Below are 57,671 nucleotides of genomic sequence, written 5' to 3' on the forward strand. Positions count from 1 at the left end.
AGCAGGCCGCTGAGCCCGAGACCTGCCTCCTCAACGACGACGATGCGGTGCCCGACGTCCTCGAGTATGACCGGGCAACCGAGTAGGCGGGACGCTGCAGTGACCAGTTGTTCAGTCGGCGCACCGTTGTGAATCATCCGGATGAAGGTGTCAGCGACCTCAGCGGTGGCCTCGACTGCGGTGAGGTGGTCGTCGATGATCATTTCGTGAACCTCCCGCGTAAGCCTGGAGAACCTGATCTCTCGAGTAAGAACAATCAGAGGGAATCCATGCTTCCGCGCTGCATCGATGACGTCGCCGGGAACGCTGTCCCAGGTGCCCCCGAGCTCAATCACGAACCCCACGGCACCGCTGGCGGCGCAGTTTGCGATGAACCGCTCCCGCTCGCGTGCAGTCGACGGCCAGCCGACCCCGGTCGTGAGCAGCAGTTCTCCACCGTCGAGCAACCGGGCCGCCGCCGCCTGTTCAGCAACGTGGATCCAACGAACACCTCGAGCCAGATGGTTCTCACCAGTGAGGACCCGGGGCCTTCCAGAGACAGCCTCGGGTAGGGCAAGGACATCGGCGATCGTCAGAGTGGAGATTGAGGGGGTGGTCATCAGTCTATCGTGCCGGAGGATTGTTGCAGGTTAGTGTCTGCTGGGCGCTCCGGTCGAACTTCCCTTTATCCGTCACCTTTTCGGGGGTGAACATGACCACAACTCAAACATAGCCGAAAGCTCTTCTTACCAGGCCAGGGAGGCTTTCCCTACCTTCAAGTGGCGTTCGAGAATCGAACTTCGAACGGTTCTCAGCAGAGTTGTCCACCCGTTCTCATATGCTTCTCCCCGTAAACACCCCGGCACACTGAGGACACCACATGGATCTTGACCTGACACTCGAAGAGAAAGTTGAATGGCTTGAGGAGGCCGCCGATGCCATCCGCGGCCGAATGAAACTGCACGGCGCTACCCCGGTACAGGCCGCGGAACAGCTGTCGACACAGCGCAACTGGCGGAATGGTGATGCCTCCCAGATCCTCCGGGAAGCGCTGGACCAGATCATCACCGTGGTGACCGCCATCAGGACGCCAAAGGACGGAACCGTCCTCGTCGACGACCGCACCCGGAAGGTAGACAACGGCTGGTACGAAGGGCCGGACCTGGACAAGGACGTGTTCTGGCCGCCGGTGCACGATGCCATCGCCCGAGACCTCGGGGAGCACGCCCTCGAATCCATCGACGAGACGAGCAACCAGGTCATCGCCAATGCCGGTATGCCCGCCATCCAGGACCTGAAAACCCGTGGCCTCGTCGTCGGCTTCGTCCAGAGTGGCAAGACCACCAACTTCCTCTCCGTCATCGCCAAGGCCGCCGACGAGGGGTACAGGCTGATCATCGTCCTGGCCGGCATGACCAACAGTCTGCGGGAGCAGACACAGGAACGGCTCCTCGAGAGCCTCGTCTCGTACACCGACAAGGACTGGACCCTGCTCACGGGTAAGGACCGTGACTTCTCTGGCAGTGACAACGGGGCGAAGCTGCTCAATGACACCGAGCGGCAGCTCGTCGTCATCAAGAAGAACGGTCCGCGGCTGAAGAAACTCAACAAGTGGCTCGACGGAATCGCCCGGAAGCACGGGCAACTCAATGTCCCGATCCTCGTCATCGACGATGAGGCGGACCAGGCGAGCATCAACGTCGTGACCTCCGCGAAGGAGAAGAACCGCCGTAGCGCCATCAATGCACAGATCGGCACTCTGCTCAACCGTCCTCGGACCTCCTATATCGCGTACACCGCGACCCCGTTCGCCAACATCCTCATCGACCCGAATGACGAGTCCGACCTCTACCCGGAGAACTTCATCTCCGTCCTCCCCCGACCGGAGGGCTACTTCGGGGCGGAGCAGCTGTTCGGACGTGACGCGGTGCCCGGTGAAGACCCCGCAGACATCGGTGACACGACGCTGGACGCGATCCGCGACATCCTGCCGGCCGAGGCCGACGCCGTCCGCCCTCCCAGCAGGGACATCGAGTCCTGGACTCCGACCCTGCCGGATTCGCTCCGCGACGCCGTCCGGTGGTTCCTCCTCGCCACCGCAGCACGGTGGGCGCGCGGCCAGCGGGGAAAGCACTCCTCCATGCTGGTGCACAGCTCTCCCCGGGTGCACGCCCACAAACTGATCTCCCGCATCGTCGTGGATACTGTCCACGACTTCGGCCGTTCCATGAATGCCCCGGAGTTCCGGGCGGAGATCGAGGAGTACTGGGACAGGGAGAACTCTCTCCAGCCGCAGAACCCTGACTACGCACCTGCCGTCTCCTTCGACGAGATCTGGCCCATGCTCCAGGAGGTCCTCGACGAGGTGAAGTTCATCGTGGACAACGGCCAGTCCGACCAGCGGTTGGACTACACCGAGGGGGCGCAGACGGTCATCGCTGTCGGTGGTAACACTCTGTCCCGTGGCCTCACTCTCGAAGGTCTGGTGTGCAGCTACTTCGCCCGCGTCTCCCGGACCTACGACACCCTACTCCAGATGGGTCGGTGGTTCGGATTCCGTCACGGCTATGAGGATCTCGTGCGAATCTGGATGACACCCCAACTCGCCGAGTGGTACCGCGACCTCGCCACCGTCGAGGCGGACCTCCGCCGTGACCTCAGCTGGTACGCGGGCGACGGGCTCACCCCCGCCCAGTTCCGCGCGAAAATCCGGCTCCACCCCGCCATGCAGGTGACGAGCGCCGCGAAGATGCGGAACCACAAGAACGCCTCCATGAGCTTCTCCGGGCAGCGTGTTCAGACCATCATCTTCCGGGAGAAGGACGCCGATTTCCTCGGCCACAACATCTCCGTCACGCGTGAATTCATTACCGGGCTCCGAGATTCTGGCAGGCGTAGCTGGACCCGGGAAGCCAACGGCTCCACCATCTTCACCGGGCTCACCAATGACGAAGTCCTCGACTACCTCGACAAGTACCTCTTCATCGAGGATGTCGAGGAGAAGCCGCACGGCAAGAGCAAGCGGGATCTCCTGATCGACTACATCGAAAAGGAAGCCGGGAATGGTGGGCTCCGTTCCTGGAACGTCTCTGTCATCGGCCAGCAGACAGACAAGCGCGGCACCATCGACTTAGGGTTGGAACAGCCGCTCAACCTGGTGAACCGTACCCGTGTCAGTTCCTCGGCCCCCGGACGCGCCAGCATCAACACCCTCGTCGGGCCCAAGGACCGGATCAACGACCTCCCCTTCCACGACGACGACCAGTGGAAGCAGCTGGACACCGAGCTCAATCAGCACAAGGGTGGCGCCACCGACGCTGTCCTCCGGGACAAGCACGACGAGTACGCAGGCGCAGGTGTCGGCCACCTGACCATCTACGCGATCAACCGGAACTCCGCACCGGACCGGGAGATCGACCTCACCAAGGTCAAGGACACCGGCCGGATCCGTCGGGCCCTGGAGGCCGCCGACGACATCATCGCGCTCGGTATCTTCTTGCCGGAGTCCGACGACGACTCGGGGGTGGGCTACATCTGCGGCATCGACAACATCACCCAGGAAGAGCTGGAGGAGGCCCGGGACGACCAGGCGGAGTACGAGGACACCGTCGACCGCGAAGACGCCGCCGACGAGCAGGAGGAGGCCACCGTTGAGGCTTAAGCACGGCCAGAACACGGCCTTCGAGAACCTCAAGACCCTGGACGCGTACCGCGCCAGTCAGCGGACCACGGAAGAGGTCTACGAGATCGACCTCGCTCTCACGACCGGCGTCCCGTATCTCGCGGCGAAGATCGACCACACCTACGGCATAGCCGTCCCCGTCGGAACGGACTGGGTGGAGGCCTATGACAGGCAGCCTCAACGTACCGCCCTCAGGCTGGTCTCCACGTCCACCTTCCACCGTGCCGGCACCGACTACATCCAGGTGACACTGTCCGACGAGAAGCTGCTCCGCACGTTCGGCGACTTCGTGGACAACCTCCTCGAGGCGCTCGAGGACAACGGAACCGAGGACCCCGGTGCCGTAACTGTCCGGCTCCTCGCCGAAAGCCAGCGGCTCTTCCGTGCCGCCGGAACAGTGGTCCCCGGAACTGAGGCCCAGGTCGGTCTCCTGCTGGAACTTGAGACACTCCGGACCCTCTTCGAGTCGGTCGGGATCGACGCTCTCCGCCATTGGACGGGACCGGACAACGAACGACATGATTTCGAGCTCGAGGACACATCACTCGAGTGCAAGGCCACCCTGTCCCGGGAGAACCTGGCGGTGACCATCCACGGAGCCCACCAGCTCGATCCCATGGGCGACAAACCGCTCGTTCTTCTCGTCAGGAAGTACGAGAAGACCGTCGACGGCGGAGCTTCTGTCCCTGACATAGTCCGGGAAATCTCAGAGCTTCCGGGAATCGACACCGATGAACTCGCTCGCAGACTCGCCGAGGCAGGACTATCTCCGGAGGTCCTGGAGAAAGACACCGAGTTCGCCAGATTCCTCCACGTCGAGACCCATGAGTTCGACGTCACCGGAAACTTCCCCCGTATTTCCACGGAAAATCTATCCGACCGAATCTCCCGGGTCGCCTACACAGTCGATCTCCGCGACCCGTCGTCACTGCCCGGCTACCGTTCTGAACCGCAGATCCTGGAGGACAACTGATGGGCGTCTATCCGCTCTACGCTGACCACGACGGAGGTTCCGCCTCCTCGTTCACCCACGGCCGATCCGCATCTACAGCGCTGGGTAGACCGAATCTGACCAACTGGGAACTCTTCGTCCGTGAATCCCTCCAGAACAGCTGGGATGCACGCGACAAATCCAACGCCGATGACGGCGTGACCTATGCCATCGACTACCGACTACTCGACGACCGCAGTAGTGACATTCTCCGGCGTCGGGTGTTCGGAGAAGGTACCGCGCACGTCCCCGGCCTGAAGGATGCTCTTGCGAAGAGCAACATTCCCCTGCTCATCGTCTCGGACTCGGGAACCACCGGGCTCCGTGGGCCGACGAACGCGGCAGTTGCCACCGACGGCCCCTCAGACTTCAACAGTTTCGTCCGCGAGATCGGACGCAGTGCGACCAAGGCCGTCAAAGGCGGTTCCTACGGCTTCGGCAAGGGGGTGTTCTTCACCGCCGGCCGATCCCGGACCATCCTCGTCTACACCCGTACCATCGATGAGAACGGCATGCGGGTCAACCGTTTCATCGCTGTCGCCAATGATGACTCCTACGTCTACGAGGGATTCAAATACACGGGTCGGCACTGGTGGGGCGTCCGTGACGAGTTCGAGGATGACCGAACCGGGAACACCTCCATCTTCGCAGAACCGATGACCGGCGCCCAGGCAGACAACGCCGCAGCATTCTTCAAGATGGACAGGCACTTCACGGACGAGAAGCAGACCGGAACTTCCATTGCGGTCATCGACCCCGCCTTCGAGGACTCCTCCGAAGAGCAGATGAACCAAATTGCCCGCGCGTTGACTCGTTGGGCATGGCCACACATGGTCCACACGCCCGACGACGAGGACGAACTCAATTTCGTCGTAACCCACAACAATGAGCCGGTCACGGTTCCGGATCCGAAGGCCGATCCACTCCTCAAGGAGTTCGTGACCGCTTATCTGGACAGTCGGAATGTCGATCTGACCAAGGCTGAAGGATTCACCTTCCGCCGGTCCACCGAAGTCTCTTCCGTTCGCTCAGGACGTCCGTCCCGTGGGCTTGGTCGGCTGGGTATCCGGGAGATTCAGGGAAGAATACCCGCCCAGAAAAGCGTCGTCGAACACACGTCGGGTGCCATCGCGCTGATGCGTGGTCCCCGGATGGTGGTCGAGTACCGCCAGGGTCCGGCCGACCGTTTTGGACGTGACTACGCCGCCGTCTTCACCGCAGCCGAGGACCTGGACCGGGAGTTCGCGCTCAGTGAGCCGACCACTCACGATGCCTGGCACCCCCGAACCCTTACCGACCAGGATCTCCTCGGCTCCAGCTGGCAGAGCCGGAATAACCCCGTCAAGATCGCACTCAATCACATGGACGATCTCATCAGGTCCTGGAGTTCCGACGGTACGGCTGACAAGGACTCTCCTTACGACAACGCCAGTCGGCAGATCGCATCCATGCTCGGAGGCGTCCTCGGAAGTATCCCGGGCACCTCAATGTCCGCCACGGCTGAGCCCAAGGGCAGGAGATCCTCCTCCGGAGCCTCTGAGTCCAAGGGCAAAAAGGGAACACCCAGTACCAAACTCATCACCCTGATTCCGGAAGGTGACGAACTCTATGCGGTATTCCAGCTGTCGATGGACATGTCTGCTGGTACCCCACCGTCCGCATTCGAAGTCAGCGTCCAGGTGGAGACGGATACCGGTCCGACCCGTAACTGGGATGACCTCGGGTACCGCCCGGTGATCGAAGGTTGGCGTTTCATCGACAAGAACAGCTCGCCGAAGGAGCTCAGACCCTCCCGACACACCGTCGGAACCGGAGACTCCGACATCATCACCCTTTCTCCGGAGAACAGCAGAGCCGTACTCTTCGTCCGGCAGCAACGGGGGCTCGCAGTGAGTCTCAGAATCGCCCGTACCCAGACTGACGTCGAGGAGGACTAGATCAATGGCGCATGACATCAGTTACGGCTTCCTCCGTCCGCAGGACGACAGTTTCACAGACATCTCAGTCACCGTTGAATGCGGTAATGACGTCGATACTCTCACCTTCGAGACCGATTCCCGTCTGTCCACGGAGCTCGCCTCCTGGGGTAGAGGTAACGACATCCACGTGAAAGGTGAACTTTCCACCGATCTTTCGGCGGTGATTGAGGACTGTGACCTACCGTTGACCGGTGCCCGTCTCGGTACCCTGCTGCGGTGGAACTGTCCCTCCACTTCGATCCGTGGGTACGGAGACACCGTCCCGGTCACGGACGGTACCGTCCGGCCGACCGTGCTGATTCCCGGTGACCGGATCGCCGGTGCAGTGTCCGTGGAGCTCGACGTAGTCCTTCTGGATAATCCGGCACCTGACCCGAACTCGGTTGCACCTGTGCGCCCCGGAAGCGTCCTCTGGTCCCGTGAACTCCGCATCCATCTCGAAGGAATCGGTGCCACGGTACAGACGACTTCCTACGACTTCGCTGAAGCCCGTGAACGCGACCCTGGTGCGATGTGGCGGATCGCTCTGGAATCTGATCCCGAGCTCCATGTGACCCGTGCTGTCCGCACCTATCTCAACACCGCCAACAAGGTCACAAAGGTCGCTCTGGACAACATCAACTCAGGGAAGAGCCTGACCAGGGAAACCCAGATGTGGCAACGGTTCCTCGACATTGACCTACGTACCCATCTGGTGTGGGCTGCCCTCGGACTGTCACAGGAGTACGCCCTCGCCGAGTTCGAGCACGACGACGAAAGCTACGGCCAGACTCTCTACGGTGTACTGCGCGCCTACTTCCCTGAGGAAGATCCGCTCGCATTGCTCCAGAAAGCCGCGGTCGATCCCGGGATGGTCTCCGCACGGGTACAGAACAACTACGGAGACGAAAGGTAGTCGACGATGAAATCCTTCCCCATGCTCGACACCCGCTTCGCGGAGGACATCGTGCGCTCCTCCGTTGAACAGAATAAGTCTGTCGCCACCCTCACGGCAGAAGTCTCTACCAGTCACCCGAAGTCGCGCCTGTCTGAGACCGGCATCGCCTGCGCATCAGACGCCGATCTTCAGTCGCTTCGGGACGATATCGTCACCGTGGCGGAAAAGTACGGCTTCCCGCACCGCGCGAGCGAGAAGAGCAGTGCGTTCTCCGACTTCGACCGTGAGGCGACTCACGTCATCATGAAGCACGTGGATGCCCCTGTGAACGACGCACGCTCGACGGAACTCTGGAACTTCATCACCTCGGTCCTGTTGCTCGACGTCGCCAGCTGGCGCTTCCCCAACAACAGCGAAAACCCGAGGTTCAACCGCTACCTCGGGTCTTCACCCAAGAGCACTTTCAAGAAGCTCTGGTGGCGTGGTCACGTCCTCGGTGAGCTCAGCGACAGGATCGGTGAGGACCAGTCCGTGGCTCTGCTGGAGCGCACTTCGGTAGCAGGTGATCCCCGACTACCGAAGACAATCATCCGCGAGTTCTTCGACCGGACGGCCTCCGGTTCCTCGTCCACGAACCTCTCGGATCAGTTCCGCTCGACCATGCTCATCACGAAGGCACGTCTGGCCACCGTCTGCGTCGAGGCACTGGATGATGATCAGGTTGCCCAGCTGGTTCAGGATTGCGTGGACTCGGCTCTTGCCCGGTAACCTGGTCCCTGAGTTCCCTGTCGTCCATGACCGGCAGCCCGCGAGACAATGGCCTGGTCAGTGACAGTTTCAACAAGAAAGAAGAGGATGAAGTCGTCCGGAATCAAGGTCGCACCGTCTGCCAGTCGTCTCACCGGTTCACTGCGCGACATCGGCTACAGCTTCGAGTCTGCGGTTGCAGACCTGATCGACAACAGCATCGCCGCAGGAGCGACCGCGGTTGCTGTCAGAGTCCACTACGACGGCCGGGATTCCCGGGTATTCATCATCGACAACGGTCGCGGGATGGCTGAAGACGGCCTCACGGAGGCACTGCGGTTCGGGACGAAGCGCGGCTACGAACGCGGTGAGCTGGGTCGATACGGCCTCGGACTGAAGACTGCGTCCCTGTCCCAGTGCCGACGTGTCGTCGTTTTCTCGCGCGACCCGAAAGACGGCCACCTTAGCGGACTCTCCCTGGACCTCGATTTCATCGAGGCCGTTGACGACTGGATGGTCACCTACCCGGACGATGCCGATCTCGAGGAACGGGTACGCGCCCTGTTCTCCCACTCCACAGGAACCGTGGTCGTCTGGGAGAAGCTGGACCGGCTCCTTCCCGCCAAGAATCCGGACAGCAGCTGGGCCCGTCAGAAGTTCCTCAAAGTTGCGGATCGACTTCAGCAGCACCTGGAAATGGTCTTCCACCGGTTCCTGGCCGGAGACAGCGTGGACAAGGTCACTATCCGGGTCAACGGTGAGGAGCTCACTCCCTGGGATCCGTTCGTCATCGACGAAGAGAAAACCGAGCTGGTCAGCGAGGACGTCCTGGACCTCCCAACGTCGACCGGGCAACTGGGCAAAGTCGCCGTCCACGCCTACTGCCTCCCCGCGCGGTCACAGTTCTCTTCTCCTGAAGCCTTCGACCGTGCTGCCGGGCCCCGTAAGTGGAACAGACAGCAGGGCCTGTACATCTACCGTGCCAACCGACTCGTGCAGTGGGGTGGCTGGGACGGGATCCGGACGATCGACGAGCACATCAAGCTTGCCCGCGTTGCCCTCGACTTCGACACCGATCTGGACGACGAGTTCAACATCAACGTCGCGAAGATGCGTGTCACGATGCCCCACCAGCTCAAGAAGATGCTGGCACGGTCTGTGGCCGATGTCTGTGCGCAGGCCGGTGCCCGTTACCGACGCGACCAGAACCGCGGCAGTGGTGAGCAACTGGAACTCGGCGACCGCGCAGCAGACTCCATCTCGATCTCGAACGGAGCCGAGGTCGGCCTGGCGCTGAAATCAGCCGCTGCCCAGTCAGGACATTACGAGGCATTCCTCGAGATGGCGAAGATCATCCGCAAGAGCTCACCGGAACTGGCGAAGCAGCTCGGTCTCTGACCCCCGCGGCCTGCCTCGCTGGCGGATCAGTCGATCTCGTCCTGCTCGACCTCGAACCTGTCGCAGGTGGCGAACAACGGGCATCCGCTGCACACCGGATTCTTGATTCGGCAGTGCGCCTGCGCCACCTCGATAAGTCCGAGATGAGCTTCCCTCGAATCAGGACCCAGGCCGAGCATCCGGGCGACAGCGATGCGACCGTCCGTGAGCTGGTTGCGTCGCTCCATAGAGATCGATTTGTACCGGGATGTCACTCGCAGGACGCCACGCGTCGTGAGCACCGGCTCCTCGGACTTGTCGCCGTGCTCGCGATGAGGTGCGATAAGGTCGATCATCTCCGCATCAGCTTTGCCGACCGCCTTGATCACGGTGCGGTCGATCTTCAGGGCCCAGAATGACTCCGGTGCAGATGAGGTCTGTTCGTGGAACTCCCGGAGCCTCTTCGCACGGTTCTGCTGTCCGATGCCGGTGAGCATGTCCGTCAGCACAGCAACTGTCGTGTCTGCAGCGGCCGGATTGTCAGCGGTCGCTGCCGGCATGTTGTTGATGACCGGCCACAGCTGGTCCACCAGGGTCTTCTTCATCCTGGACAGGACAATCTCGCCCACCGCGGCCTTCCACCGGTCATCGGTCCACAGCCACGGAAGTATCCGCTGGTTGGACGCACGGTCATGGAACCAGCGACCGAGTGACTTCGAGATCTCCCGGGAAGACCGCTTCTTCGGGACATCACGTTCGATGGCCTCGACCATCTTCGTCGCGATAGCCCCCGCCGCACGTGGCGGGACAGCATTACCGATCTGCTTGAACGCCGCACTGGGAGGGCCGTTGAAGCGGAAATCGTCAGGGAAGGTCTGGATCCTCGCAGCCTCCCGCACGGTCAGGGTGCGCGGCTGTCGCGGGTGGATAAATCCGTACCCGTCCTTGGCAATGTGTGCCGTGATCGTCCTGGACACGTCGTTCTCGTCAAGGCGCTTGTACTTGTCGTCGTAGATGTCCGCCCGGTACCTGCGCAGGTGCTCCGGCAGATCCGAGTACTTCGTCGATGAATCCATCATCTCGAAGATCTCCCGGTCGTCCTCCCTGACGGGGCGGGTGATGTGGTCGAAGACCTTGTGTGCGTCCGCAGTAGTGACACGCCGGCGGATGTACCGCTGGAACTCAGTGAGTGGTTCGTCGTACTCAGCCCAACCGTCGGCGCCACCTTCCGGACGCCAACCGCCCTCAACCTCCGGAAGGTCGCCGATGGCGTTCCAGAGAGAGACCTTCTCGGGATAGTCATCCGGCCATTCAAACTCAAGGCCGTCACGGAACGCCACGACGATGAGACGCTGGCGGTGCTGGGGAACGCCGTACCGCCAGGTCTCGATGACCTTGGCGTAAACGGAGTAGTCCAGCTGCTCCAGTTCCTCGACGAGGGACCGGAAGATGAACATCTCGGTGTCAAGCGCCATGTCCGGGACATTCTCCATGATGATCGCCCGCGGTCGGGCACGTTCCACGATCTCGATGTAGGAGCGCCAGAGTTCGCGGCGCTCATCCTTCGGCTCCCTGCGCCCCTCTTCGACGAGCTTGCGGATGCCGTTGCGTCCGGCCTTGGAGAACGGCTGGCACGGTGGTCCACCTGCGAGAATCTCGATACCGCATTCCTTCATGAGGTCAGCGACCTTGATGATCGAGTCCGCCGTCGACAGATCCCAGTCGACAGACATTCCTGCGAAGTGATGGGCATGTGTCTTCACTGCCTCGGTGTAGTGGTCTACACCGAGTACCACCTCGTAGCCCGCTTCCTCGAGCCCCAGAGAGATTCCTCCGGCACCCGAGAACAGATCGGCAGCAAGCACCTGCCCCGCAGCACGGCGCCTGTCGCAGTGCGCCTTGAGCTCATCAGTGGTCGCACAGTGCTCCGGGTGTTTCGGAAGCTTCAGGAAGGGTCCACGAATCTGGGCGACCGCGTAGCGGTCGCCACCTGTCGTCTTCTCACTGTCTTCCAGAACTCCAGTCACCTGTCAGAGTCTAGGCGGGCGCCGCCTGTGGAAGAAACGAGTCTTGCAGGTCAGAACACTGCCTGAGGTAAAGGACCAGGTCGGAGGAAGGTAGGGATCAGACACCATGAAAATAATAGAACAGACATTCTCATTGCTTCATTCGCGCCCCTCCGCCAGCACCGATCCCCTCACCCACTCGATCTCGTCCGCCACCTCGTCGATGTCATCGTGTTCCCAGTAGTGAAGCGGAATCCATCCCAGTTCGACGAGTGCTGCGTCCTTCTCCTTGTCCCGCTCCACGTTCCGGTTGAGCTTCGCCTGCCACCAGTCGCGGTTGTTCTTCGGCAGCGTGCCATGGACAGGACATGCGTGCCAGAAGCAGCCGTCAACGAACACCGCGATCTTTGCCCTGGTCAGTGCAATATCCGGTCGACCAGGCACTCCTCCGAGATTCACCCGGTACCGGATTCCCCGCCGGTACAGCTCTTTCCGCAGTGCCAGTTCCGGCTTCGTGTCCCGCCGCGGCATCTTCCGCATCTCTTCACGGACGTGACTGTTCAGTGGGGCCACCCCGCTACCAGAAGTCACCACCACCGCATCTGACCCCTTCCTGTCCTGGTCCATGGACCAACTCTATCGCCGAGGGAACAACTAACCTCTGTGCAGCGCGGACGCTGCCCGCAACAACCCCGTCTCCCTCCTTTCCGGCACCGACCCAGGCGAAGCGCCACCGGCCCCCTCTCCCGCCGCCTACTACGCGAACCGCGAAGCCGTCCGCGTCGCCGGCGCCGCCCCGATTACCGTCGGCCAGCCCGGGCATTCCCTCGACCTGGACCACGATGGCATCGCCTGCGAGTAGCCTCTGACGCGACGTCCTGACGGAAGAACATAGTCAAGTCTACCCGCGAGACGCCTACTCCCCCACTCCGAACCGCTGTCCGACCAGCGCATCCCGGACAATTTCCGCAACGTGCTTCGCCTGCTTACCGGTGCCCTGGGTGATCTGGGTCCAGCAGGAGAAGCCGTCGGCGATGACCTCACCGGCAGCTTCCCGGACCTTCGGGAACAGCTCACGTTCACCGAGCGCCATCGACATCTCTGCGTGGCCCTTCTCAAAGCCCCAGTTGCCGGCAAGCCCACAGCATCCTGTCCCGATCCGTGACTCCTCAACACCCAGGGCATCGAGGATCACCGTAGAATCCGACGGATCACCCAGCGACCGCTCGTGGCAGTGGATCTGGGTCAGAGCAGTGACATCACCCGGTACGAGAGTGCCGGCATCCACCAGCTCGCGGATCACCGGTGCGACCATGGCGGCGAAGGACCTCGTTCTCGCTGCTGAAGGTGCTCGGTCGCGACTGCGCCGGTGCGGTTCAGTTTCTCCCGTCCGCACAGTCTCCTGACATGGAATCCTCGCTCCACCCGGTCACCGAGGACGAGATCGCAGACCGACTTGCCTGTATCAGCGGGCCTTCCGCCGAAAGCTGGTTGGCCGGTCGGGAGCACTGGTCGTTGGCCCGCATGCAGGCGGAGATCACCCTTCACCGTGGCCCCCACACCGGGGCATGGTCCGAGGTGCTGGGCGCCGCACCTACCACCCACATCATCAAGCCCGCCGGCCCGTTGCCCCAACACACCCTGAACGAAGTTCTCTGTCTCCGCAGTCTGTCCTGGCTCGGCGTGCCCGTCGCACAGACGGAGCTTCACGACTTCGGCGGTATTCCTGCGGTGGTCAGTGCACGGTGGGACCGGCGGACGACATCCACAGGTTCCATAGACCGCATTCCCCAGGAAGACCTGTGTCAGGCGATGCACGTACATCCCCGAAACAAGTACGCCTCAGACGGTGGCCCTCAGGCCTACGAGATCGCCCGCTTCCTGACAGACGCAGCACCCGGGCAGCGACTGGCTGAACAGTTCACTGAAGCGCTCGTCCTCAATGTCCTTCTGGGCAATACAGATGCGCATGCGAAGAACTACTCACTTCTCCGCCCGGTGGACGGCGATATCCAACTCGCCCCGATCTACGATGTCGCATCTGTCTTCCCTTACGACGACAGTGCACAACATCGCCTGGCCATGAAGATCGGCGGCCGCAACATCCCTGCGGAGATTGAACGCCGACACTGGCACAGATACGCCGACAAAGCAGGGCTCCCGTATGACTCGATGGACCGGGCACTCATCTCCTGCGCCTCAGGGCTTCCGACAGCAATGCAGGGTGAGTTCAACCGGTCGTTGCAACACCGGGTTGTTGAAGCAAGCCTAGCTGCTCGGCGAACACTTCCGCCGGAGTGCGCCAGCCGAGAACCTTCCTGGGCCTGTTGTTGAGTGCTAATCCGACTGCCTCGAGATCCTCAGCCGACCACCTGGACAGGTCCGTACCCTTCGGAAAGTACTGACGCAGCAAGCCATTGGTGTTCTCGTTGCTCGGTCGCTGCCAGGGCGAGTGAGGGTCCGCGAAGAACACCTTTGTACCCGTATCCAGAGTGAATTGAGCATGTCCGGACAGTTCCTTGCCCCGGTCCCACGTCAGCGTCTCGCGTAGCGGCTTCGGCACAGTTCTCAATGACCTGGTCAGTGCGATGTTCATCGCTTCGGCACCGTGTCCGGCAAGTGCAGGGCCGTTTTTCACCTTCGGAATCGTTGCATAGCCGTCAGGCCGAGGCAGGTGCACCAGCAGAGTCGTGCGACTCCTGCGTTCCACCACGGTTCCGATCGCGGAGCCGTGAGTACCGATGATCAGGTCACCTTCCCAGTGGCCGGCGACAGCGCGATCTGCGGCCTCTGCGGGACGTTGGGACAATACGACATCATCAGTGACGTGTCCTTGGGGCTTGTTGCGTGATCGGGCCCGTGGCTTGCGCAGCGCCCGGCCGGTTCGCAGGCAGGTCACCAGTTCGCGTTGTAGCGCGCCACGGTCCTCGATGAACAAGGCCTGGTAGATCGCTTCGGGACTGATCCGCATGGACGGGTCATCAGGAAAGTCGATCTTCAATCGGTTCGAGATCTGTTCCGGGCTCCAGGCTGTCGCCCACAGTCGGTCGGACCGGTGCGGTTTGTTCAGTCCCTTCCACGGCGGCGGAGTCGGACCGGCGACGACGGTGCCGTCAGCCTGGCGGACATACCCGGCGAGTCGGTCCTGGATGTACTTGCGCAACCTCGGATTATCCACGAGCTTTGCGGTCTTCGGACGCTTGGCAGCGTTCTGCGCTTTCCACTGGGCGACTGTGGCCCTGTACTCCTGTTTACCAGCGCGGGTGGCGGCGTTGCGGCGCAGCTCACGTGAAATTGTCCCGGGGTCACGTCCGAGGGCACGGGCGATCTCACGCACACCGGCGCCCTGGACCCGCAGCAATGCGATCTCCTCGCGTTCCTCGAAGGACAGGTAGCGGCCGGTGGGCTCGGACAGACAGATTGGTGGCATACCGCCAGCATGCCGAAACCACCGGGTTCCCACAGGCACGGACACCCCCACCTTCAACGCCGCATCGGCTGAAGTGATGCCGGTGGCGATCAGTCGCCAGAACTGACGTTGTACCGCCCGGGACGGCTCCGGACGGCCAGGTGAACGCATCGCCGGCCGCAACGCCCGGTCGGCACGCCACTGCCTACGAAGCTCCTCTGGTACGTCACTGGTCTTCTTGTCCCAGTCTGCCGTTGCCATCGTTGAACACCTCCAAGGTCAAGGTGTTGCGACGACCGATTGAATCCACCCAGAAAGCCGTGATCGAAATGGTGACTTCCTCTACCTCAGGTCCACTCGTCGCCACCCCGGAAGCCAGGGAACTCATCTCCCGCCTCACCGCTGCTGTCACCGACGAGTGCACCAGAGTCCTTCTATGGTTCTGACCAACCACCCGCCCGGCCTCACCCCACCGCCGTAGACTCGGGGCAGTCATCCGCATCAGGAACTGCGTCACACAACGCGTCACCGCAACGCAGCCAGACCCCGAGGAGCCCGCCATGATCGTCACCACCACCGGCACCGTCGAAGGTAAGCCGGTCACCGAGTACATCCGCGTCGTCGCCGGCGAGACCGTCGTCGGCATCAACATGTTCAAGGACATCGGCGCGGGCTTCCGCAACCTCGTCGGCGGACGTTCCGCCGGCTACGAGGGTGAGATCAACGGTGCCCGTGAGCAGGCCCTCGGCGAGATGGTGCAGCGCGCCATCGAACTCGGGGCGGAGGGCGTCGTCGGTGTGAAGATCGACTACGAGTCCCTCGGCCAGGGCGGGATGGTCATGGTCACCGCCGCCGGCACCGCCGTGCGCTTCTGAGGGACGCCGTGCGTCACCTCAACCGAATGAACCGACCACACCGTCTCCGCACCGCCACCCTCGCTACCGCGACCTGTGGTGTCCTCGCTCTCGCCGCCTGTGGCGGTGACGATGAGGACGCCGCCCCCACCACCGTGGAATCCTCTGACGCCGTCACCGGGGATCTGCCCCGCTTCGAATCCACCGCGGAGATCCGCGACAAGCTCGCCGGCACGGACTGGGAGTGCCAGGTCTGGAACGACAGCGACAACAGCGACAACAGCGACGACAGCGGGGACACCGGCGAAGTCGACGGCACGGCGTCCTCCTGCCTCACCGCGATCGGCGGCGGCGAGAACCGTGACCAGCCGAGCATCCACGCCATCTACCTCAACGACCATCCCGCGGAGACGGCGTCCGTCATCTTCCAGGACGAGTCCCCGGCCGTGATCGTCGGCAACAACTGGCTCTTCGACTGTGGTCCGGACACCGCCATCAGCATCGACCAGTGCAAGGACATCGCCAGGATCCTCGGCGGCACTGTCGTCCTCCCCGACCCGGTGTAGAGGCTGCGCCCGTCTCTGCCCGACCAGAACCTACGCCCGCACCTTCACCGGCATCTTCCGCGCGAAGATGATCCCCAGTGTCATCACCGCGCCCAGCGCGGCGATCGCCCAGCCGGTGAAGTGCAGCCCCGCATCCGTCGCACCCGCTGAACCGTCGCCGGCGCCCACGCTCATGCACAGCGCCACGATCACCGCCGACAGGTTCGCCGCCACATACTGACTGGTCTTGTAGATGCCCGTCGCCGTACCGACCTTCTCCACCGAGGTCACGGTGTTGATCAGCCCCTGGTTGCCGATGTTGTTGAACCCGTTGGGCACACCGGCGATGAGCGCGACGATGACCATCACCCACACCGGAGTGGAGCTGTCCTCGACCAGCGCGAGCGCCAGGCCGGTGAGCAGCAGGAAGAACCCGCCGATCCCCAGCACCACCCGTGGCCCGCGCACCGCGATCACCCGGGCGGCGACGAAGGTCGAGCACACGGACACCACCGCCATGGGGAACATCATTGCGCCGGCCTGCGAGACAGACATGCCCGCACCCTGCTCGAACCACTGCGGCAGCCCGTAATACAGGCAGTAGAACGCCGCATAGGTCACCATGGTCCGCCCCAGGGTGTTCGCCAGCTGCCGGTTCGCCGCCACGGCCCGCAGATCGATGAACGGCACGGACGCCCGCTGCAGCTCCCACCACGCCCACACGCCACCGAAGAGGACGAGCAGGGGCAGCGTCCACCAGGAGATGCCGTCGGTCAGGGAGATGAGGAAGAGCATGAGCATGGTCACGGTCACGCCGAACAGCAGTGCACCGACAATGTCGAGGCGGCGTCCGAGGCCCGTCCCGGGGCGTCCTTCCCCGGCGATGCGAGGCACCTTGACCAGCACCCACGCCCCGGACACGGCCACGAGCAGCACATTGATCCACAGTGTGGACTGCCACCCGGCCACACCGACGAGCAGTCCGCCGAGGGAGGGACCCACCGCACTCATCGCCTGGCCGCACACGGTGAACACGCTGATCGCCGACCCGGTCCGCCACCGGTGCCGTTGCGCCAGCACGCGGACTACCGTCATGGCGTTCGGCATCTGCGTCGCCACGCCGACACCGATGATGAGGCGTCCCGCCACGAGGACGCCGAGGCTCGGCGCCAGTGCCCCGAGCACAGACCCGATGAGCACGAGGACCAGCCCGGCGAGGTACACCCGGCGCGCACCGAAGACCACGCCGAGCACCCCGGCCATCGGTGAGACGATGGCGGTGGCGATGTAGAACGCGGAGAGGACCCAGGAGACCTCCGCCCCGGCTCCGAAATGGCTGCCGATGGAGACCATCGCCACGGCGATCATCGAGGAGTTCAGCGCCTGGAGCATGATGCCGGTGCCGAGGGCCAGCGTGATCTGGGAGGGGATGTTCTCCCGGGGTGGTTGTGGTGGCTGGTCGGAGGCGGGCGACGGCGTTACGGGACTCACGTGGTCCTACGCTATGCCCCTGACCGGAGCATTCACCAACCGGTCACTGTGGTCACCGCGGTCAGATGTTCGCGATGAACTGGTGCATGTTGCCCTGGTCGAAGGACGCCCGGCGCCAGGTATCCCAGGCGTGCGCACCGATGAGGTCGTACTTGAACTCGATGTTCGTCCGTCCTGCGAGTGCGGCGCGTGCCTGGAACTCGGCGGTGAAGATCATCGACCCTGTCTCGTAGGGTCCGCCCTTGACGACGGTGGCGATCGGGTCCGGCCCCATGTCACCCAGGAGGTTCGGCACACCGGAGGACGCCGAGACGATCACCGGCATCGTCAGCCGGTCGATGTTCAGTGTGGGGTTGTTGGCCACGCGTCCGCCCTCGTTGGCCCAGGGGATGCCCTCGAAGTCGTTGTTGAACATGGCGGTGCCGTCGACGACCGCGCGCTGCAGCGGCATGCCCGGGTCGTAGACACCGGACAGGGCGTAGACGGAGCTGTAGATGTCCGGGTGGTTCGCGGCGAGGTTCATCGCCCCGTATCCGCCGGAGCTGAGGCCGGTGACACCGGTGGTGCCGCGTCCGCCGTTGGGCACACTCCAGTTTTCCTGCAGGTACTGGGGCAGCTCCTGGGACATGAAGGTCTCGAACTGCTTGCCCCGGTCGCCGTCCCAGTCCTGGACCCAGGTGAAGGGGTCCATCGCGGGGAAGACGAGGGTGGCGTCCTCGTCCGCGAGGGCCTGCAGAGCTCCACCGGCGGAGACCCAGCCGTTGATGTTGCCGGAGTCGGCTCCGTCGATGAACTGTGCGACCCTGTTGTTGCCGGGGGTGAGCGCCGGGCGGACGATGACCGGGAAATCCCGGTTCATCGACGCCGAGTGGACGGTGCACTGGAAGGCACCGTTGTCGATCGCCGAGCAGCCGGCCGGGTCCGCGGCAGCGGCCGGGATCACCGTCGGCACAACGGTGAGGGACGCCGCGACGGCGGTGGCTGCGGCGAGTCCGGCAGCGCGGGTGCGGCGCGGATCAGGACGGCGGTGCCGTCCGACATAGGAACGTGAGTGTGTCATGTGTCAGTAACCTCCGGCCGCGAGCGTAGTTGGTGACACCTCGTAAAACAGAGTCGCGGAACAGTATTCACAGCCCGCGTTCGACTCAGGAACCTCATTTATTGACAGCGCGCCTCATGAACCACAGAACCGAACAGCGCCCCGGCACCGCCCGGTCCCCTCAACTACCCTCGGCCGCCATGAGGTTCCGACAGATCGATCTTCCGGTGCACGACCCGTCCGGGTGGTCCGCGTGGATGACCCGGAAACTGGACGTGCCTCCCCACCCTGTCATGCCCGACGCCGTCACCGTCGGCTGGAGCACGCTGTCCTTCCGCTACCTTCCCGAGGCGGACGTCACGGTCCGGACCGGTCCGGACGCGGACAACGGCACCCCGCAGAAACGGGCCCACCACCTGGCCTTCGCCGTGCCCACCGGCACCATCGACAACTACGCCACGCAGTTCGACACCGACACCGTCGACCGGCCAGACGGGCCCTTCGCCATGCGCTCGGTCTACCTCACCGGCCCGGAGGACGCCGTGATCGAACTCGTCGAGCATGAGCACCGTCCCGCCGACGACACCCCTGACACCACCGGCGCCCCGGCGCTGCTGCTCGGCGTCGTCGAGGTCGGGCTGGGCGTCCCGGACGTCCGGGCGTCCGGCGAGGCGCTGGCCGAGCACTACGGCGACCGGCTCCCCCACGGGTTCGGCGACCCGGACCGGCGGATCATCGCCGCCTACGGGGACATCGACGGCTCCGTGGTCCTCAGTGCCGCCGACCGTCCGTGGTTCCCCACCGAGGACACTTTCCCGGTCACGGACCGGCCGGGCGTCAAGCTGGAACAGTGAAACAGCAAAACTAATTAAAACGCTGCGGACATAATTACTGCCGTAATACTATCCGCCCATGACGTTCTCTCAGCGCCCTCGACGCGCATACCGTACCGCCGCCACCGTCGCGGCGTCCGTCCTCACCGTCTCCCTCGCCACCGCCGTCGCCGCACCGGCCTCAGCCGCCCCGGCAGACCGTTCCGACCTGCCGCTGCAGACACAGATCATCGGCGGCTTCTGGGACGGAGTCCGCCCCCTGCTCGACGTGCAGAACCCCGCCGACGACAAGACCTTCTACGAGGTCCCCGAGGAGCTCGGGGACACCGGCGTCGCCGACCTCGCACCCGGTACCGTCCTGCGTGAGCGCACCTTCAACTACCACGTCGCCACCCTCGAGGTCCCGGTGAAGGTCACCCAGGTCCTCTACGTCACAACCAATGCCCTGGGCGCCAACGAAACCAACGTCACCTCGATTGTTCATCCACCCACCAAGTCCGACGGCAACGTCATCTCCTACCAGTCCTTCTACGACTCGGCGAACCCCCTCGACAACCCCTCTCGCATGATCGCCGGAAACCTCAGCCTCGGTGGCCTGATACCGGCCTTCGAAACCAGCTTCCTGGTCCCGGCACTGGCGCTGGGCCACCCGGTGATCGTCGCAGACACCCAGGGCAAGGACGCCAATTTCGCCGCCGGACCCGCCTACGGTGCCGCCACGCTGGACTCCCTTCGGGCCGCCACGGCGGCGGAGACCTCCCCGATCACCCCCACCGACCAGATCGGACTGTTCGGCTACTCGGGCGGCGCAATCGCCAGCAACTGGGCCGCGATCCGGGCCGAGGAATACGCCCCGGAGATCGAGCAGCGGATCGTCGGTGTCGCACAAGGTGGTGTGCTCGTGGACCCCCAGAAGAACCTCTCCTACGCCGGCGACGGCCTCCTCTGGTCCGGTGTGGTCGGACTGGCGCTGACAGCCCTCGGTGACGCCTACGACATCGACTTCTCCCAGTACTTCAACGACTACGGCATGGCTGTCGCCAACGATGTCCGTGACCTGTCGATCGTCGAATCCGTGGCCCGGTACCCCGGCCTGCACTGGTCCGACCTGGCGAAGCCGGAGTACCCCACCCCGCAGGACGCCCCGCAGGTCAAGGCGGTCATCGACGACATCAACATGGGCAACTGGGGCTCGCCGCGGATCCCCATGTTCGTCTTCCAGGGTGCGGCAGGCTGGATCGAGGGAACCCCCGCCTCCCCGTCCGTGGGCCCGGGCGACGGAATCATGGTGACGAAAGACGTGCGCACGTTGGTGCGGCAGTACTGCGAGGCGGGAACACAGGTCGAGTACCGCGAGTATCCGTTCGCCAGCCACGTCATCGCGGCTGTTCCGTGGGCGGTAGAAGGCTACCTCTGGCTGGAGGGCAGGCTCAGCGGAACTCCGACCACCAACAACTGCGCCACCGTGCCACAGGGCAACGAACTGTAGTCAGTCCTTCCCCAGTCGCGCATAGGCCGGGTTCGACAGCGCCATGACCACGGGCCCGAGAAACACGGAGACAGCCGGGGCCGTCACCGCCGGGGCGCTGACGGGGTGATCCGCTGCCGGTGAGACGTGCCCGGAGGTGGCTTCCGGAGTTCTGTCCGGTACCCGGAGGTTGCGTCGGGGCGGGGGCAGGTCGGGAAACCCGGCACGAGGTCCGGACGCGGACCGAATGTCAGATCGGTTACCGACACCTGGAACCTAGAAATGTCGTCCCACGTGTGCCTCCTCGCGCAGCGTCTTCACCATGTGCGGGTAGTGCAGCTCGAAGGCAGGCCGCTCGGAACGGATCTTCGGCAGCGAGTCGAAGTTGTGGCGCGGCGGCGGGCAGCTGGTCGCCCACTCCAGGGAGTTGCCGTAACCCCACGGGTCGTCGACCGTGACGATCTCGCCGTAACGCCAGGAGCTGAAGACGTTCCAGATGAACGGGATCACCGAGATTCCGAGGATCAGCGTGCCGATCGTCGAGACCTGGTTCAGTGTGGTGAAACCGTCGGACTCCAGGTAGTCGGCGTAGCGACGCGGCATACCCATGTTGCCCAGCCAGTGCTGCACCAGGAAGGTGGTGTGGAAGCCGATGAAGGTCAGCCAGAAGTGGATCTTCCCCAGCTTCTCGTTGAGCATCCGGCCGGTCATCTTCGGGAACCAGTAGTACACGCCGGCGTAGGAGGAGAACACCACCGTGCCGAAGAGCGTGTAGTGGAAGTGCGCGACCACGAAGTAGGTGTCCGAGATATGGAAGTCCAGGGCCGGGGACGCCAGCATGATGCCCGTCAGACCACCGAACAGGAAGGTGGCGAAGAATCCGATCGCGAAGATCATCGGCGTCTCGAAGGTGATCCGCCCCTTCCACATCGTGCCCAGCCAGTTGAAGAACTTCAGGCCTGTCGGCACGGCGATGAGGAAGGTCATGAAGGAGAAGAACGGCAGCAGGACCGCACCGGTGACGAACATGTGGTGCGCCCACACGCTGAGCGACAGGGCGGCGATCGACAGCGTCGCGAAGACCAGGCCGACGTAGCCGAACATCGGCTTGCGGCTGAACACCGGGAAGATCTCGGAGACGATGCCGAAGAACGGCAGGGCCAGGACGTAGACCTCGGGGTGACCGAAGAACCAGAACAGGTGCTGCCACAGCACGCCGCCGCCGTTGGCCGGGTCGAAGATGTGGCCGCCGAAGAGGCGGTCGTAGAGCACGCCCAGGGCCGCGGCGGTCAGCAGCGGGAAGATCAGCAGGGCCAGCAGCGAGGTGACCAGGATGTTCCAGGTGAAGATGGACATCCGGAACATGGTCATGCCCGGTGCACGCAGGCAGAGGATGGTGGTGATCATGTTGACCGCCGAGACGATGGTGCCGACGCCGGTCAGACCAACGCCGATGATCCACAGGTTGGTGCCCACGCCGGGGCTGTGGATGGCGTCCGCCAGCGGCATGTACATCGTCCAGCCGAAATCGGCCGCGCCGCCCGGGGTGAGGAACCCGGAGAGCATGATGATGCCGCCGAAGGTGGTGATCCAGAAGCCGAAGGCGTTGAGGCGGGGGAAGGCGACGTCGGGGGCGCCGATCTGCAGCGGCATGATGTAGTTCGCGAAACCCCAGACGACCGGGGTGCCGTAGAGCAGCAGCATCACGGTGCCGTGCATGGTGAACAGCTGGTTGAACTGCTCGTTGGAGAGGTACTGCATGCCCGGGTGGAACAGTTCCAACCGGATGAGCAGTGCCATGAGTCCGCCGGCGAAGAAGAAGCAGAAGGACATCACGATGTACATGATCCCGAGCTTCTTGTGGTCGGTGGTGGTCAGCATGTCCCACGCATGGAAGCCCTTGAGGGACTTCCCGCCCTGGGGTGCGGGCCGTGCGGTGGTGACCGGCGAACCGGCGTCCTCCCGCGGAGCTACCGCTGTCATTGGTCTACCTCCTGGTGCGCGCGGTGGACCTGGCGTCCCCGGTTGTGGAACGGGGACAGTTCACCGCAAGTGTCTTCCGACAACGCTATGATTGTCCGATCATCGCAGGTAGAGGGCTGATATTAATGGGGTTAGCAGCGGCACTTATGGGGTCACGATGCCGGGGACGCCGACGATTCGGCAAGGGCCCGCGCAAGACCGTCGAGGTAGACGGCGTCCTGTGAACCGGGGTCCCAGATCATCTCGTTGAACATCTCGGCGTAGGTGCCGTCGTCCCGGACGATGCGGCGGACCGGGGTGCCGGGGGTGACATTGCGCTCCGGCAGCACGACCGAGCCCATGCCGCGGCCGACCCAGCTGAACAGGGTGGAACAGTTCGCGACCTCGATCTCCGCCTGGTTCAGCGGCAGCCCGGCCTCGTCCATCAGCGCCTGCATGGTACGGGTGATGCCGCAGCCGTTGCGGGAGAGGATGAGTTCTCGGTCGGCGACTTCGCGGACGGTGGCCGGCGGCTGTTCTGCGGGCGAGAGTGCCGGGTCGGCGTTCTCGTCGACGAGGACGAGGTAGTCGGAGTTGATCAGCCGGTGACTGTAGGAGGGCAGCAGGCCGAGCGCCGGGACGATGATCATGTCGAGGACGCCGACCTGCAGGTACTCCTCCAGCTGGTCGAGCTCGGATTCGAGGAGGGTCGCGTCGCGGCCGTGCTGGTTGGGGTGGCCGGGACGTCCCGGGCGGCCGGACCCGTAGGCCTCGGGACCGTAGACGATGCCGCGCAGCCTGGCGACGAGAGCTTTCTCGATCTGCGGTGAGGTGCCGACACGGATCGTGCCGTGGCCGGCGCTGGCGAAGGTCTCCGCCTCGGACTCGACGCGCTCAAGGTCGACGATGACCTGGTGGATCCGCGGCAGGATCGCGGTGCCGAAAGCGGTGGGCGAGGTGCCACGCGGGTTGCGCAGGAAGAGGCGTCCGCCGAGGTACTCCTCGAGCTTGGCGATGGAGGAGGACAGGGCGGGCTGGGTGACGTTGAAGCGTCGGGCGGCGGCGCTGAAGGAGCCGGCGTCGGCGACGGCATCGGCGTAGCGCAGCGATTCGAGGGACAGGCGACCATTCATGATGCTTTTATCCTATGTCTGTGTACTGGAGGTTGACGAGAACAGGCATAAGCGTCGTTGAGAGGTCATAAGCGGTCCTCAGATGCCGGCTCCGCCCCGGTCAGTGGGAGAAGGACACGTCCGGCAGGATCCTCCGCAGCCATGCCGGGCACCACCAGGCGGCGCGTCCTGCGAGCAGCATCACCGCAGGCAGCAGCACCAGGCGGACCAGCAGGGCGTCCAGCAGCACGGCGGTGCCGAGGATGATGCCCATCTCCTTCGGCGGCAACGGCTCGGCCAGGGCGAAGGTGAAGAACACCGCCACCATCACCGCCGCCGCGGCGAAGATGATGCGCCCGGAACGGGCCATGCCCTCGGTCACGGAGAGGCGGGCGTCCCCGGTCTTCTCGTGGTGTTCCTTCACCGTGGCCAGCAGGAACACGGTGTAGTCCATCGCCACGGCGAAGATCATCGCGAAGAAGAACACCGGACCCCAGCCGTCGAGGAAGCCCTGCGGCTCGAAGCCGAAAAGCCCGGACAGGTGCCCGTCCTGGAAAACAAGCCGGGCCACGCCGAACGCCGCGCCGGTGGACAGCAGGCTGACCAGGGTACCGACCAGGGCGGTCAGCGGGGCGCGCAGGGCGACGAGCAGCAGCAGGAACCCGAGCACGAGAATGACACCGATGATCACCGGCAACCAGTCGTCCAGTGCGTCCTGCAGGTCGATGTTCTCCGCCGGGGCACCGCCGACCAGGGCAGACTCCGGCAGATCAGCCCGCAGGTCCGCGAGGATGCCGGTCATCTCCTCGTCCGAGGGATCGACCTCGAGCACGGCGTGGAACATGACGAGGCCGGAGTCGTCACCGGCGGGCATGGCCGGGGTGACCGCGGCGATCCCGTCGGTGGACGTGGCAAGGTCAGTGGCGGTCCCGGCGTCCTCTGCGTCGGTGATGACCTGCAGCATGCCCGGGGCGCCGTCGCCCATGGCGTCCTGTACGAGGTGGTATCCCTGACGGACCGGGGCGTCCTCCGGGACGACCGCGATCGACGGCATGGCGACCTTCAGTCCGAGAACCGGCAGTGCGAGCAACACGAGCAGGGCCGCGGATCCGAGGACGGCGACCAGCGGGCGGCGCTGCAGCACACCGGCCCAGCGGGCGAACAGCGGTGAGCGGTGCTCCTGCTTCGTCGCGAACGGCAGGGAGACGGCGTTGACCTTCTCCCCCAGCGCGCCGAGGACGGCCGGCAACAGGGTGAAGGACGCCGCGAGCACGAACACCACGGCCAGCATGATGCCGACGGCCATGGTCCGGACCGCCGGGGCGGGCACGAGCAGCACGGCGGACAGGCTGACCAGCACCGTGATGCCGGACAACAGGACAGCTTTACCTGCGGTGGCGTAGGTGACGGCGACAGCGTCACGGGTGGATGGTCGGGAGCCACCGTGGGGACGCAGCGCGTCGCGGAACCGGGCGACGAGGAACAGTGCGTAGTCGATGCCGAGGGCGAGGGCGAACATCAGCGCGAAGTTCATCGCCCACACGGAGATCGGGGTGACCATGTTGAGCAGCACCAGGGCGCCGGCGGACGCGACGAGGCCGGCGAGAGTCAGCATCAGCGGCAGGCCGGCGGCGACGAGACTGCCGAAGGCCAGTACGAGGATGAGCAGCGTGACCGGCCAGGACATCATCTCGGCCTTCATCATCGCGTCGTGGTTCGCGTGGTTGAAGTCGCTCCACAGCATGGACTGGCCGGTGGGGAGGACGTCGATGGTGTCCGCCCCCAGGGCGGTGATGCGGTCGGAGAGGTCGTCGGCGAGACGGACCATGTCGTCGGTGTCGGCGGCGGCACCGGCGATGAGGATGCCGGTCCGCCCGTCCTCACTGACGGTGACGCCGGGGGTCGGCGGCATGATGTCGGCGATCCGGTCGTCCGCGCTGAGCAGGCCGGTGGCGTCCTCGATGACCTCGGTAGTGGCCCGGTCGCCGATGGTGCCGTCCTCGGTGTGGATGACGACCTGGATCGCGGAGGACGCATTGCCGCCGAAGTGCTCCTGGGCGAGGTCACGGACGGCGACGGACTCTGAGCCGTTCGCCTGCCAGCCGGCGCCCGCCAGCGAGCTGAACACCGAAGGGGCTGCGGCGCCGAGGCCGACAAGGACGAGCAGCCAGACGCCGAGGACGGCCTTCATGTGCATGGCGGTCCAGGCGGCCCACCGGGCCAGGACGCCGTGCGGTGGTGTCTGTACTGCCGGTGGTGCTGCCGGTGGTGCTGCCACTGCTGTCGTGGGCACGTGTTCGTCCCGGTCAGCGCGTGTGGTCATCGAGGTTCCCTTCATCGTCAATATACCCCGGGGGGTATCGGTGAGAGTTGAAGATACCTACGGGGGTATAGGATCGCAACCATGAAGCTCAACGACGACACCACCACCGCCGCACTCGCCCGACTGAAGAGGGCCCGTGGTCAGCTCAACGGCGTCATCGACATGCTCGAGGCCGGCCGCGACTGCCAGGACGTGGTCACCCAGCTCGCCGCCGTCTCCCGGGCGCTGGACCGTGCAGGCGTCAAGATCATCTCCGGCGGCATGCGCGAGTGCATCCGCTCCGCCGAACGTGGCGAGAGTCCGGAGCTGTCCGAGGAGCAGCTGGAGAAGATGTTCCTGTCACTGTCGTAACTGACGTAACTGACGTAACTGACGTAACTGTCGTAACTGACGCAGCGGCCGATCCAGGCGACCGAGGCGACCAGTCGGCAACATTATGCATTCTCAACGCCGTCAGCCATCATGAAACGTGCAGTTCGCGGCGATTTTCTTATCCTGCAGTGCCCGCTACAGCATGCATAATGTCTGACCGGGGGAGTGAGGAAATCTCCCACATGTCCGCAGTGTCGGCATCACGCATCCTGAGGCTGTTCTGGCCCCCTCCCCACCAACTTCCGGGTGCGTGATGTGAACATGCTCCGACCTGCCCGACGCCGCGGCCCTCACGCGGTCGCTTCACCTGCCCCGTGGGCCACCCCGGCAGCCCCGGTGAGTCACAACTGAAAACAGGGAAATAAACGGGGTTATAACCGGGGGCATAAGCAGCGTTCGGGGACGCATAATTCAGCCCCCACCCCCGACAGGAACTCTGCAGCCGACTGGTCCGACCATTGCTGTGCAGGCGATTTCGTCTGAGAGCACCTCCGGCGCCGTACCGGTGCCGGCCAGATTCCTTCCCCGGGAGGTACGCATGGATGTCGTCGACATCTCACGGTGGCAGTTCGGTATCACCACCGTCTATCACTTCATCTTCGTTCCACTGACTATAGGCCTGGCCCCCATGGTCGCCGCCATGCAGACGTTCTGGCACGTCACGAAGAAACCCGCATGGTACCGGGCCACCCGGTTCTTCGGCACTGTCCTGCTCATCAACTTCGCCATGGGTGTGGCGACCGGCATCGTGCAGGAATTCCAGTTCGGCATGAACTGGTCGGACTACTCCCGCATGGTCGGCGACGTCTTCGGCGGACCTCTGGCGCTCGAGGGGCTTGTCGCGTTCTTCCTGGAGTCCACTTTCCTCGGCCTGTGGATCTTCGGGGCAGGGAAGATCCCCGCCTGGCTGCACACCGCGTCCATCTGGATCGTCGCGGTAGCGGTGAACCTGTCCGCCTACTTCATCATCGTGGCGAACTCCTTCATTCAGCACCCGGTCGGCGCGGAGTACAACCCGGACACCGGCCGCGCCGAGCTCACCGACATCGTCGCACTGCTGACCAACCCGACCGCCCTGGCAGCCTTCCCGCACGCCGTCGCCGGCTCCCTGCTCACCGCGGGCACTTTCGTCCTCGGCATCACCGGCTGGTGGATGGTCCGTGACCACCGCGCCCGCCTCGCCCTGCAGAAGACCGGTGAACTGCCCGCCAGGACAGCCACCGCCGACACTGACCCCGGCACTGACGACGGCTCCGACACAGGCAACCGGCATGACGCACATCGGCCCGCCCACCGTCTCGCCTGGTGGACCACCCTGATCTCGGCGATCGGACTGTTCATCACCGGCGACATCCAGGCCAAGCTCATGTTCATCCAGCAGCCGATGAAGATGGCGTCCGCCGAGTCCCTGTGCAGCACCGGGACCGACCCGATGTTCTCCGTCCTCACCATCGGCACGCACAACAACTGCGAGAACGTCACCCACCTCATCGAACTGCCGTGGGTACTGCCCTTCCTCGCCGAGGGGAAATCCAACGGCGTGACCCTGCAGGGTGTCGAGGACCTGCAGCAGCAGTCCGAGATGCTGTACGGCGCGGGTAACTACTCCCCCAACCTCTTCGTCACCTACTGGGCATTCCGCGCGATGATCGGCCTGCTCGCCGGTTCCGGCATCCTCCTCGCCGCCAGCTGGTGGTTCACCCGCAAGGGCCGCGTCCCCGCCGGTAAGGCCGGAACGCTGTTCGGCTGGATCTGCCTCATCGCGATCCCCACGCCGTTCCTGGCGAACTCTGCGGGCTGGATCTTCACCGAGATGGGACGCCAGCCCTGGATCATCCACCCCAACCCGGACTCCGTCGGAGACTCCCGCACCGAGATGATCCGGATGACCGTGGACATGGGCGTCTCCGACCACGCACCGTGGACCGTCATCGTCACCCTCGTCGGTTTCACCCTTCTCTACGCCGTCCTGGCGGTGATCTGGTTCTGGCTGATCAGGCGCGTGATCCTCGCCGGACCGCCACAGGAGACCGGACCGGACCCCGCCGCCACCGTCGGCGCTTCCTTCGGTCTCACCGGGAAGGACGCCGACCCCGACTCCCCCGACCCCGTGCACTTCAGCACCACCACTGTCACCTCCACCACCACCGACACCACCGGAAAGGAGTCCTGAGATGTCGTCCCTCGATCTCCCCGTCGTCTGGTTCATCCTCGTCACCGTGCTCTTCGCCGGGTACTTCCTGCTGGAAGGTTTCGACTTCGGCGTCGGCATGCTGCTGCCCTTCGCCGGACGCAGGAAAGGCGCTGCCTACCCCGACGCCGCGTCCGACGCCACACGGACCGGCCTGGTCCGCACCATCGGTCCGGTGTGGGACGGCAACGAAGTCTGGCTCATCACCGCCGGCGGTGCCCTGTTCGCCGCCTTCCCCGGCTGGTATGCCGCCATGTTCTCCGGTTTCTACCTGCCCCTGTTCCTCATCCTCGTCGCGCTCATCCTCCGCGCTGTCGCCCTGGAATGGCGGGCCAAGATCGACACCCTGACCTGGCGTCGGCGGTGCGATCTCACCGTCACCGTCTCCTCCTGGATGCCGCCGGTGCTGTGGGGTGTGGCTTTCACCAACCTCGTCCGTGGTGTCCCGCTGGACGCCGACCAGAACATGGACAGCGGCCTGTCCACCCTGTTCGGACTACTCAACCCCTACGCCCTGCTCGGCGCCGCCGCGTTCACCTGCATCTTCCTGCTGCACGGTCTGAGCTTCCTCCGGCTGCGCACCACCGGTCATCTGCGGGACACCACCGACCGGCTGGTCATCCCGGTCGCCGTGACCGCCGCGGTCACCGGTACAGCCTTCGTGCTGTGGACCCAGCTCTCCCACGGCAAGGACTGGACCTGGGCTGTCACGGTCTCCGCGGTGGTCGGCGTCCTCGTGGCGGTGGCGGCGATGCTGCGGAACCGCGACGGTGTGGCATTCCTCGCCACCGCCATGACCGTGGTCGCCGCGGTGGTGCTGCTGTTCGGGTCGCTCTACCCGTGGTTGATGCCCACCACCCTGGCTGACGGCGTGGGTCTCGACATCCGCAACGCGTCCTCCGCCGATTACACGCTCACCGTCATGACCTGGGCGGCACTGTTCCTCGTGCCCCTCGTCATCGCGTATCAGGCGTGGACGTACTGGGTCTTCCGGAAGCGGATCACCGCGGAGCCGGTCACGGAACATGTCACGGGGTCCGTGCCGGATCCGGCGTCGGGGGGCCGGTCATGAGCACCGGCCCGGTCGACCCCCGGCTGCTGTCCCTCTCCACCCCGACCCGGCGGTGGACCGTCCTCCTCGCGGTGGTGACGGCCCTGCGCACCGGCGCACTCGTGGCGTCCGGCGTCCTGCTGGGGACGACAGCGGCCGCGGTCGTCACCGACCACACCGGTCCCGCCGGCCACCGCGCCGCCCTGGTGACCCTCTGCGTCCTCGTCCCGGTCCAGGCCGGGCTGGCGTGGGCGGAGAAGAGGTTCAGTCACCGTGCTGCGGTGCAGGCGACCGAGGACCTGCGGCTCCGCGCCCTCGACACGCTGGCCCACCGCGACCCCCGCACCGTCGACCGGGCGACCTGGCGCACCCTGCTCACCGACGGGGTCGAGGGGCTGGGCCCCTACCTCACCGGATACCTGCCCGCACTGGTGTCCACTGCGTTGGCGACCCCGGCTGTGCTCCTCGTCGTGTGGTTCCTGGACGCCGGCTCCGCCCTCATCGCGGTGATCACCCTGCCGCTGATCCCGGTGTTCATGTGGCTCGTCGGCACGCTGACCGCCGGACGCACCGAGAAGAAGCTCGCCGCCCTCGGCATCCTCTCCGACCAGCTGCTCGACCTGGTTTCCGGACTGCCGACCCTGCGCGCCCTCGGCCGACTCCACGCCCCGGTCGCCGAGGTGCAACGACTGTCCGACCGCCACCGCCGGTCCACCGTGCAGGTCCTGCAGATCGCCTTCCTCTCGTCGATGGTGCTGGAGTTCCTGGCCACCCTGTCGATCGCGCTGGTCGCCGTCGGCATCGGTTTCCGCCTGCTCGACGGGTCGATGACGCTGGCCGCCGGGCTGACGGTGATGATCATCATCCCGGAGGTCTACACCCCGGTCCGCCAGGTCGGTGCCCGGTTCCACGACGCCCGTGACGGCATGGTTGCCGTCGACCGGATCCTCACACTGCTGGACAGCGGGGACGCTCCGGTCGCCCCGGCCACGTCAACAGTCACGTCAACAGCCACGGGTGATCCCGCCTGGCCCGGACTGACCGTCACCTTCCGGCACCTGCACGCCACCGGGCGCGACGGGGACCACCCCCGGGACATCACCGGTACCGCCCGCCCCGGTCAGCTCACCGTGCTCACCGGGCCGAACGGGGCCGGCAAGTCCACCGCCCTGCTCGCCCTGCTCGGCATCGCCACCGAGGGGGTGGACGGCACCGCCACGGTCACCGACTCCGGCACCGCCCTCACCGGCCCTGATCTGTGGGAACGGACCTCCTATCTGCCGCAACGACCCGTCCTCGACACCGTGGACGCCACCTCCGTCGGCGACACCTCCGGCCTCTCCCTGGGCCAGCGGCAACGCCACGCGCTCACCGCCGAACTCGACCGGGGACGCGCCACCGGCCGTGGCCTGCTGCTCCTCGACGAACCGACCGCCCACCTCGACACCGCCAACGCGCAGCTCATGCTCGACGCACTCACCCGGCGCGCCGCCGAAGGGGCGACAGTCCTCGTCGCCTCCCACGACCCGCTCGTCACCGCGGCCGCCGACCACCGGATCGAGGTGAGGTCATGAGCACCCGAACCACACTGACCGCCCTGCGGACCGCCCGGCCACTGACCGGGCTGCGGACCCGTGACCTGGTGGGACCGGTCGCTGCCGGGACGGCGACACTGCTGGCGTCCCTCACCTTGACGGTCGTCTCCGCGTGGTTGATCACCCGCGCCTGGCAGATGCCACCGGTGATGGACCTCACCGTGGCGGTGACCGCGGTCCGCGCACTCGGCATCTCCCGGGCGGCATTCCGTTACACCGACCGGCTGGCGTCCCACCGGCTCGCACTGCGTTGCGCGGGAACTGCCCGTGCCACGGCGTACCGGCGGCTGGCCGGGGCACCGGTGTCCCGGACCGCCGCGCTGGGGCGGGGTGAGCTCGTCACCCGCCTCACCGATGACATCGACGCCGTCGCCGACGTCATCGTCCGCTCCGTGGTCCCGACCCTCGTCGCGGCGACCACCGGTATTCTCGCCGTCGGATTCACCGCGGCACTGTCTGTCCCCGCCGCGACAGTCCTGACCTGCGGACTTCTCGTCGCCGGCATCGGTGCCCCCTGGGCCGTCTCCCGGTCGGTCCGTACCGCCGAGGCCCGCCGGGCCGGGGCCGGTGAGCGCTGGGCCGCCGCAGTCGACCGGGTGCTCACCGACTCTGCTGCTCTGCGGGTGCGCGGCACACTGCGTCCTGCCCTCGCCGAGGCCGGGGACGCCGCCCGGGGGCTCTCCGCGGCCGAGGAGTCCGGCGCCCCGGCGCGGGCCGCCGGCGCTGGACTGTCCGTGTTCGCCTCCGCCGCGACAGTGGTCGGCGTCCTGGTAGTTGCCACCGTCGGCTACCTCGACGGTGGGGCTCCGGTGCACTCCCCGCAGTGGTTCGGGGTGCTCGTGCTGCTGGCCACCACCGCTTTCGAGGCGACCTCTGCCCTGCCCGAGGCCGCTGAGGCCGCGACGAGGGCTACCGGGGCAGCCACCCGCCTCTCCGCGCTCACCGACCCGGAGGAACTGCCGGTACCTGCGGTGGTGGGCTCCACCCATGTCTCCGACACCCCGCACCTGCGGGCGTCCGGTCTGGGATACGGCCATGGGAGGACGCTCGGCACCGTGGACCTGGACCTGCCCTGCGGGTCGCGGCACACGGTGACCGCGGCGTCCGGTACCGGAAAGACCACACTGCTGCTCACCCTCGCGGGGCTGCTACCGCCGCGGGAAGGGCAGGTCACCCTCGACGGTGTGCTGGTCGACGGGATCGACCCGGAGCTGCTGCACCGGACGGTCGCCTACCTGCCGGAGGACGCGCACATCTTCGCCACGACCGTGCGGGACAATCTCGCCGTCGGTGCGCCGGATGCCCCGGACGACCTCATGCTGTCCGTCCTGGAGGCCGTGGGGCTGTCCGGGTGGGTGGCCGGACTGCCTGGGGGACTGACTGGGGGACTGTCCACCATGCTGGTCGACGGGGTGGAGAGTCTGTCCGGTGGGCAGCGTCGGCGGCTGCTGCTGGCCCGGATGCTGCTCACCGATGCCCCGGTGCTGCTGCTCGACGAGCCCTTCGAGCACCTGGACGCCGAGGGGACCGTCGAGCTGGACGAGCTGCTGGCGTCCGACCGTCTGCCGGGGACTCGGCCGGTGCGGACGCTCGTCGTGGTGCGGCACCCGCGGTAGAGACAGGCGTCCGAAGCAGGCGCGGCAACATTGTGCACTCTCAACACCGCCAACCAACATGAAACGTACCGGTCAAAGAGTTTTCCGGGTTCCATAGTCCCCGTCACAGCATGCATAATGTTTGAGCGGACGGGCGTTTGGCCGGGCGGGGCCCCGCCGGCTCACCCTTCAGTCAGCCGTTCCCACAGGGACACGTCGAAGCGCATCCCGGTGCGACCGGCACGGCTTGAACCCCCACCTGAACCGCTCCGGGCACCACCGCCTCCCACCTGGGATGCCGCACTCATGTGCCGCACGGCGTTGTCCAGCTTCGAGCGCCAGGTCCACACCGCAACCTCGGCGTCCCCGGTGATCAGTGCCGCCATGATCCGCCGGTCGTCGGCGAGGATGCGGGGCACCGCCTGGCCGTAGTTGAGCTGCAGCACCGAGATGAACATCTGCAGCCGCAGCGTGAGCGAATGAAAGGTCCGGGCGGACTGCGTCAGACCGGACGCCTCGGCGAGTTCCTGCTGGAAGTACAGGTCAGCCTGGTCGACCCGTTCGGCGTCCCCCCGGGTGACCGCGGCCTCGAGGGTCCGCAGGGCGGTCTGCGGGGCAAGCAGCCGGTACCGCGGACGGCTCGCACAGGCCCGCAGCAGTACCGTGCCGACCTGCAGTCGGGCGGCGTAGAGGTCGATGATGTCGGCACCGGTGACCAGCGGCAGGGAGAACACGCCGTTGCGGGAGACCAGCAGGCCGTCATCGACGAGCCGGCGCATCGCCGCGAGCACCGCCGACTGCCGTAGGCCCATATGGGTGGCCAGAACCACGCTGGTCACCCGGTCGCCGGCCGAGTACCCCGCATCGGTGATCTCCTTGCGCAGGGCGATGGCAACCTGCTCGGCCATCGAGAGTTCACCCACGACCGGTGTCGGGTAGGGCGGGGACGCCGATCGTTCTGAGTCAGAATGAGGGTCATTTCCTGCGGTCGGTGAAACTTCACCGTAACCCTGGCCGGGCCCCTCGACGACGCCCCGACGACTCCACCGCACCCCGTGGAGCCCCTGCCCCGCCCGGACCGACAGGGCGGTCAACAGGGCGCCGGGCACCGCGTCCACCGAGCGTCCGCAGGCGCCGAACAACCCGGCGATCCGCGCGAGGAACACCTCCCACGACTGGCGGCCCGGCTCCCAGTACACCCGGACCGACCCCGGGCCCAGCTCCGGATCCGGGTCCGCCGAGGGCTGTTCTGCCGGGCGGTCAGCATCCCAGGCCCGCTCCAGTTCCTCGGCCCCCGGCGCACGCCAGGTGGTCGGCCAGGTGTCCGCCCCGGAGATCCGGAGTGCAGCCATGACCGCGGTGGCCCGGCGCTCGAAGGCCCTGACCTCACCGACGACATCCTCGCCACCGTCAGTGAAGTCGATACGGATCCGGGGGAAGTCGACGACAAAGGCCGCCAGCCGCAACGTCCGGCGCCCGGAAAGGCCGGACAGATCGGGCACAGTGGGGGCGCCGGGACCACCTTCCCCGTCGCCGACCCCACGGATCCGACGCATCGACCGGCTCACCAGAGGCTGACTGATACCGGTCATCATCGAGATCCGGCGGGTGGAGTACTCCCGACTGCCGACGCGCGGCCCCGCACCGGCGAGCACACCGGCGACGATGGCGTCCGCCTGCTCCTGGATCCGGGGGCGCCCCCGATGCGGATCCTGCCGACCTTTATCCATGCAGAACAGTCTTCCACAGATTTCTGACTCATAAACCACGGTTCATTGCCCGCCCCACTTTCACCCCACCGGATTCAGCTGCAGACTGCCCCCATGAACACCAATAACTCCCAGAACGCCCAGAACGCCCAGAACGCCCGGAACGCCGCCCACACCGCCACCGCCGTCAACACCGCGGTCGACCCGGCGGACATCGCCGGCCTCGCGGAGCTCGCCGACAAGGCCACCGCGAAGGTCACCACCTGGCTGACCGCCGCCCGGTCCGACGCCACCCGTGGCAGGAACACCGGTGCGGCCAAGCGCCTCGCCGCCGTCCTTTCCGACCCGAACGGCCTCGATTTCACCGTCGGCTTCGTCGACCGCGTCGTCCGCACCGAGGACCGGGACGCCGCCGCGAAGGCCCTGGCCGACCTCGGCGAGATCACCCCGAAGACCCTCTCCTGGCTCGATCGGGCGCAGATCAGAGCAGGTTCCGTACTCGCCACGACCCTTCCACAGATCGTCATCCCCACGGCGAAGTCCCGCATCCGGCAGATGGTCGGCCACATGATCGTGGACGCCAATGACAGGCCGCTGGGCAAGGCCGTCGCCGAGCTCACCGCCGGCGGCCAGCGGCTGAACATCAACCTCCTCGGTGAGGCCGTGCTCGGTGAGGAGGAGGCCGACCACCACCTCGCCGAGACCCGACGCCTCGTCTCCCGCCCCGATGTGGACTACGTGTCGATCAAGGCGTCCTCCGTGGCGTCCCAGATCAACCTCTGGGGCTATGAGGAGTCCGTCGACTACGTCGTCGACCGCCTCGCCCCGCTGTATATCGAGGCGGCGAAGGCGCCGAAGGGTTCGAAGTTCATCAACCTCGACATGGAGGAGTACCACGACCTCCGGCTCACCATCGACGTTTTCAAACGCCTGCTCAGCCTGCCCGAGACGAAGGACCTTGAGGCCGGCATCGTGCTGCAGGCCTACCTGCCGGACGCCCTCGGCGCGATCCAGGAACTCTCCGCCTTCGGTGCGCAGCGCGTGGAGAACGACGGTGCCGGGATCAAGGTCCGCCTGGTCAAGGGCGCGAACCTGGCGATGGAGACCGTCCACGCCGAAATGCAGGGCTGGCCGAACGTCACCTGCGCCTCGAAGCAGGCCACGGACGCCAACTACAAGCGCGTCCTGCACTGGGCGCTGCACCGCGAGAACCTCACCGGCCTGCGCCTCGGCGTCGCCGGCCACAACCTCTTCGACATCGCCTTCGCCCACACGTTGTCCGTCGAGCGTGGCGTGGCTGACCGGGTCGAGTTCGAGATGCTGCAGGGCATGGCCAACGACCAGGCCGAGGCCGTGAGCCAGGATGTCGGCCAGCTGCTGCTCTACGTCCCGGCGGTGCGCCCCCAGGAATTCGACGTGGCGGTGTCCTACCTGGTCAGGCGACTGGAGGAGAACTCTGCGACGGTGAACTTCATGTCCGGCGTCTTCGACATCGCCCCGGGCAACGAGACCTTCCGCCGCGAGGAGAAGCGGTTCCGCGCCTCGCTGGCCGACCTGGAGGTGCTGCTCTCCCACGACGGCTACACCGCCCCCGGTCCGAACCACCTGCAGGACCGTGGCGCCGAGGTGCTGGAGGACGCCACCGCCGCGTCCTACGCCGACGCCCCGCTGCCCGCCTTCGCCAATGAGCCGGACACGAACCCGTCACTGCCCGCCAACCAGGCGTGGGCGGCGTCCGCCATCGCGGACGCCACCTCCGACGGTTTCCTCGACGCCCTCACCACCCCGGAATCCGTGCAGGACGCCGACATCGACCCCCTGGTGACCTCGGTCGCCGCCGCGGCCGTCGAGTGGGCCGGGCGTCCAGCGCGTGAGCGGGCGGCGATCCTGTACCGCACCGCTGACATCCTCGCCGACCGGCGCGGACACCTGATCTCGGTCGCCGCCGCCGAGGTCGGCAAGTCCGTCCAGCAGGCCGATGTGGAGATCTCCGAGGCCATCGATTTCGCCCGCTACTACGCGCACTGCGCCGAGGCCCTGGCCGAGGTCCGCAACGCGACCTTCACCCCGGACCGCGTCGTCCTGGTGACCCCGCCCTGGAACTTCCCGCTGGCCATCCCGGCCGGCGGTACCTTCGCCGCGCTGGCCGCCGGTGCCGGTGTGATCCACAAGCCGTCGAAGCCGACCCCGCACTGCTCCATGGAGATCCTCGAGGCACTGTGGGACGCCGGTGTGCCACGTGAGCTGCTGCGCGGTGTGTACCCCGCCAAGCGGTCCGTCGGGCAGACCCTCGTCTCCCACGAGGGCATCGACCGGGTGATCCTCACCGGGTCCTCGGAGACCGCCGCGATGTTCAGCTCCTGGCGCCCCGGCCTGCAGATCAACGGCGAGACCTCGGGCAAGAACGCCATCATCGTCACCCCCTCGGCCGACCGTGACCTGGCTGTCGCCGACCTGGTGGCGTCCGCGTTCGGGCATGCGGGGCAGAAGTGCTCCGCGGCGTCCCTCGGCATTCTCGTCGGCACGGTCTACGAGTCGGAGCGGTTCCTGCGCCAGCTGGTGGACGCCGCGAAGTCGATGATCGTCGACTGGCCGACGAACCTGCGGGCGACGATGGGACCGCTCACCGAGCTGCCGTCCGACAAGCTGGAGCGTGCGCTGACCACCCTGGAGCCGGGCGAGAAGTGGCTGGTGGAGCCGCGGCAGCTCGACGACACCGGGCGGCTGTGGTCCCCGGGCATCCGGGCGGACGTGAAGCCGGAGTCCTTCTTCCACCTCACCGAGGTCTTCGGCCCGGTGCTCGGACTCATGCGCGCCGACACCCTGGAGGAGGCCATCGAGCTGCAGAACGCCACCGACTTCGGCCTGACCGGCGGCATCCACTCCCTCGATGTCGCGGAGGTGCGGCAGTGGGCGGACAAGGTGCGCGTCGGCAACGCCTACGTCAACCGCGGGATCACCGGCGCGATCGTGCAGCGGCAGTCCTTCGGCGGCTGGAAGAAGTCCTCGGTCGGCCTGGGGTCGAAGGCCGGCGGCCCGAACTACGTCATGCTCATGGGTACGTGGTCCGACGCCGTGACCAAGCCCGTCGAGGTCGGTGTGGCCACCGGTTCCGGTGCGGTGGACGCCTTCCTCGGCGCCGTGTCCCACGGTGAGCACGCCCTGTCCGCCGATGATCTGGCGTGGCTCACCACCGCCGCAGTGGATGACGCCGCTGCCTGGTCGGAGGAGTTCGGCACCCCGCGCGACCTCTCGGGCCTGCAGTCCGAGGCGAACATCTTCCGCTACCGTCCGGCGGAGGTCGTGCTGCGGGTCAGCGCGGACGCCACGGCGGTCAAGGTGGCGCGTGCCCTCGTCGCGGCGTCCCGCGCCGGTGCGACGGTCCAGGTCATCGCCGCTCCCTCGGTGTCCGCGGACGTGAACTCGGTGCTGACCGCCGCGGGCCAGCTGGGCTTCACCTTCACTGTGCTGGACGACGACACCTTCACCGCCCAGCTGCACCTCGGTGCCCTCGACGATGACGCCTCGGCCCGCGTCCGCTACGTCGGTTCGGTGCCTGCCGCCACGCAGAAGACCATGGCAGGACGCCCCGAGGTCGCTCTCCTGGATGACGAGGTGACCGCCTCAGGTCGGGTGGAGCTGCGCCTGTGGCTCAAGGAGCAGGCGTTCGCCATGACCCTGCACCGCTTCGGCAACCCGGCCCCGGCCTTCCACGCGCTGGCCACCGAGCTGAAGGGGTAGGTTCCCGGCATTCCCCCACCGGGCCAACCGTCCCCTACCGGGTTTGCGCCGACATTCAGCCCGTTCCGTGGCACTGTTGGCCCGATCTGTCGGCGCAGACTCGGCGCAGACTCGGCGCAGACTCGGCGCAGACCTTCCCCTACGCCTTGAGGTTCTGGTCCACCGGCCGGATCATCACCGTGTCGACGTCCATGTGCGCCGGCCGGTCCGCGACCCACCGAACAGTCTCGGCGATGTCCTCGGCCTGCAGGTTGATGACGTCCTCGTACACCGCGTCCGCCTTCGCGGCGTCCCCCTTGAAGCGGTTGAGGCTGAACTCGGTCTCCACCCGGCCCGGGTCGATCTGGCAGACACGCACGCCCTTCTCCGCGAACTCGATGCGCATGACGTCACTCAGCGCGGTCTCGCCGAACTTCGCGGCATTGTAACCGGCCCCGCCACGGTAGCCCCAGCGTCCCGCGATGGAGACGATGTTGATGACCTGCGGGGCAGGCGTCCTCGTCAGTTCACCGAACAGCGCCTGCGTGACCTGCAGCGTGCCGATGACATTCGCCTCGTACATCCAGCGCCAGTCCTCGACGTCCCCGTCGACGACACTGTCGAGCCCCCGGGCGCCGCCGGCGTTGTTGACCAGCAGATCCACCCCGCCGAACTCGGCGACGCGGGCGGCCAGGTCAGCCACCGACTCCTTGTCGGTGACGTCCACCTTCACGATGTGGGTGGTGGCGTCCGGCGCCTCCTCGTTGATGCGGGACGCCACGGCCTCCAGCTTCTCCGGACGCCGCGACGCGAGGACCACGTCCCATCCGTCGACGGCCAGCGAGACGGCGGTGGCCTCCCCGATACCGGCGGAGGCTCCGGTGACAACGGCGAGGCGGCGGTATGAGGTCTGGTTCTCAGCAGTCATGTGGGCGATCGTACCGCCCGCCCCTCCGCCACCCGCTAGGCTCAGAGCCATGACCGCCCTGAGCAGCCTGAAGACCCGCACCGCGCACGCGAAGAACGTCGCCCTGACCCGCGCGCAGATCGACCGCCCGGTCCTGGCCGGCAAGGTGATCCGGAAGCTCACCGGTTCCAGCGGGAAGAAGACCTCCGGGAAGGACGCCACCTCCGCGTCTCCGGAGCACGCGGCCCACATCAGCGGGGTCGAGGCGGCGAAGCTCGCCGCCGGCGTGCCGGACGCACCTGTCACCGAGTCCCCCACCAGGACCAACGGTATCGAGGCCGCGAAGCTCGCGGCCGGCGTCCCGGCAACTCACTGACCCGCGCACTTATTGGCCGGTTCGTCAGGGCCGGGGCACGAGGTAGCGTCCTGCACCCGGGACCAGCTCGACCTCCATCGGCAACGGTGCGAAGCAGTCACCGTCAGCGTAACCGTTGATGCGCCTGCCACGCCTGTCCGTCATCTCGATGTGCACCTTCTTCGCCCGGTAGGTGTTCACGCCCTCCTCCTCGACGAAGCTGCCGTCGAAGATCTTGATGAACTTGAACGCCGCTTTCGCCCGGCCCATCCGCTCCAGCACGGTGATGTCGAGGATGCCGTCGTGGTGGTCGGCGTCCGGGCAGATGAGCATGCCTCCGCCGTAGCTCTTGGTGTTGCCCACGGCGACGAGCGTCATGTTCTCCTCGATTACCCGCGCCTCCGGGGTGTCCGGGTCGAGAACGAGCCGCGTCGGAAGGGAATGGAAGTTGAGGAACTCCGCGACGATGGACAGGTTGTAGCGCATCTGCCCCTTCGGCCAGACGATCCGGTTCGTCCGGTCACTGACCAGCGAGTCGAAACCGGCACAGGCAATGGTGCCGAACCAGTGCTCGCGGCCGGCGTCCTTCCCCTCAAGCGCGCGCATCCGCCCCAGGTCAGTGGTGGTGTAGAACCCGCGGGCGATGATATCCGCCGCCCGGCGCGGGTGCGTCGGGATGCCGTACTCACGGGCGTGGTCGTTGCCGGTGCCCGCCGGGATGATGCCCAGCGGCACACCGGACCCGGCCTGCTCCTGCAGTGCGAGGTTGATCAGCCCGTCGCCGCCGCACACCACCAGCGCGTCCACCTCCGGGTCCTCGACCATCTGCCGCGCCAGGTCACGGGCACCTTCCGGATCCGCGCCCTGGATGGTGACGACGTCGATGCCGTGCTGCGCGAAGCGTCCCCGGGCGATCTCCGCGGACAGCCCGGCACGTCCTTTCCCGGCGTGAGGGTTGGTCAGCAGTGCCACGCGCTGCAGGTCCACGTGGCCGACCTCGTAGGCCCCGTCCTGCCCGCTCATGAGGTCGCCTCAACCAGCGTGCCGGGATTCATGATCCCCGCCGGATCGAGCCGCTGTTTCACGGCCTGCAGGACGGCCACACCCAGCTCCCCGATCTCGGCGTCCATGAAGGGTCGGTGGTCGTTGCCGACGGCGTGGTGGTGGGTGACGGTGCCGCCGTTCTCGGTCAGCGCGCGGGTGACGGCGGTCTTCGTGGCGCGCCACTGCGCCACCGGATCACCCTGCTGCGCTGCGACGATGGTGAAGTACAGCGAGCAGCCCTCGGCGTAGACGTGGGAGACGTGGCACATGATCAGCGCCATCGTCCCCGACGGGTTCAGGGACGACGCCAGCGCCTCCCCGACGGCTCTCTTCAGCCGGGGGACGTTCGCCCAGTCGGTGGCGGTCTCAAGGGTCTCGCACAGCGCACCGGCGTCCAGCAGGGAGTCGCGGAGCACGGGGGCGTTGAAGCGCCCCTGCTCCCAGTGTCGTGCCGGGTCCTCGCCGACGCTCGTCGCACCGTGCGCGAGCAGCAGGTCACGGGTCTCGGAGTGGCGGGACGCCGCGTGCTCGGGCATCCCCTCGAACATGGTGATGCACATGCAGCCGGGCGGGGCCTGGGTCTCGCCGGCCTTGTCGCCGGAGGAGAGGTTGATGGAGGACTCGATCTCGTCGGAGAGCCGGATGACGGTAGGCCCGGTGCCGGTCTGTTTGACGGCGCGCAGCGCGGCGACGCCGGTCGCGAAGTCGGGGAAGGTGAAGGCCTCGTAGCGCTTGACCTGCGGCACCGGATGGACGCGCAGCCGGACGGACGTCACCACGCCGAAGGCCCCCTCCGACCCCATGACCAGTTCGCGCAGGTCCGGACCTGCCGCGGATGCCGGGGACGCCTGGCCCACCGTCATGATCCCCGACGGGGTGACCAGGGTCAGTTCGCGGACCATGTCGTCGAATCGGCCGTACCCTGCGGAGTTCTGTCCCGAGGAGCGGGTGACCGCGTACCCGCCGATCGTGGCGTAGGGGAAGGACTGCGGGTAGTGACCGATCTGCAGGCCGTGCTCGACGAGCTTGAGCTCGGCGGCGGGGCCGGAGAGTCCGGCGCCGAAGGTGGCGAGACCGGAGACCGGGTCGACGTCGCTGAGGGTGTCGAAGCGGGCGAGGTCGAGGCTGACGACACCGGCGTACCCGTGGCCGCCGTCCTCATGGAAGGGGGTGAGCCCGCCGACGACGGAGGTGCCGCCGCCGAAGGGCACGACGGCGATATTGTGCTCCGTGCAGTACTGCAGCACCTTGAGGACCTCGTCATCGGTGCCCGGGGCGATGACGGCGTCCGGCGCGGAGATCTCCTGCCCCGCTGCGCCGGCCCGCCATTCCAGCAGGTCGAGGGAGGATTTGCCGCGGGACCGAGGGGCGCGCTGGGCGTCCTCGGTGGTGAGGTGGTCCGCGCCGACGATGTCGGCGAGGGCGGTGAGGTCACCCGCGTCCAGCCGGACCGGGGTGAGCCGGATGTCTGCGACGGCCACGTCCTTCGCGGCGGTGCCGCCGCCCCCGGTGACGCCCATGAGCTTGGCGAGCATTTTCCGGGTCGAGTCCCCCAGCGGTTTCGCCTCCTCCACAGCCCCCCAGAGGTTGAACTTCATCGGCGGCAGCGAGACGCCGGCGGAAGTGCCGGTCACAGCATCGTTGGTCATGGCTGTGCAGCCTACCGGCGTGCCGGACGCCGCGGGCCCGGTTCGGCGAAGGTCCGGGGACGGTCCCGGGGAAGCGCGACTCACCACCCGCCTTACCACCTGTCTTCACACCTGCTAAGTGGGGTGGTAGGTCCGGTGGCGTGCGAGACGCCGGTCGTCCGGTGAGTCCAACCTCCCCCGCGGCGTCCGCCCGGCACTTATGCTCGACACCATGCCGCATTTCGACGCCACCGCCGCCCGTCTGCACGCCGCCCGCCGGGCCCGTGACCTCGCGGAGCTGCAGGCCCGTTCCGCCAACGCCGCCCAAGGCCCGGAACGGGTGGATGTCCTGGTCATCGGTGGTGGCGTGACCGGTGCGGGTATCGCGTTGGATGCCGCGACACGTGGTCTCGACGTCCTCCTCGTCGACGCCCACGACCTCGCCTTCGGCACCTCACGCTGGTCCTCGAAGCTCGCCCACGGCGGCCTGCGCTACCTCGCCAGCGGCCACGTCGGTATCGCGAAGCGTTCGGCACGGGAACGGGGCATCCTCATGGAGTCCACCGCACCTCACCTCACCCGCACGCTCCCGCAGGTCACCCCGGTCCAGGACCGCTACCCGCTGCCGGTGAACATCCTGTCCCGCCTCGGCTTCCTCGGCGGCGACATCCTGCGCGTCCTCGCCGGCACCTCCGGGAAGACCCTGCCGCGCTCCCGCACCGTGTCGAAGAAGAAGGTCATCGGGCTCTGCCCGGCGGTCGAGACCTCTGACCTGCGTTTCGGCTACGTCAACAATGACGGGCAGCTGGTCGACGACGCCCGCCTCGTCACCGCCCTGGCCCGCACCGCCGCCGGCTACGGCGCCCGCATCCTCACCTACACCCGCGCCACCGACATCGTCGCGGACGGCACCGGCGGACGCGTCACCCTCAGCGATACTCTCGACACCTCCGGCACCAGCGGTACCGGCGGCACCGGCGCGGCCGACGGCATCCCGTTCCAGGTCGAGGCGGGCGTCATCGTCAACGCCACCGGCGTCTGGGCCGGCGATATGGAGCCCCAGGTGAAGATCCGCCCCTCGCGCGGCACCCACCTGGTCATCGACGCCGACAAAGTCGGCAACCCGACCGGCGCGTTGACCGTCCCGGTCCCCGGCCACGGCACCCGGTTCTGCTTCATCCTCCCCGAGCAGCTCGGCCGCTGCTACGTCGGCATCACCGACGAGGACTACGGCTCCGACGTGATCCCGGACGTGCCCGAGGTGCCGGACTCCGATGTCCGCTTCATCCTCGACGTCGTCAACCAGGCTCTCGCCGTCGATCTGACCCCCGGCGACGTCCTCGGCGCCTTCGCCGGGCTGCGTCCGCTGGTGCAGTTCACCGAGGACGCCGACTCCTCCACCGCCGACCTCTCCCGTGAACACATCATCCTGCGCGGGAAGGACGCCTCGGGCGGCGGCGATACCGCGTGCAATCTCGTCACCGTCACCGGCGGCAAGCTCACCGAGTACCGGCTGATGGCGGAGCAGACGGTGGACCTCGTGGCGTCCATCCTCGCTGACTCGGGCATCCACGCTGGACCGTGTGTCACCGAGAACACCCCGCTGATCGGCGCGCCCGGCTCCGATGCGGCCGTCGGCATCTCGCCGGCGGATGTCGCCGGACTGCCGGCCTCACTGGTCGACCGGTTCGGGTTCGAGGCCCCGGCGGTGGTCGCCGGCGCCACCGTCGGACGCCCACTGGAGTCTGTCGGGCCCACCCGCGACATCGACGTGACCCGCGCCGAGTTCGAGTTCCATGTCACCCATGAGGGGGCGCTGACCGTCGACGATCTGCTGGACCGGCGTACCCGGATCGGCCTGGTGGACGGCGACCGGGCGGCCGCGGAGCAGACCGCCCGGGAGATCCTCGACGAGGTCCTGCCGACGCTGGTCTGAGCCGCATCTGAACCGACCCGCCGTCCTGCGGCATACTGGACCCCATGATCACCAGCTGGACCGAGGTCACTGACCGGAATCCGGATCATTCGCGCAACTACATCGCGCGGTGGGAATCCTTCGAGGCACAGGGCCGGGACATCAACGGGGAAGCACGCCTCATCGACGCCCTGGCGTCCGACGGAGACCGGATCCTCGACGCCGGGGCGGGCACCGGGCGCCTTGCCGGCTACCTTGCCGCCAGGAACGCCGCGACCGGGAACACAGGGCGCAACCTGCAGCTCACCGGCGTGGACATCGACCCTGCCCTCGTCGACTACGCCCGTGGACGCTACCCCGGCGTCGACTGGCACACCGGCGACCTCTCCGTGGACGCCGAGGTCCCGGCCGGCCCTTTCGACCTCATCGTCTCGGCCGGCAACGTGCTGGCCTTCATCCCGGACCCGGCGCATCGCGCCGCCCTCGGCGTCCTGAAGAAGCGTCTGGCCCCGGGAGGACGCCTCGTCGTCGGGTTCGGACTCGACCGCGGTCGCGACCACACCGCCTTCAGTGAGGACGCCGCGGCGGTCGGGCTGCGGATCAGCCAGGAGTACAGTTCCTGGGATCTGCGACCCCGTGCCGGTGGTGCCGGTGGTGCCGGTGGTGCCGACGCTGCACCGGACGCCGGATTCCTCGTCGCGATCCTTGAACCGGAGGTGCCCCATGAATGAGTCGGATAGCGGCGCCGGCAGTGCCGGTAACGCCGGCAGCGCTGTTGCCCAGGTCGTGTTCCGCCACGACCCGACCAGCAGTCCCCAGTGGTCCTACTACGGGATCAACGCCCCGCTGGCCGGGACCGCCGCGAAACTCTCGGAGGCGAAGTTCGCCGCCACCCAGGACCTGCAGTTCCTCTCGGGTGAGGCGAAACCCGAGATGCGCAGCTACGCAGAATGGGCGGTCGAGCAGGAGACCGAACCCGAGGCGATGCTGACCCCCGGCGCCCCGATGTTCGTGCGCACCCTGCAGGACGACGACACGAATCAGCGGCTCCACCGGCAGAATCTCGCCCAGGCCTACCTCGAGGGCATCCGTGCCACCCCGGAGATCCGCACCTCCCTGCCGGAGCTCGTCGGTGAAGACACCGCCGACGGGGCGGAGGGTCCGGCGGACGTCATCCTCGTGACCCTGTTCCCCGATGATCTGCTGGGGGACGCCCTGCTCAATCTCACCGCGCAGGACACCGTCGTCTTCTGCCTGCCGGACGGGGACTCCCTGAGTTTCCTGCCGGTCCACGGCGACGAGGTCTGGCCCACGGAGGGCCCGGGTATGCTCGAGTCGATGGGGCTCGACGAGTTCGCGACGGTGCACGACCTCATGTCGGTCAGTGACGAGGGGGACGACCGGGGACAGCGGGGACGCCGTGTGACTGGTGGTGCGCTTGATCACAGAGGTGTGGGCGGCAATACTGTTGTCCATGACTTCCTCCTCGCGCACCACCACCGTCTCCCCTGCCGCCGGTCGTCACCGTGCACGCCCGGCCCGCACCCACTCCCCGATGCGTCATCGTCTCGCCGCTGTCGCCGCCGCCTCCGGCCTGGCCGCGGCCGGTCTGACGGGTGTCGCCTCCGCTGCTGACCTGCCTGCCCCCTTCTCCTCCTCCGGGGCCTCCTCCGACGCCGCGGGTGCGGCGTCCGCCGAGGGCGCCACCGGCAACACCACGATCGACGGCCTGCTCACCATGGTCGTCGGCTCCGTCCCCGAGACCGACGTCCTCGGCTCCCTTATCTCCACCGCCGGGTCCCTGGGCACCGGTAGCCTCGCCGCCGGTTCCTGGGAGGGCCTGCCGCTCTCCTCGACCCTCGGCGACCTCGCCGAATAGGACCGGGCACCCGCTAGTAGCCGTAGCCTCCGCCGCCGTAGCCGTAACCCCCGCCGTAGCCGTTGGGGTTGTAGTTGAACCCGAAGCCCAGGCCGAAGGTGTTGTCGTCGTAGCCGTCGCCGTCCATGTCGACGAACGGCGGTGCCACGGGCTCAGGTTCCGGCTCCGGTTCCGGCACGGGGGCTTCTGTCGTGGGCGCCTCCGAGGAGGTGGCGCCCCGCTCCGCCAGCAGCGAGGGATCGGACTCGACGTAGCCCTTCTCCAGCGGCTTCGCCATCCGGGTCACGTCCTTGGGCGCCGGGAGAGCCGGCTCCGCACCGGGTGCACCCTCGACCGGGGCTCCCGATGGCACGGCGGAACCGCTGATGGACCCACCGTCGTACATCTGCCGGTAGATCTCCGGGGCGAGCATCGCCGCGTAGAGGTTCGTGAAGTGCTGCGCATCGCGGTAGAGCAGGACATTGCCGACCACACCCGGGCACCGGGTCTCAGTGCACACCGCATCGGTGATGTCGATCTCCGTGACGTCGAGACCCGCGTAGGCCTCGATGGCCGGGTTCACCGGGCTCATCGCCTCCGCCCGGTCGACACCGCAGTCCTTCTCCGGGTTGTCCCGCTCGTAGTCACCGTCGGCGACACAGACGCGGGCATTGCCCTGGGCACCCGGACGGTCGAGGATCCAGGGGGTGTCGCGGACACCCCAGGTGTGGATCCCGGCGTCCGACAGTCGCTTGACCATGTCGTGGTACTCCGCGGGCACCTGGTCCGGACCGTCGCCCTGGATCGTCGTCGGCCGGGTGACGGTCATGAAGACACCGTCGGTCGGCGGGTTGTCGAAGATGTAGTCCTGGGCCTTCTGGTCCCATTCCGCACACTCCGGGTAGTCACTGCCGTCCCACTTCGGCAGATCGCCCATGCCGAGGACGCAGCCCAGCTTGATGATCGGGATGATCTTGATGTGACGCTGCTTGGCGATGAGGTCGAGGGCCGGCAGGTAGTGCTCGGAGTGGGAACCACCGACGAGGTACATGGTGCGGTCGGACTCGACATCGCCGTACTCGCAGGGCTCGTCGTCCTCGTTGAACCACTTCGTGAAGATCAGGTCGGAGTGCTCGAAGTGGGCGACGCAGCCGTCCTTGAGCGTGTCCGCCATCATCGGCCCGTCATCGATCGGGTCGGGCAGGATCTGGTCGACCTCCGGCACCGGTGCACCGTCGAGCAGCGCGGCCGGGCCGGGGTACTGCTCCGGGTCGACATCGTCGACCGACAGTGCCTGGGCACGTTCGTCATTGCGTGCCTCGACCCACGGCTGGAACGCGAGAACCGCCGCGGTCAGCACGGTGAGGAGTACCGCGGCGCCGGCCTTGACCTTGCCTGAGCCCGTACCGAGCGACGGGTAGAGGTAACCGCGGTCGCCGATGATCCAGGAGCGGACGGGCTTGCGGCCCTGCTGCAGCGGCTTCTCGATGTAGCGGTTCGTCAGCCAGGCCAGCACCAGGGAGACCAGGATGACGCCGAGGCCGACGGCCAGTCCACGACGGTTGCCGAGGGTGGCGGTGATGCCGCTGAGGCCACCGGCGTTGGTGACCGTGCCGGTGGCGAAGTAGAAGGTCCCCAGCGTCAGCAGCGGCCAGTGCCACAGGTACAGGCTGTAGGACATCCGGCCCAGGCTCTGGAACGGACGGGTCGACAGCAGTGCCGTGACACCCACCAGGCCGACCTCCCCGTCCGTGTCGCCCTTGACGGGGTTGCCCGCGAGGATCACCAACGCGGCACCGGCGAGCGGGATGAGCGTCAGCGGGCCGGGGAACTGCGCCGCGCCGTCGAGGAAGAGACCGGTGCCGATGATCAGCGCCAGGCCGATCAAGCCAGCCGGCCAACGCACCCACCGGGGCACCGGACGACGCAGCAGGTAGAACCCGAAGATGCCACCGAGGCCGATCTCCCAGAAGCGGCTCAGCGGCGAGTAGTAGTTCAGGCCCTGGTCGGTGCCGTGCAGGTGGACCGCGTAGACGAAGGACGCCACGGTGGCGACCATGACCAGCGTCCGCGTGACTCGGCTGCCGGTGGGCTTGCGGAAGACCAGGCTGATGGCACCGACAACGAGAGTGATGACCAGCAGTGAGCCGAGGTAGACCTGCAGCTGCGCCGACATCGACCAGATGTGCTGGTAGAGGCTGACATCCGTGCCGATCGCCGAATAGTCCTGCCCCTCGGACGCCAGGTTGAGGTTCTGGAAGTACAGGAGGGAGGCCACGGCGTCCTGCCCGGCATGCGCCCAGCGGACCTGCGCGTACACCGCGACCGCAGCCGCAAGGGTGACGGCGACAACCACCACCAGGGCCGGATAGAGGCGCCGGAAGATCCGGAGGAACGACTGCACGATCGTCAGACCGCGCGGGTCCAGCGCATTGCGGATCTGCGGGCCGAAGAAGAAGATACCGCCGATGAGCAGGAACACGTCCACACCGGAGGACACCCGGCCGACGAACACATGGAAGATCACCACGAGGGCGATAGCGAGCCCCCGGAGACCGTCGATGTCGTGGCGGTGCGTCAGCGTGCGGCGTGGAGGCACCGGCGGATCAGAGGGTTCTTTCATGGCGGATAGACAGCCTACCGGGTCCGGTGCCTATCGCCGCAATGCGGCGCGCCGTTACACGGGAACCGGGGGACCTCCCGACAGAGGCCTGGCCGCTGATCCGACCGCTAGTACGGGAGGAGGCCGGGCGGTACCTCCTGGGACTCCCCGGCATCCGGGACCTCCCCGGGATACCCGTCCGGGTACTCGTCCGGGTACTCCCCGGAGTCGTCCCCCGGATAGTCCCCCGGGTCGTCCCCCGGGTCGTCCTCAGAAGATTCCCCGGGCTCTCCGTCGTCCTCCGGGAGGTCCTCCGCCTCCCAGGACTTGGGGATGCGGAAGACGTCCTTGGCGGTCGGTCCGGCCGCAGCGGCACCGGTCGTCCCGGCCTCCTCGACCGCCGCGACCTGTGCCGCCTCCATCTCGGCGACCGCCGCCGGGTCGAACATCTGCCGCTCCAGTTCCGGGGCGAGCATCCGGGAGAAGACATCGCTGAAGTGCTGACCGTCGCGGTAGACCAGCACATTGCCGATGACCGCCGGGCAGCGTCCGTCCCGGCACAGGGCGGCGGTGACGTCGAGTTCGGAGACGTCGAGGCCCGCCAGCGCCACCAGGGCGGGGTTCACTTCAGCCATCGAAGAGTGCTCATCGGTGCCGCAGTCCGCCGTCGGGCCACTGCCGAGATCCTCCGCGACACAGAGTCGGCCGTTGCCCTGCACGCCCGGGGCCTGCATCGCCCACGGGGTGTCGCGGACACCCCAGGTGTGGATCCCGGCGTCCGAGAACTTCTTCACCTGGTCGACGTACTCCGGCGGGGTCTGGTCCGGGCCGTCACCCTCGATCGTCGTCGGTCGGGTGACGGTCATGAACACGCCGTCGGTGGGTGGGTTGTCGAAGATGAACTGCTGGGCCTTACCGTCCCACTCGTCGCACTCCGGGTAGTCCTCACCGTCGAGCTTCGGCAGACTCATCCCCAGCACGCAGCCCATCTTCAGCACCGGGACGATCTTGATGCCCTGCTGACGTCCGATGACGTCCAGGGCAGGCAGGAAGTGCTCGGAATGCGACCCGCCGGCGAGGTACATGGTGCGCGCGGAATTCACGTCGCCGTAGGCACAGGGCTCGTCAGTGCCGTTGAAGTCGTGGGTCCGGATGAGGTCCGTGTCCTCGAAGCGGGCGTAGCAGCCGTCGGGCTGGGTACGCGGGAGCATATGTTCCTCATTCGTCGGATCCGGGCGCACCTCCACATCCTCGGGTACCGGCGCGTCCTCCAGGAACGCCCGCGGACCCGGGTACTGCGCCGGGTCAAGATTCTCGTCGTCCTGGGCCGCCAGGCGGGCGTCGTCACGGTTCTGGATCACCGGACCCGCGGCAAGGACGCCCACCGTCGCCACCACAGTCACCACCGCGACGGCGACCCCGGCACGGTGGCTCACGGCATCCTTCACGGCGGTGCGGGACGGCAGCCACGCGCGGGCGGGCTTGCGGGTCTGACGCAGCGGCGTCTCGATGTACTTCTCCGTCGCCCAGGCGAGCACCAGCGAGATGAAGATGACCGCGGCGCCGATGACCAGGCCCTTCTTCGTCCCCAGGGTCGCGGTGATGCCCTGGACACCGGTCGAGCGGTTGCCGAGGACGTCCGAGAACTGGAACGTCGCCAATGCCAGCAGCGGCCAGTGCCACAGGTAGAGGCTGTAGGAGATCCGGCCCAGCGTCTGGAACGGGGCGGTGTCCAGCAGGGCGGAGACACCCTCTGCGCCGCGACCGTCGGCGACCGGGTTACCCGCCAGGACGACCAGCGTCGCACCGGCGAGCGGGACGAGCGTCCAGGGACCGGGGAACTGGTCGGCACCGTCGAGGAAGAAGCCGGTGCCGATGATCAGCGCGACACCGACCACGCCCGCAGGCCAGCGCGCCCAGGCCAGGCGGGTCGGGGTTTCCTTGTGGACCAGCCAGATACCCAGCAGGCCACCGAGACCGATCTCCCAGAAGCGGCTCAGCGGCGAGTAGTAGTTCCAGCCCTGGTCCGTGCCGTGCAGGTGCACCGCATAGACGAAGCTCGCGGCCGTCGCGATGACGAGCAGCCAGTGCAGCGACAGGCCCGGGAACCGCAGCGGCACCCTCTTCAGCAGCCACGCCAGCACCACGATGACGAGCAGGCTGCCGAGGTAGATCTGCAGCTGCGCCGACATCGACCAGATGTGCTGGTAGAGGCTGACGTCGCGTCCCACCGCCGCGTAATCCTGCCCCTGGTCGGCGAGGTGGAGGTTCTGCCGGTAGGTGAGGGACGCCGCGGCGTCCTCCGCGGTCTGTGCCCAGCGCGCCCGCGCGTAGACGGCGAAGCCGGCGGCCAGGGTGACCGTGACGACGACGAGCAGCGCCGGATACAGGCGCCGGAGCAGGCGCACGACCGACTGGATGAGGGTCTGCCCGGTGGGGTTCAGCGCATTGCGGATCTGCGGGCCGAAGAAGAAGATGCCACCGACCAGCAGGAACACGTCGACGCCGGAGGACACCCGGCCGACGAACACGTGGAAGACCACCACGAGGGCGATGGCGAGACCGCGCAGCCCGTCGATGTCCCGACGGTAGGGGCGACGCGTGGCGCCGGCAGTGGTTGAAGCACCCGCAGTGGCACGGGCAGTGGCGCTGGCGCGGGCGCCGCCACCGGAACTGGACGTAGTCATATCGGGAACCACCGTACCGACCCACCCCTGTCCCGATACACTCCGGACATGCTGTCATCAATGAAGTGACGGTGTCCACGGCGCAGCGTCGGTCAACACGTCCTCGTCACGGGAGCGGCCTCCGGGCCGGGCCTGGGACTGGCGCCCCCTTCCCCCGACGCCGGGCCTCTGTCCTCCTCACCGGTCTCGACGATGCGCCCGCCGTGCCGGCATCACCGTCGGTGGACAGCTGGTGTTCACCGTCTCCGCGGCGGGACTGGTGAGCATGCCGGGCATGGCGACCTGCACCGCGACCACGGCTGCTCGTCGTGGCGCCGGACGGCGTGGCGGCTGTTCGGCTGGTACCCGAAGCGCTTCACCCGGCCGGGGTACCTGCTGGTCACCCGGCTGATCGGGCGGGGCCTCGTGACGAAGCGGTAGGTGGAGGCTTCCGCCGTGGGGCCGCGTGCCGCGTGCATCCTGCCCTGCGTCCTGCCCTGCGCCCTGCCCTGCGTGCGTTTCCCCTTCCTGTTTCGCCCTCACGCACTCCCCTCCCTGTCTGCGCCATCGGGTTCGGTTCAGCGCCATCCGGCTGTGACGGTTCCTCGCGAGAATCGACACAGCCGGATGGCGCTGGACACAGCCGAATGGCGTCACACGCGCGGAGCGCCTCACGTCTGACGTTCTGAAGACGAACGCGTCACGGTGTAGTTGACTGTCACCATGACTATCGGGGGAGAGTCGGGGGCAGGGGCCCGCGATCACACACCATCAGGGCATGCACCATCAACCCGCACAGGATCGTCCATCGGAGGATCATTCCTGCCACTGGAGTACGAATGTCGGCCGAGCGACTGGTACATCGGCCGGATTCCATGGCGTCACCGCAACAGATCCGCGACGCTACCGAACTACCGGCCACGGACAAGTGCGGAACTGAAGAAGGCAGGTGTTACCAGGGTCGGTCTCCGCGACAACTGGGTGAAGGTGGACTACGGCATGTACATCCACGTGAACCAACTTCTCCCGGCGACAACCGACTCGGATTTCCCACGGGCACGACGCGTACACCCCGCCACCCTCGCTCTTGCCCACCTCATCCGTCATCCAGGGCGGATCGCCACCGGGTTCGCCGCAGCATCCTTCTACGGGATGCGTTATTTCGTCGACGAGGAGTTGCTCGCCTTTCTCACGTCGACGGGGACCCGACGTACCGGCGCGCCGGATCATGTGCTGCTGCACCCGACCCGGCTTCTTGACCTGCACCGGTCGACAGCAGTACCCGTGCACGAGGATCACCGGAAGTTGAAGTGCGCCGATGCACACACGACCCTCTCGCACATGCTGGAGTCCGTCAGCGTCCCGGACGCCTCGCGGGAGCAACGGTGGAAGGTTCCCGACCTCAGCAGGATACGATCGCACCTCACCCCGGACTTCATACGGTGTGTCCAGGTCAGTGATGCTTTTCATCAGAGCATCGGAAATGTGTCACCTGCAGATCCCCGCAAGCTCAGAGTCCCTGGCGGGGTGGATGTCATGTTCGCGGCGTCTGTTCTCGGGAGTACCGACGTCGGGGCGGAGTCCCCACAGGAGACGCTGCTGCGGTTGGCCGTCAATGATCTGGCGCCGGGGCTGCGGAGTCAGATTCCGGTGTTCAAGGAGGACGGGAAGCTTCTCACGGTCAGTGACCTGGGGTGGGAGGAGCGGGGCCTGCACCTGATGTACGACGGGGTCCATCACCGGCAGCGGGAGCAGCGCGACCATGATTCGGAGGTGCTGGCCGCCCTACAGCACGGTGGTGGACGCGTCATCCGGGTCACCGCGGGGAACCTGGCGTCCATGGCGGAGATTGAGAAGCTCCGGGAACGGGTGGTTGGCGCACTGGAATGAGCCCCTGCCCTGGTCCGGGCTCGGACTACGCCATCCGGCAGATCCTGGCGCCATCCGGCTGTGTCGATTCCCACGAGAAACCGTCACAGCCGGATGGCACTGTACCGAGCCCGATGGCGCACACGGTTCCGAGTCGTGATGGAGGACGCGTAGGCTCTGGCGCACCGGAAAAACTCACGGATCAACGCATGTCAGAAGGCGGCGGACACCTCGTCGAGCGCCTCGACCTCGTCCTCGTCGAGGTCCACGGTTGCACTGGTGAGCAGCGGTGCGACCTGCTCCACGGTGCGCGCCGAGGCGATCGGCGCGGTCACACCCTTGGCCCGCAGCCAGGCCAGGGCGACAGAGGAGGGCTCCACGCTGCGTCCTTCGGCGACGGTGGTGAGGGTCTCCACCACCGCGAAGGGGTCGGCGTGCCCGGAGAGGTAGCCGGAGACCATGGATTCGCGGGCGGTGCCGGCGATGTCGTGGGCCGAACGGTACTTGCCGGTGAGCAGGCCCGAGGCCAGGGAGAAGTAGGAGAACACCGCAGCGCCGGCGACCTCGGCGAGCCGCCGGTAGTCGTTCTCGTAGCCGGCACGGGCCAGCAGGCTGTACTGCGGCTGGATCGCGGCCGGGACAGCAGCGGAACCGGCGGCGAGAGTGAGGAACTCACGCATTCGCTCCGGCGGGTAGTTCGACAGCCCGATGCGCTTCACCCGGCCGGACTCGATGAGCGCGGCAGCGGTGGCGACCTGGTCCTCGATGCCCACGGACTCGTCGTCGTAGTGGTAGTAGTACAGGTCCACGACGTCGGTCCGGAGCCGCTCCAGGGAGTCGTCGAGGTTCCGGTCAACCACGCCGCGCTCCAGGCCGGGCGCCGACTGAATCGCACCGACCTTGGTGGCGAGCACCACGTCAGAGCGCTTTCCGGACGCCGCGAACCACTCACCGAGCACGCTCTCCGATTCCCCGCCGGACAGCCCGTCCGCCCACTGGGAGTACATGTCGGCGGTGTCGATGAGCGACCCGCCGCCGGACACGAAGGCATCCAGCACGGCATGTGACTCCTCGGTGTCCGAGGTCCAGCCGAAAGTGTTGCCGCCGAGAACGACAGGCAGGGCGTCAGTGAATAGATCGGGGGTGTCAGTCATGCGGACCACGGTACGCCCACCCAATCCACAGCCGCTGGCGTTACCGCTGCACTGTCGCGCAGACCAGGACACGTGCCGCGATTCCGACGTCCAAGATTCCCGTGAAATCCTCACGCGTCAATGAGCAGCCACTCTCCGATGGACGACAGAAGTACGCCGGGGAACAACGTCACAAGAATACCGGGGAAAACCAGTTTCCACATATAGCTAAACCTCCCCACCGCAGGGCTCCGCACCACCCAGGCAACCCAGGCCACGACATAGCCGACGAGCGGGACCGAACACAGGAGTAGCAGCAGCATTCCTTCACCCGTCAGCGGATTCCTTGATACCTTGACGTCTCGCCGATCAACCATACCAAAAACGCCCTCAAGAAAAATGCGATAGCGGTCACTCAGTAGATCAGATGCCCACCAGCCAATTGCCAGTCCGGTGCAGACAAGGACAACCGCCAAAACTGTCCACAGTGAGACCCGTGCATCGCAACGCCTGTCCGGGTCATCAAGATTGCAGAACCTCACCGTCCCTAGACTGCCCTAAAACCGGTCACAGGGGTACTCTCTCCCTGGACCTCAAATGGTTTAGCAATTCCAAGTCTCATACCCTCGTACGCAACATTCACCATGTTCTCCTGCCACGCCCCCACCGAGTATCGTGGTAGGCAAAATCATAGTGATCGAAGTAATAGACAACCTGCTCAAACTGAACATAGGTGACGCCATTGGGGTACGGCCGTGCAATAACCGTTGTCGATGTCGAAGAACTATGACGCCCAAGAGAATGCACATAGTCGCCACTGATCCCGGCAGTCAATCTCCATCTGGAGGAGTACGTATATTTCAGCGATGCCCCCCCCCCGACCCTTTGCAATCTGCACCGCTCGATTTATCGCATATTCCCTGTCCATGAGAACCAGTGGCCCCGGTGGATCCACGAATTCTCCGGCCCCCTGTCGTAATCCATATTCATCTCTACCATCCACTGGTCAACAACTGCACTCGATAACACGAAGAGTTCGCCGGTATTGCCGTAATAATGATCCCACAAGCCGGCAGCATTGTATTCATGCAGTCCGCGCTCCAAGAACTGAATGCCAGCTGCTGCCGCCAGGAAATCTGCCTTCTTGACGTTGTTTCCTTCTCCGGAGTGATCCTGCCCATCAGCCGCCCGCAGCCCCCCCTCACCAGACCACCGTCACCATCGAAAAGGAATGTTTACCTAACCTTACATACCCGTCATGTGAAGGGCAACGACGTGGAACTACGAGCGGGGAGAAGTCATTCCCCCACCCAGGTACATGACTTCTCCCCGTAGTCGTTCCGGCCGGACTGCACCGACTATCAGCGGAACCGCTTCGGCAGTTCCGGCTCGCCCAGCGACAGCATCAGCCGGTTCGCCCAGTTGAAGAAGGCCGCCGCATTGATGACGTCGATGATCTCCCCGCCCGACAGGCCGGCATCCCGCAGCGCGGTGACGTGCGGAGCACCGAAGCGCACCGGCACCGTCGCCAGCGCAACCGAGGCGTCGCGGATGGCGTTCCAGAGATCGGACCCCAGGTCGGCGGCGACACCCTCATCGCAGAGCCGCTGGATGGCGTCGGCCTTGGCGGCCGCATCCTCATCGTCGGCGGACTCCGCGATCGCGCGGCCGGTATGCACCGAGGCACAGTACACGCAGCCGTTGAACCTGCTGGTCACGGCGGCGGAAAGCTCGCGTTCGGCGCGTCCTGCCCCGTCGGTGACGTTGTAGAAGATGTCCTTGTCCGTCAGCGTACGGGCCTCCAGTGCCTCGGGATCCCGGGCGAGCAGGCGGAAGTACTCCGACTTCGCCCGCAGCGGATCGACGAGCGCCACCTTCTGCCGTTCGGTGAGATCAGACTCCTCCACCGGCGGCACCCACGGCACCCAGCCGAGCGAGTGGCTCACGAAACCCCTGGGACGCACCAGGTCAGGGTAGGTGATGACGTCGAACCCGGCGTTCACCCCGGTGCCGGGCGCCGCATCGGCATGGACCGGGCGCTGCGGGGCGTCCGCCTGCCGGGCTCCGGCATGCTTACCGGGCCGGCGGACATCCCCCTGCGGCACGAACTTCGTCGCGAGGACGCCAAGACCGTGGGCGGTGCGGATCTGGAAGGTGAGGAAGGAGACGAGCTGGCCGAGGCGGACGACCTCGGTCGGCGACCACCCGGCGTCGGCCAGTGGCTGGAGTCGTTCGGCGCGCGAGTCGCGCGGGTGCAGTACCAGCAGATGGGTGAACTCGAGGGCTGCGGCGAGGCGGGACCCGAGGATCTTCTTCTGCGCCTCGAGTAGGTGGAACTCCGGGCCGGGCACGGACTCGTCGGCGAGGTCCGGCTCCCGGTAGACGCCGTAGGGGGTCGGCACCCCAGCGGCGTTGACGTGGGCGCGGGCGTCCGAGACGACGGCGGCGAGGGTGGTGATCAGCGCATTCGTCTCAGTCTCGGTGGCATTGCCGTCGAGTTCGTCGACGAGCAGGTCGGTGTAGAGGCTCGTCGCCCGGGCCGCGGCGGTCGCCCCACCGTGCAGGCCCGCGACGAAGGCGGCGACGACGTAGCGCTCGGCGAGGGTGAAGTCGCCCGGGGTCTCCGGCTCGAACAGGGCACGGAAGGACTGCTGGGCACTGTCCCGGGCCTGGGTGCGGTTATGCCGCAGCCGCGCGACCGGGCCGGAGACCTCGGAGGTGGGGTCGAGGTCAGCGAGGAAGTCGATGATGTCGGCGGAGTCGGTGGTGGTGCCTGCGGCGGACTCG

The 57,671-nt window shown here is 66.5% G+C and carries 41 protein-coding genes and 1 pseudogene (2 of these 42 cut by a window edge); 24 read left to right on the forward strand and 18 right to left on the reverse strand.

The features are described 5' to 3' along the window. Positions 1 to 599, reverse strand: partial view of a PucR family transcriptional regulator ligand-binding domain-containing protein gene (locus tag ACZ9GM_RS11295; protein WP_476037868.1) — the 5' portion only. 550 nt of this gene lie to the left of the window's left edge; the window shows 599 of its 1,149 coding nt (coding positions 1-599); it begins with the start codon at positions 597 to 599; its stop codon lies off the left edge, out of view. A gap of 260 nt (positions 600 to 859) precedes the next feature. Between ACZ9GM_RS11295 and ACZ9GM_RS11300 the strand changes: the two genes are divergently transcribed. The 6 genes from ACZ9GM_RS11300 (at position 860) to ACZ9GM_RS11325 (ending at position 9,653) form a co-directional block, all read left to right on the forward strand. Next, on the forward strand, positions 860 to 3,640 hold the full coding sequence (locus ACZ9GM_RS11300; RefSeq protein WP_476037869.1) for a Z1 domain-containing protein: 2,781 nt from the start codon (positions 860 to 862) through the stop codon (positions 3,638 to 3,640). Then, positions 3,630 to 4,634, forward strand: coding sequence for a PD-(D/E)XK motif protein (locus tag ACZ9GM_RS11305; RefSeq protein ID WP_476037870.1), 1,005 nt, complete (start codon positions 3,630 to 3,632; stop codon positions 4,632 to 4,634). Before ACZ9GM_RS11300 ends, ACZ9GM_RS11305 begins: the two co-directional genes overlap by 11 nt. Further along, entirely contained in the window at positions 4,634 to 6,589 is a 1,956-nt protein-coding gene (locus tag ACZ9GM_RS11310; protein WP_476037871.1) for a hypothetical protein, read from the forward strand. The genes ACZ9GM_RS11305 and ACZ9GM_RS11310 overlap by 1 nt, the downstream gene beginning before the upstream one ends. A 4-nt stretch (positions 6,590 to 6,593) precedes the next feature. Further along, positions 6,594 to 7,526, forward strand: coding sequence for a hypothetical protein (locus ACZ9GM_RS11315; RefSeq protein WP_476037872.1), 933 nt, complete (start codon positions 6,594 to 6,596; stop codon positions 7,524 to 7,526). Between the two features lie 6 nt (positions 7,527 to 7,532). Further along, on the forward strand, positions 7,533 to 8,276 hold the full coding sequence (locus ACZ9GM_RS11320; protein WP_476037873.1) for a DUF6339 family protein: 744 nt from the start codon (positions 7,533 to 7,535) through the stop codon (positions 8,274 to 8,276). A gap of 87 nt (positions 8,277 to 8,363) precedes the next feature. Next, the gene (locus ACZ9GM_RS11325) at positions 8,364 to 9,653 is read left to right on the forward strand and encodes an ATP-binding protein (RefSeq protein WP_476037874.1); all 1,290 of its coding nucleotides are present in this window, start codon (positions 8,364 to 8,366) and stop codon (positions 9,651 to 9,653) included. A gap of 26 nt (positions 9,654 to 9,679) precedes the next feature. Here ACZ9GM_RS11325 and ACZ9GM_RS11330 read toward each other — a convergent pair whose 3' ends face one another. Then, a complete protein-coding gene (locus ACZ9GM_RS11330; protein WP_476037875.1) occupies positions 9,680 to 11,659 on the reverse strand; it encodes a DNA cytosine methyltransferase in 1,980 nt (659 codons plus the stop codon). A 138-nt stretch (positions 11,660 to 11,797) separates the two neighbouring features. Continuing rightward, positions 11,798 to 12,178 (reverse strand): very short patch repair endonuclease, encoded by a 381-nt coding sequence (locus tag ACZ9GM_RS11335; RefSeq protein WP_476038353.1) that lies wholly within the window; start codon positions 12,176 to 12,178, stop codon positions 11,798 to 11,800. Between the two features lie 121 nt (positions 12,179 to 12,299). Between ACZ9GM_RS11335 and ACZ9GM_RS11340 the strand changes: the two genes are divergently transcribed. Next, a complete protein-coding gene (locus tag ACZ9GM_RS11340; RefSeq protein ID WP_476038354.1) occupies positions 12,300 to 12,500 on the forward strand; it encodes an excalibur calcium-binding domain-containing protein in 201 nt (66 codons plus the stop codon). 54 nt (positions 12,501 to 12,554) lie between these two features. Here ACZ9GM_RS11340 and ACZ9GM_RS11345 read toward each other — a convergent pair. After that, a pseudogene (locus ACZ9GM_RS11345) lies at positions 12,555 to 12,995 on the reverse strand (FAD-binding oxidoreductase); the annotation flags it as partial. 50 nt (positions 12,996 to 13,045) lie between these two features. Between ACZ9GM_RS11345 and ACZ9GM_RS11350 the strand changes: the two are divergent. Further along, positions 13,046 to 13,972 (forward strand): HipA domain-containing protein, encoded by a 927-nt coding sequence (locus ACZ9GM_RS11350; protein ID WP_476037876.1) that lies wholly within the window; start codon positions 13,046 to 13,048, stop codon positions 13,970 to 13,972. On the opposite strand, the gene ACZ9GM_RS11355 is transcribed toward ACZ9GM_RS11350, so the two are convergent. Then, complete coding sequence (locus tag ACZ9GM_RS11355; RefSeq protein WP_476037877.1) at positions 13,869 to 15,308, reverse strand: IS30 family transposase; 1,440 nt, start codon at positions 15,306 to 15,308, stop codon at positions 13,869 to 13,871. The two genes, ACZ9GM_RS11350 and ACZ9GM_RS11355, sit on opposite strands and share 104 nt — an antisense overlap. A 299-nt stretch (positions 15,309 to 15,607) precedes the next feature. On the opposite strand from ACZ9GM_RS11355, the gene ACZ9GM_RS11360 reads away from it, so the two are divergent. Both ACZ9GM_RS11360 and ACZ9GM_RS11365 read left to right on the forward strand, forming a co-directional pair. Next, complete coding sequence (locus ACZ9GM_RS11360; protein WP_291474540.1) at positions 15,608 to 15,922, forward strand: YbjQ family protein; 315 nt, start codon at positions 15,608 to 15,610, stop codon at positions 15,920 to 15,922. Between the two features lie 26 nt (positions 15,923 to 15,948). Next, the gene (locus ACZ9GM_RS11365; RefSeq protein ID WP_476037878.1) at positions 15,949 to 16,467 is read left to right on the forward strand and encodes a hypothetical protein; all 519 of its coding nucleotides are present in this window, start codon (positions 15,949 to 15,951) and stop codon (positions 16,465 to 16,467) included. A gap of 30 nt (positions 16,468 to 16,497) precedes the next feature. Here ACZ9GM_RS11365 and ACZ9GM_RS11370 read toward each other — a convergent pair whose 3' ends face one another. Together ACZ9GM_RS11370 and ACZ9GM_RS11375 are read right to left on the reverse strand one after the other, a co-directional pair. Next, complete coding sequence (locus tag ACZ9GM_RS11370; protein WP_476037879.1) at positions 16,498 to 17,937, reverse strand: MFS transporter; 1,440 nt, start codon at positions 17,935 to 17,937, stop codon at positions 16,498 to 16,500. A 61-nt stretch (positions 17,938 to 17,998) separates the two neighbouring features. Further along, positions 17,999 to 18,997, reverse strand: a complete 999-nt coding sequence (locus ACZ9GM_RS11375; protein ID WP_291474543.1) for an alpha/beta hydrolase-fold protein — start codon at positions 18,995 to 18,997, stop codon at positions 17,999 to 18,001. Between the two features lie 179 nt (positions 18,998 to 19,176). On the opposite strand from ACZ9GM_RS11375, the gene ACZ9GM_RS11380 reads away from it, so the two are divergent. Both ACZ9GM_RS11380 and ACZ9GM_RS11385 read left to right on the forward strand, forming a co-directional pair. Further along, the gene (locus tag ACZ9GM_RS11380; RefSeq protein WP_476037880.1) at positions 19,177 to 19,830 is read left to right on the forward strand and encodes a hypothetical protein; all 654 of its coding nucleotides are present in this window, start codon (positions 19,177 to 19,179) and stop codon (positions 19,828 to 19,830) included. A 58-nt stretch (positions 19,831 to 19,888) separates the two neighbouring features. Further along, positions 19,889 to 21,298 carry a lipase family protein gene (locus ACZ9GM_RS11385; protein ID WP_476037881.1) on the forward strand — a complete coding sequence of 470 codons (1,410 nt, stop codon included), beginning with the start codon at positions 19,889 to 19,891 and terminating at the stop codon, positions 21,296 to 21,298. Between the two features lie 255 nt (positions 21,299 to 21,553). Here the strand turns inward: ACZ9GM_RS11385 and ctaD are convergent, their stop codons facing one another. The 3 genes from ctaD to ACZ9GM_RS11400 all read right to left on the reverse strand — a co-directional run bounded on the left by ctaD (position 21,554) and on the right by ACZ9GM_RS11400 (position 26,674). Then, a complete protein-coding gene (gene ctaD / locus ACZ9GM_RS11390; protein ID WP_476037882.1) occupies positions 21,554 to 23,260 on the reverse strand; it encodes an aa3-type cytochrome oxidase subunit I in 1,707 nt (568 codons plus the stop codon). 152 nt (positions 23,261 to 23,412) lie between these two features. Further along, positions 23,413 to 24,372, reverse strand: a complete 960-nt coding sequence (locus ACZ9GM_RS11395; protein WP_476037883.1) for a LysR family transcriptional regulator — start codon at positions 24,370 to 24,372, stop codon at positions 23,413 to 23,415. A 100-nt stretch (positions 24,373 to 24,472) separates the two neighbouring features. Beyond that, the gene (locus tag ACZ9GM_RS11400; protein WP_476037884.1) at positions 24,473 to 26,674 is read right to left on the reverse strand and encodes an MMPL family transporter; all 2,202 of its coding nucleotides are present in this window, start codon (positions 26,672 to 26,674) and stop codon (positions 24,473 to 24,475) included. 81 nt (positions 26,675 to 26,755) lie between these two features. Here ACZ9GM_RS11400 and ACZ9GM_RS11405 point away from each other — a divergent pair, with 81 nt between their 5' ends. From ACZ9GM_RS11405 to cydC, 5 genes are all read left to right on the forward strand, one after another. After that, positions 26,756 to 27,025, forward strand: coding sequence for a metal-sensitive transcriptional regulator (locus tag ACZ9GM_RS11405; RefSeq protein ID WP_291475770.1), 270 nt, complete (start codon positions 26,756 to 26,758; stop codon positions 27,023 to 27,025). A gap of 559 nt (positions 27,026 to 27,584) precedes the next feature. Then, complete coding sequence (locus tag ACZ9GM_RS11410; protein WP_476037885.1) at positions 27,585 to 29,219, forward strand: cytochrome ubiquinol oxidase subunit I; 1,635 nt, start codon at positions 27,585 to 27,587, stop codon at positions 29,217 to 29,219. 1 nt (position 29,220) lies between these two features. Next, complete coding sequence (gene cydB / locus ACZ9GM_RS11415; RefSeq protein ID WP_476037886.1) at positions 29,221 to 30,309, forward strand: cytochrome d ubiquinol oxidase subunit II; 1,089 nt, start codon at positions 29,221 to 29,223, stop codon at positions 30,307 to 30,309. After that, positions 30,306 to 31,862, forward strand: coding sequence for an ABC transporter ATP-binding protein/permease (locus ACZ9GM_RS11420; protein ID WP_476037887.1), 1,557 nt, complete (start codon positions 30,306 to 30,308; stop codon positions 31,860 to 31,862). The genes cydB and ACZ9GM_RS11420 overlap by 4 nt, the downstream gene beginning before the upstream one ends. Continuing rightward, positions 31,859 to 33,499 (forward strand): thiol reductant ABC exporter subunit CydC, encoded by a 1,641-nt coding sequence (gene cydC, locus ACZ9GM_RS11425; RefSeq protein ID WP_476037888.1) that lies wholly within the window; start codon positions 31,859 to 31,861, stop codon positions 33,497 to 33,499. Before ACZ9GM_RS11420 ends, cydC begins: the two co-directional genes overlap by 4 nt. Before the next feature lie 161 nt (positions 33,500 to 33,660). On the opposite strand, the gene ACZ9GM_RS11430 is transcribed toward cydC, so the two are convergent. Beyond that, complete coding sequence (locus ACZ9GM_RS11430; RefSeq protein WP_291475780.1) at positions 33,661 to 35,208, reverse strand: GntR family transcriptional regulator; 1,548 nt, start codon at positions 35,206 to 35,208, stop codon at positions 33,661 to 33,663. Between the two features lie 93 nt (positions 35,209 to 35,301). Here ACZ9GM_RS11430 and ACZ9GM_RS11435 point away from each other — a divergent pair, with 93 nt between their 5' ends. Beyond that, positions 35,302 to 38,928, forward strand: coding sequence for a proline dehydrogenase family protein (locus ACZ9GM_RS11435; RefSeq protein WP_476037889.1), 3,627 nt, complete (start codon positions 35,302 to 35,304; stop codon positions 38,926 to 38,928). Positions 38,929 to 39,067: 139 nt separating this feature from the next. On the opposite strand, the gene ACZ9GM_RS11440 is transcribed toward ACZ9GM_RS11435, so the two are convergent. Beyond that, the gene (locus ACZ9GM_RS11440) at positions 39,068 to 39,835 is read right to left on the reverse strand and encodes an SDR family oxidoreductase (protein ID WP_291475783.1); all 768 of its coding nucleotides are present in this window, start codon (positions 39,833 to 39,835) and stop codon (positions 39,068 to 39,070) included. Positions 39,836 to 39,884: 49 nt separating this feature from the next. On the opposite strand from ACZ9GM_RS11440, the gene ACZ9GM_RS11445 reads away from it, so the two are divergent. Continuing rightward, positions 39,885 to 40,190: a hypothetical protein gene (locus ACZ9GM_RS11445; protein ID WP_476037890.1), complete on the forward strand. Its 306-nt coding sequence runs from the start codon at positions 39,885 to 39,887 to the stop codon at positions 40,188 to 40,190. A gap of 24 nt (positions 40,191 to 40,214) precedes the next feature. Here ACZ9GM_RS11445 and ACZ9GM_RS11450 read toward each other — a convergent pair whose 3' ends face one another. After that, positions 40,215 to 41,192, reverse strand: a complete 978-nt coding sequence (locus ACZ9GM_RS11450) for a diacylglycerol kinase (protein WP_291475785.1) — start codon at positions 41,190 to 41,192, stop codon at positions 40,215 to 40,217. Then, entirely contained in the window at positions 41,189 to 42,811 is a 1,623-nt protein-coding gene (locus ACZ9GM_RS11455; RefSeq protein ID WP_476038355.1) for an FAD-binding oxidoreductase, read from the reverse strand. Before ACZ9GM_RS11455 ends, ACZ9GM_RS11450 begins: the two co-directional genes overlap by 4 nt. Positions 42,812 to 43,073: 262 nt before the next feature. Between ACZ9GM_RS11455 and ACZ9GM_RS11460 the strand changes: the two genes are divergently transcribed. From ACZ9GM_RS11460 to ACZ9GM_RS11475, 4 genes are read left to right on the forward strand one after another with little or no spacing between them, the layout of a single operon-like run. Next, entirely contained in the window at positions 43,074 to 44,777 is a 1,704-nt protein-coding gene (locus tag ACZ9GM_RS11460; RefSeq protein ID WP_476037891.1) for a glycerol-3-phosphate dehydrogenase/oxidase, read from the forward strand. 44 nt (positions 44,778 to 44,821) lie between these two features. Continuing rightward, positions 44,822 to 45,487 (forward strand): class I SAM-dependent methyltransferase, encoded by a 666-nt coding sequence (locus ACZ9GM_RS11465; RefSeq protein WP_291475792.1) that lies wholly within the window; start codon positions 44,822 to 44,824, stop codon positions 45,485 to 45,487. Further along, positions 45,480 to 46,391 (forward strand): hypothetical protein, encoded by a 912-nt coding sequence (locus ACZ9GM_RS11470; protein ID WP_476037892.1) that lies wholly within the window; start codon positions 45,480 to 45,482, stop codon positions 46,389 to 46,391. Before ACZ9GM_RS11465 ends, ACZ9GM_RS11470 begins: the two co-directional genes overlap by 8 nt. Then, a complete protein-coding gene (locus ACZ9GM_RS11475) occupies positions 46,312 to 46,635 on the forward strand; it encodes a hypothetical protein (protein ID WP_476037893.1) in 324 nt (107 codons plus the stop codon). Before ACZ9GM_RS11470 ends, ACZ9GM_RS11475 begins: the two co-directional genes overlap by 80 nt. Before the next feature lie 13 nt (positions 46,636 to 46,648). Here ACZ9GM_RS11475 and ACZ9GM_RS11480 read toward each other — a convergent pair whose 3' ends face one another. Together ACZ9GM_RS11480 and ACZ9GM_RS11485 are read right to left on the reverse strand one after the other, a co-directional pair. Continuing rightward, positions 46,649 to 49,237 (reverse strand): acyltransferase family protein, encoded by a 2,589-nt coding sequence (locus tag ACZ9GM_RS11480; protein ID WP_291475797.1) that lies wholly within the window; start codon positions 49,235 to 49,237, stop codon positions 46,649 to 46,651. 107 nt (positions 49,238 to 49,344) lie between these two features. After that, positions 49,345 to 51,903 carry an acyltransferase family protein gene (locus ACZ9GM_RS11485; protein WP_476037894.1) on the reverse strand — a complete coding sequence of 853 codons (2,559 nt, stop codon included), beginning with the start codon at positions 51,901 to 51,903 and terminating at the stop codon, positions 49,345 to 49,347. Between the two features lie 978 nt (positions 51,904 to 52,881). Here ACZ9GM_RS11485 and ACZ9GM_RS11490 point away from each other — a divergent pair. Next, positions 52,882 to 53,772, forward strand: a complete 891-nt coding sequence (locus tag ACZ9GM_RS11490) for a hypothetical protein (RefSeq protein ID WP_476037895.1) — start codon at positions 52,882 to 52,884, stop codon at positions 53,770 to 53,772. A gap of 191 nt (positions 53,773 to 53,963) precedes the next feature. On the opposite strand, the gene ACZ9GM_RS11495 is transcribed toward ACZ9GM_RS11490, so the two are convergent. After that, positions 53,964 to 54,905: an aldo/keto reductase gene (locus ACZ9GM_RS11495; RefSeq protein WP_476037896.1), complete on the reverse strand. Its 942-nt coding sequence runs from the start codon at positions 54,903 to 54,905 to the stop codon at positions 53,964 to 53,966. A 1,340-nt stretch (positions 54,906 to 56,245) separates the two neighbouring features. Further along, a protein-coding gene (locus tag ACZ9GM_RS11500) for an alkylhydroperoxidase domain protein (RefSeq protein ID WP_476037897.1) crosses the window boundary here: on the reverse strand, positions 56,246 to 57,671 show its 3' portion. It continues 8 nt past the right edge of the window; 1,426 of the gene's 1,434 nt are visible here — the last part of the coding sequence; the start codon falls outside the window, past its right edge; the stop codon is at positions 56,246 to 56,248.

Source organism: Corynebacterium sp. UD i78, from assembly GCF_056280545.1.

Bases quoted from the DNA above. Each gene is read 5' to 3' on its own strand.
- ACZ9GM_RS11300 (WP_476037869.1), top strand. From the start codon at position 860: ATGGATCTTGACCTGACACTCGAAGAGAAAGTTGAATGGCTTGAGGAG.
- ACZ9GM_RS11310 (WP_476037871.1), top strand. From the start codon at position 4,634: ATGGGCGTCTATCCGCTCTACGCTGACCACGACGGAGGTTCCGCCTCC.
- ACZ9GM_RS11315 (WP_476037872.1), top strand. From the start codon at position 6,594: ATGGCGCATGACATCAGTTACGGCTTCCTCCGTCCGCAGGACGACAGT.
- ACZ9GM_RS11320 (WP_476037873.1), top strand. From the start codon at position 7,533: ATGAAATCCTTCCCCATGCTCGACACCCGCTTCGCGGAGGACATCGTG.
- ACZ9GM_RS11325 (WP_476037874.1), top strand. From the start codon at position 8,364: ATGAAGTCGTCCGGAATCAAGGTCGCACCGTCTGCCAGTCGTCTCACC.
- ACZ9GM_RS11335 (WP_476038353.1), bottom strand. From the start codon at position 12,178: ATGCGGAAGATGCCGCGGCGGGACACGAAGCCGGAACTGGCACTGCGG.
- ACZ9GM_RS11350 (WP_476037876.1), top strand. From the start codon at position 13,046: ATGGAATCCTCGCTCCACCCGGTCACCGAGGACGAGATCGCAGACCGA.
- ACZ9GM_RS11355 (WP_476037877.1), bottom strand. From the start codon at position 15,308: ATGGCAACGGCAGACTGGGACAAGAAGACCAGTGACGTACCAGAGGAG.
- ACZ9GM_RS11360 (WP_291474540.1), top strand. From the start codon at position 15,608: ATGATCGTCACCACCACCGGCACCGTCGAAGGTAAGCCGGTCACCGAG.
- ACZ9GM_RS11365 (WP_476037878.1), top strand. From the start codon at position 15,949: ATGAACCGACCACACCGTCTCCGCACCGCCACCCTCGCTACCGCGACC.
- ACZ9GM_RS11375 (WP_291474543.1), bottom strand. From the start codon at position 18,997: ATGACACACTCACGTTCCTATGTCGGACGGCACCGCCGTCCTGATCCG.
- ACZ9GM_RS11380 (WP_476037880.1), top strand. From the start codon at position 19,177: ATGAGGTTCCGACAGATCGATCTTCCGGTGCACGACCCGTCCGGGTGG.
- ACZ9GM_RS11385 (WP_476037881.1), top strand. From the start codon at position 19,889: ATGACGTTCTCTCAGCGCCCTCGACGCGCATACCGTACCGCCGCCACC.
- ctaD (WP_476037882.1), bottom strand. From the start codon at position 23,260: ATGACAGCGGTAGCTCCGCGGGAGGACGCCGGTTCGCCGGTCACCACC.
- ACZ9GM_RS11395 (WP_476037883.1), bottom strand. From the start codon at position 24,372: ATGAATGGTCGCCTGTCCCTCGAATCGCTGCGCTACGCCGATGCCGTC.
- ACZ9GM_RS11400 (WP_476037884.1), bottom strand. From the start codon at position 26,674: ATGACCACACGCGCTGACCGGGACGAACACGTGCCCACGACAGCAGTG.
- ACZ9GM_RS11405 (WP_291475770.1), top strand. From the start codon at position 26,756: ATGAAGCTCAACGACGACACCACCACCGCCGCACTCGCCCGACTGAAG.
- ACZ9GM_RS11410 (WP_476037885.1), top strand. From the start codon at position 27,585: ATGGATGTCGTCGACATCTCACGGTGGCAGTTCGGTATCACCACCGTC.
- cydB (WP_476037886.1), top strand. From the start codon at position 29,221: ATGTCGTCCCTCGATCTCCCCGTCGTCTGGTTCATCCTCGTCACCGTG.
- ACZ9GM_RS11420 (WP_476037887.1), top strand. From the start codon at position 30,306: ATGAGCACCGGCCCGGTCGACCCCCGGCTGCTGTCCCTCTCCACCCCG.
- cydC (WP_476037888.1), top strand. From the start codon at position 31,859: ATGAGCACCCGAACCACACTGACCGCCCTGCGGACCGCCCGGCCACTG.
- ACZ9GM_RS11430 (WP_291475780.1), bottom strand. From the start codon at position 35,208: ATGGATAAAGGTCGGCAGGATCCGCATCGGGGGCGCCCCCGGATCCAG.
- ACZ9GM_RS11435 (WP_476037889.1), top strand. From the start codon at position 35,302: ATGAACACCAATAACTCCCAGAACGCCCAGAACGCCCAGAACGCCCGG.
- ACZ9GM_RS11440 (WP_291475783.1), bottom strand. From the start codon at position 39,835: ATGACTGCTGAGAACCAGACCTCATACCGCCGCCTCGCCGTTGTCACC.
- ACZ9GM_RS11445 (WP_476037890.1), top strand. From the start codon at position 39,885: ATGACCGCCCTGAGCAGCCTGAAGACCCGCACCGCGCACGCGAAGAAC.
- ACZ9GM_RS11450 (WP_291475785.1), bottom strand. From the start codon at position 41,192: ATGAGCGGGCAGGACGGGGCCTACGAGGTCGGCCACGTGGACCTGCAG.
- ACZ9GM_RS11455 (WP_476038355.1), bottom strand. From the start codon at position 42,811: ATGAAGTTCAACCTCTGGGGGGCTGTGGAGGAGGCGAAACCGCTGGGG.
- ACZ9GM_RS11460 (WP_476037891.1), top strand. From the start codon at position 43,074: ATGCCGCATTTCGACGCCACCGCCGCCCGTCTGCACGCCGCCCGCCGG.
- ACZ9GM_RS11465 (WP_291475792.1), top strand. From the start codon at position 44,822: ATGATCACCAGCTGGACCGAGGTCACTGACCGGAATCCGGATCATTCG.
- ACZ9GM_RS11470 (WP_476037892.1), top strand. From the start codon at position 45,480: ATGAATGAGTCGGATAGCGGCGCCGGCAGTGCCGGTAACGCCGGCAGC.
- ACZ9GM_RS11475 (WP_476037893.1), top strand. From the start codon at position 46,312: ATGCGTCATCGTCTCGCCGCTGTCGCCGCCGCCTCCGGCCTGGCCGCG.
- ACZ9GM_RS11480 (WP_291475797.1), bottom strand. From the start codon at position 49,237: ATGAAAGAACCCTCTGATCCGCCGGTGCCTCCACGCCGCACGCTGACG.
- ACZ9GM_RS11485 (WP_476037894.1), bottom strand. From the start codon at position 51,903: ATGACTACGTCCAGTTCCGGTGGCGGCGCCCGCGCCAGCGCCACTGCC.
- ACZ9GM_RS11490 (WP_476037895.1), top strand. From the start codon at position 52,882: ATGTACATCCACGTGAACCAACTTCTCCCGGCGACAACCGACTCGGAT.
- ACZ9GM_RS11495 (WP_476037896.1), bottom strand. From the start codon at position 54,905: ATGACTGACACCCCCGATCTATTCACTGACGCCCTGCCTGTCGTTCTC.